The organism is Paenibacillus sp. J31R98 (assembly GCF_056269245.1).
The window spans coordinates 1-57,671 of record NZ_JBWDNO010000009.1; the positions used below are offsets into that span (position 1 = coordinate 1).

General features: G+C 51.6%; 50 protein-coding genes (1 of these 50 running past the window's edge). 36 read left to right on the forward strand and 14 right to left on the reverse strand.

The features are described from left to right. Window positions 1-818: 818 nt before the first annotated feature. Window positions 819-1,328, reverse strand: a complete 510-nt coding sequence (locus AC0YNX_RS25570; protein WP_475818537.1) for a hypothetical protein — start codon at window positions 1,326-1,328, stop codon at window positions 819-821. A gap of 175 nt (window positions 1,329-1,503) precedes the next feature. On the opposite strand from AC0YNX_RS25570, the gene AC0YNX_RS25575 reads away from it, so the two are divergent. The 9 genes from AC0YNX_RS25575 to AC0YNX_RS25615 all read left to right on the forward strand — a co-directional run bounded on the left by AC0YNX_RS25575 (window position 1,504) and on the right by AC0YNX_RS25615 (window position 10,355). Next, the gene (locus AC0YNX_RS25575; RefSeq protein WP_475818538.1) at window positions 1,504-2,268 is read left to right on the forward strand and encodes a DUF2087 domain-containing protein; all 765 of its coding nucleotides are present in this window, start codon (window positions 1,504-1,506) and stop codon (window positions 2,266-2,268) included. A 63-nt stretch (window positions 2,269-2,331) separates the two neighbouring features. Beyond that, window positions 2,332-2,751 (forward strand): GIY-YIG nuclease family protein, encoded by a 420-nt coding sequence (locus AC0YNX_RS25580; RefSeq protein ID WP_475818539.1) that lies wholly within the window; start codon window positions 2,332-2,334, stop codon window positions 2,749-2,751. A gap of 23 nt (window positions 2,752-2,774) precedes the next feature. After that, window positions 2,775-3,992 carry an MFS transporter gene (locus tag AC0YNX_RS25585; RefSeq protein WP_475818540.1) on the forward strand — a complete coding sequence of 406 codons (1,218 nt, stop codon included), beginning with the start codon at window positions 2,775-2,777 and terminating at the stop codon, window positions 3,990-3,992. Between the two features lie 182 nt (window positions 3,993-4,174). Then, window positions 4,175-5,236 carry an ABC transporter substrate-binding protein gene (locus tag AC0YNX_RS25590; protein WP_475818541.1) on the forward strand — a complete coding sequence of 354 codons (1,062 nt, stop codon included), beginning with the start codon at window positions 4,175-4,177 and terminating at the stop codon, window positions 5,234-5,236. An 87-nt stretch (window positions 5,237-5,323) separates the two neighbouring features. Further along, entirely contained in the window at window positions 5,324-6,199 is an 876-nt protein-coding gene (locus AC0YNX_RS25595) for an ABC transporter ATP-binding protein (RefSeq protein ID WP_475818772.1), read from the forward strand. Beyond that, on the forward strand, window positions 6,192-7,082 hold the full coding sequence (locus AC0YNX_RS25600; protein WP_475818542.1) for an ABC transporter permease: 891 nt from the start codon (window positions 6,192-6,194) through the stop codon (window positions 7,080-7,082). The genes AC0YNX_RS25595 and AC0YNX_RS25600 overlap by 8 nt, the downstream gene beginning before the upstream one ends. A gap of 27 nt (window positions 7,083-7,109) precedes the next feature. Next, complete coding sequence (locus AC0YNX_RS25605) at window positions 7,110-8,465, forward strand: LLM class flavin-dependent oxidoreductase (RefSeq protein ID WP_475818543.1); 1,356 nt, start codon at window positions 7,110-7,112, stop codon at window positions 8,463-8,465. 18 nt (window positions 8,466-8,483) lie between these two features. Then, on the forward strand, window positions 8,484-9,434 hold the full coding sequence (locus tag AC0YNX_RS25610; protein WP_475818544.1) for a TauD/TfdA dioxygenase family protein: 951 nt from the start codon (window positions 8,484-8,486) through the stop codon (window positions 9,432-9,434). A gap of 186 nt (window positions 9,435-9,620) precedes the next feature. Next, window positions 9,621-10,355: a hypothetical protein gene (locus AC0YNX_RS25615; protein WP_475818545.1), complete on the forward strand. Its 735-nt coding sequence runs from the start codon at window positions 9,621-9,623 to the stop codon at window positions 10,353-10,355. Window positions 10,356-10,748: 393 nt separating this feature from the next. Here the strand turns inward: AC0YNX_RS25615 and AC0YNX_RS25620 are convergent, their stop codons facing one another. Together AC0YNX_RS25620 and AC0YNX_RS25625 are read right to left on the reverse strand one after the other, a co-directional pair. Further along, window positions 10,749-11,918, reverse strand: coding sequence for an ROK family protein (locus tag AC0YNX_RS25620; RefSeq protein ID WP_475818546.1), 1,170 nt, complete (start codon window positions 11,916-11,918; stop codon window positions 10,749-10,751). Window positions 11,919-11,998: 80 nt separating this feature from the next. Further along, window positions 11,999-17,500: a DUF7507 domain-containing protein gene (locus AC0YNX_RS25625; RefSeq protein ID WP_475818547.1), complete on the reverse strand. Its 5,502-nt coding sequence runs from the start codon at window positions 17,498-17,500 to the stop codon at window positions 11,999-12,001. Window positions 17,501-17,725: 225 nt separating this feature from the next. Here AC0YNX_RS25625 and xylA point away from each other — a divergent pair, with 225 nt between their 5' ends. The 3 genes from xylA (at window position 17,726) to AC0YNX_RS25640 (ending at window position 22,611) form a co-directional block, all read left to right on the forward strand. Continuing rightward, the gene (xylA, locus tag AC0YNX_RS25630; protein ID WP_126014913.1) at window positions 17,726-19,039 is read left to right on the forward strand and encodes a xylose isomerase; all 1,314 of its coding nucleotides are present in this window, start codon (window positions 17,726-17,728) and stop codon (window positions 19,037-19,039) included. Between the two features lie 16 nt (window positions 19,040-19,055). Further along, window positions 19,056-20,555: a xylulokinase gene (gene xylB, locus AC0YNX_RS25635; RefSeq protein WP_475818548.1), complete on the forward strand. Its 1,500-nt coding sequence runs from the start codon at window positions 19,056-19,058 to the stop codon at window positions 20,553-20,555. A 283-nt stretch (window positions 20,556-20,838) separates the two neighbouring features. Next, window positions 20,839-22,611 (forward strand): methyl-accepting chemotaxis protein, encoded by a 1,773-nt coding sequence (locus AC0YNX_RS25640; protein WP_475818549.1) that lies wholly within the window; start codon window positions 20,839-20,841, stop codon window positions 22,609-22,611. A 93-nt stretch (window positions 22,612-22,704) separates the two neighbouring features. Here the strand turns inward: AC0YNX_RS25640 and AC0YNX_RS25645 are convergent, their stop codons facing one another. Then, on the reverse strand, window positions 22,705-23,676 hold the full coding sequence (locus tag AC0YNX_RS25645) for a helix-turn-helix domain-containing protein (RefSeq protein ID WP_475818550.1): 972 nt from the start codon (window positions 23,674-23,676) through the stop codon (window positions 22,705-22,707). 152 nt (window positions 23,677-23,828) lie between these two features. Here AC0YNX_RS25645 and AC0YNX_RS25650 point away from each other — a divergent pair, with 152 nt between their 5' ends. After that, window positions 23,829-24,209: a hypothetical protein gene (locus AC0YNX_RS25650; protein WP_475818551.1), complete on the forward strand. Its 381-nt coding sequence runs from the start codon at window positions 23,829-23,831 to the stop codon at window positions 24,207-24,209. A 52-nt stretch (window positions 24,210-24,261) separates the two neighbouring features. Here the strand turns inward: AC0YNX_RS25650 and AC0YNX_RS25655 are convergent, their stop codons facing one another. Beyond that, window positions 24,262-25,518, reverse strand: coding sequence for a BaiN/RdsA family NAD(P)/FAD-dependent oxidoreductase (locus AC0YNX_RS25655; RefSeq protein WP_475818552.1), 1,257 nt, complete (start codon window positions 25,516-25,518; stop codon window positions 24,262-24,264). 209 nt (window positions 25,519-25,727) lie between these two features. On the opposite strand from AC0YNX_RS25655, the gene AC0YNX_RS25660 reads away from it, so the two are divergent. The 9 genes from AC0YNX_RS25660 (at window position 25,728) to AC0YNX_RS25700 (ending at window position 32,964) form a co-directional block, all read left to right on the forward strand. Beyond that, window positions 25,728-27,428, forward strand: coding sequence for an ATP-binding protein (locus AC0YNX_RS25660; RefSeq protein ID WP_475818553.1), 1,701 nt, complete (start codon window positions 25,728-25,730; stop codon window positions 27,426-27,428). 15 nt (window positions 27,429-27,443) lie between these two features. Next, a complete protein-coding gene (locus tag AC0YNX_RS25665; protein WP_475818554.1) occupies window positions 27,444-28,139 on the forward strand; it encodes a hypothetical protein in 696 nt (231 codons plus the stop codon). 21 nt (window positions 28,140-28,160) lie between these two features. After that, window positions 28,161-28,286: a hypothetical protein gene (locus AC0YNX_RS25670; RefSeq protein ID WP_475818555.1), complete on the forward strand. Its 126-nt coding sequence runs from the start codon at window positions 28,161-28,163 to the stop codon at window positions 28,284-28,286. Window positions 28,287-28,301: 15 nt separating this feature from the next. Beyond that, window positions 28,302-28,721, forward strand: coding sequence for a DUF3905 domain-containing protein (locus AC0YNX_RS25675; protein WP_475818556.1), 420 nt, complete (start codon window positions 28,302-28,304; stop codon window positions 28,719-28,721). 98 nt (window positions 28,722-28,819) lie between these two features. Next, window positions 28,820-29,254 (forward strand): BrxA/BrxB family bacilliredoxin, encoded by a 435-nt coding sequence (locus tag AC0YNX_RS25680; RefSeq protein WP_475818557.1) that lies wholly within the window; start codon window positions 28,820-28,822, stop codon window positions 29,252-29,254. 16 nt (window positions 29,255-29,270) lie between these two features. After that, window positions 29,271-30,080 carry an ammonia-dependent NAD(+) synthetase gene (gene nadE, locus AC0YNX_RS25685; protein WP_475818558.1) on the forward strand — a complete coding sequence of 270 codons (810 nt, stop codon included), beginning with the start codon at window positions 29,271-29,273 and terminating at the stop codon, window positions 30,078-30,080. Window positions 30,081-31,080: 1,000 nt separating this feature from the next. Then, on the forward strand, window positions 31,081-32,211 hold the full coding sequence (locus AC0YNX_RS25690) for an SGNH/GDSL hydrolase family protein (protein WP_475818559.1): 1,131 nt from the start codon (window positions 31,081-31,083) through the stop codon (window positions 32,209-32,211). 22 nt (window positions 32,212-32,233) lie between these two features. Next, window positions 32,234-32,626, forward strand: a complete 393-nt coding sequence (acpS, locus tag AC0YNX_RS25695) for a holo-ACP synthase (protein ID WP_475818560.1) — start codon at window positions 32,234-32,236, stop codon at window positions 32,624-32,626. Between the two features lie 77 nt (window positions 32,627-32,703). Then, window positions 32,704-32,964: a hypothetical protein gene (locus tag AC0YNX_RS25700; RefSeq protein ID WP_475818561.1), complete on the forward strand. Its 261-nt coding sequence runs from the start codon at window positions 32,704-32,706 to the stop codon at window positions 32,962-32,964. Between the two features lie 103 nt (window positions 32,965-33,067). Here the strand turns inward: AC0YNX_RS25700 and AC0YNX_RS25705 are convergent, their stop codons facing one another. Next, a complete protein-coding gene (locus tag AC0YNX_RS25705; protein WP_475818562.1) occupies window positions 33,068-33,421 on the reverse strand; it encodes a c-type cytochrome in 354 nt (117 codons plus the stop codon). Window positions 33,422-33,568: 147 nt separating this feature from the next. On the opposite strand from AC0YNX_RS25705, the gene AC0YNX_RS25710 reads away from it, so the two are divergent. The 5 genes from AC0YNX_RS25710 (at window position 33,569) to AC0YNX_RS25730 (ending at window position 38,351) form a co-directional block, all read left to right on the forward strand. Then, window positions 33,569-34,426, forward strand: coding sequence for a helix-turn-helix domain-containing protein (locus tag AC0YNX_RS25710; protein ID WP_475818563.1), 858 nt, complete (start codon window positions 33,569-33,571; stop codon window positions 34,424-34,426). 69 nt (window positions 34,427-34,495) lie between these two features. Then, the gene (mutY, locus tag AC0YNX_RS25715; protein ID WP_475818564.1) at window positions 34,496-35,839 is read left to right on the forward strand and encodes an A/G-specific adenine glycosylase; all 1,344 of its coding nucleotides are present in this window, start codon (window positions 34,496-34,498) and stop codon (window positions 35,837-35,839) included. 115 nt (window positions 35,840-35,954) lie between these two features. Next, window positions 35,955-36,578: a bifunctional 4-hydroxy-2-oxoglutarate aldolase/2-dehydro-3-deoxy-phosphogluconate aldolase gene (locus tag AC0YNX_RS25720; protein WP_475818773.1), complete on the forward strand. Its 624-nt coding sequence runs from the start codon at window positions 35,955-35,957 to the stop codon at window positions 36,576-36,578. A 408-nt stretch (window positions 36,579-36,986) separates the two neighbouring features. Then, window positions 36,987-37,583 (forward strand): GNAT family N-acetyltransferase, encoded by a 597-nt coding sequence (locus tag AC0YNX_RS25725; protein WP_475818565.1) that lies wholly within the window; start codon window positions 36,987-36,989, stop codon window positions 37,581-37,583. Window positions 37,584-37,880: 297 nt separating this feature from the next. Then, the gene (locus AC0YNX_RS25730) at window positions 37,881-38,351 is read left to right on the forward strand and encodes an NUDIX hydrolase (protein WP_475818566.1); all 471 of its coding nucleotides are present in this window, start codon (window positions 37,881-37,883) and stop codon (window positions 38,349-38,351) included. 346 nt (window positions 38,352-38,697) lie between these two features. Here the strand turns inward: AC0YNX_RS25730 and AC0YNX_RS25735 are convergent, their stop codons facing one another. The 6 genes from AC0YNX_RS25735 to AC0YNX_RS25760 form a co-directional block, all read right to left on the reverse strand. Then, on the reverse strand, window positions 38,698-40,236 hold the full coding sequence (locus tag AC0YNX_RS25735) for an MDR family MFS transporter (RefSeq protein ID WP_475818567.1): 1,539 nt from the start codon (window positions 40,234-40,236) through the stop codon (window positions 38,698-38,700). 85 nt (window positions 40,237-40,321) lie between these two features. Further along, the gene (locus AC0YNX_RS25740; protein ID WP_475818568.1) at window positions 40,322-40,897 is read right to left on the reverse strand and encodes an NADPH-dependent FMN reductase; all 576 of its coding nucleotides are present in this window, start codon (window positions 40,895-40,897) and stop codon (window positions 40,322-40,324) included. A 157-nt stretch (window positions 40,898-41,054) separates the two neighbouring features. Further along, entirely contained in the window at window positions 41,055-41,732 is a 678-nt protein-coding gene (locus AC0YNX_RS25745; RefSeq protein ID WP_475818569.1) for a response regulator, read from the reverse strand. Window positions 41,733-41,745: 13 nt separating this feature from the next. Beyond that, the gene (locus AC0YNX_RS25750) at window positions 41,746-43,419 is read right to left on the reverse strand and encodes a GAF domain-containing sensor histidine kinase (protein ID WP_475818570.1); all 1,674 of its coding nucleotides are present in this window, start codon (window positions 43,417-43,419) and stop codon (window positions 41,746-41,748) included. A gap of 151 nt (window positions 43,420-43,570) precedes the next feature. Then, entirely contained in the window at window positions 43,571-44,842 is a 1,272-nt protein-coding gene (locus tag AC0YNX_RS25755; protein ID WP_475818571.1) for an MFS transporter, read from the reverse strand. A gap of 281 nt (window positions 44,843-45,123) precedes the next feature. After that, on the reverse strand, window positions 45,124-45,585 hold the full coding sequence (locus AC0YNX_RS25760) for a MarR family winged helix-turn-helix transcriptional regulator (RefSeq protein WP_475818572.1): 462 nt from the start codon (window positions 45,583-45,585) through the stop codon (window positions 45,124-45,126). Between the two features lie 187 nt (window positions 45,586-45,772). Here AC0YNX_RS25760 and AC0YNX_RS25765 point away from each other — a divergent pair, with 187 nt between their 5' ends. From AC0YNX_RS25765 to AC0YNX_RS25790, 6 genes are all read left to right on the forward strand, one after another. Beyond that, entirely contained in the window at window positions 45,773-47,401 is a 1,629-nt protein-coding gene (locus AC0YNX_RS25765) for an apiosidase-like domain-containing protein (RefSeq protein WP_475818573.1), read from the forward strand. A 67-nt stretch (window positions 47,402-47,468) separates the two neighbouring features. After that, window positions 47,469-49,301, forward strand: coding sequence for a cache domain-containing sensor histidine kinase (locus AC0YNX_RS25770; RefSeq protein WP_475818574.1), 1,833 nt, complete (start codon window positions 47,469-47,471; stop codon window positions 49,299-49,301). Beyond that, window positions 49,279-50,868, forward strand: a complete 1,590-nt coding sequence (locus AC0YNX_RS25775; RefSeq protein WP_475818575.1) for a response regulator — start codon at window positions 49,279-49,281, stop codon at window positions 50,866-50,868. Before AC0YNX_RS25770 ends, AC0YNX_RS25775 begins: the two co-directional genes overlap by 23 nt. 226 nt (window positions 50,869-51,094) lie before the next feature. Then, a complete protein-coding gene (locus AC0YNX_RS25780; protein ID WP_475818576.1) occupies window positions 51,095-52,072 on the forward strand; it encodes an ABC transporter permease in 978 nt (325 codons plus the stop codon). A gap of 21 nt (window positions 52,073-52,093) precedes the next feature. Then, the gene (locus AC0YNX_RS25785; protein WP_475818577.1) at window positions 52,094-52,978 is read left to right on the forward strand and encodes a carbohydrate ABC transporter permease; all 885 of its coding nucleotides are present in this window, start codon (window positions 52,094-52,096) and stop codon (window positions 52,976-52,978) included. A gap of 95 nt (window positions 52,979-53,073) precedes the next feature. After that, the gene (locus AC0YNX_RS25790; protein WP_475818578.1) at window positions 53,074-54,843 is read left to right on the forward strand and encodes a type 2 periplasmic-binding domain-containing protein; all 1,770 of its coding nucleotides are present in this window, start codon (window positions 53,074-53,076) and stop codon (window positions 54,841-54,843) included. A gap of 211 nt (window positions 54,844-55,054) precedes the next feature. Here the strand turns inward: AC0YNX_RS25790 and AC0YNX_RS25795 are convergent, their stop codons facing one another. Continuing rightward, window positions 55,055-55,456 carry a c-type cytochrome gene (locus AC0YNX_RS25795; protein ID WP_475818579.1) on the reverse strand — a complete coding sequence of 134 codons (402 nt, stop codon included), beginning with the start codon at window positions 55,454-55,456 and terminating at the stop codon, window positions 55,055-55,057. Between the two features lie 168 nt (window positions 55,457-55,624). On the opposite strand from AC0YNX_RS25795, the gene tatC reads away from it, so the two are divergent. Genes tatC through AC0YNX_RS25810 form a run of 3 tightly spaced genes read left to right on the forward strand, consistent with a single transcriptional unit; the run spans window position 55,625 to window position 56,806 of the window. After that, window positions 55,625-56,377 (forward strand): twin-arginine translocase subunit TatC, encoded by a 753-nt coding sequence (tatC, locus tag AC0YNX_RS25800; RefSeq protein ID WP_475818774.1) that lies wholly within the window; start codon window positions 55,625-55,627, stop codon window positions 56,375-56,377. A gap of 28 nt (window positions 56,378-56,405) precedes the next feature. After that, window positions 56,406-56,618 carry a twin-arginine translocase TatA/TatE family subunit gene (tatA, locus tag AC0YNX_RS25805; RefSeq protein ID WP_475818580.1) on the forward strand — a complete coding sequence of 71 codons (213 nt, stop codon included), beginning with the start codon at window positions 56,406-56,408 and terminating at the stop codon, window positions 56,616-56,618. Window positions 56,619-56,641: 23 nt separating this feature from the next. Beyond that, window positions 56,642-56,806, forward strand: a complete 165-nt coding sequence (locus AC0YNX_RS25810; RefSeq protein ID WP_475818581.1) for a hypothetical protein — start codon at window positions 56,642-56,644, stop codon at window positions 56,804-56,806. 466 nt (window positions 56,807-57,272) lie between these two features. Here AC0YNX_RS25810 and AC0YNX_RS25815 read toward each other — a convergent pair whose 3' ends face one another. Further along, window positions 57,273-57,671 carry the 3' portion of a GMC family oxidoreductase gene (locus AC0YNX_RS25815; protein WP_475818582.1) on the reverse strand. It continues 1,317 nt past the right edge of the window, so 399 of the gene's 1,716 nt are visible here — the last part of the coding sequence; the start codon falls outside the window, past its right edge; its stop codon occupies window positions 57,273-57,275.

Here is a 57,671-nt window from a genome sequence, read left to right on the forward strand (position 1 = left end):
GTGCGAATAGTCCCCAAACCGGCGTTGAGGTCAGTTGAGAGAACCAATATGTTCTCTCGGCATAGGAAAAGCCGGTTTTGATGGGCGAGAGCACGTATATGTGCTCTCGGATTGGACTAAAGCTAATGCCGTGCCTTGGGGGCCGGATTTACGCTGATTGAGAGCGGGAAAACCCTCTCTCAACAATCAAAAATGCCTAAACAAGCACCAGAGAGAGGAAAAACCCTCTCTCAAGGAGCACAAGAGCAAGAATTCCCCCGAAAAGCAGAACGAGAGCGGGAAAACCCGCTCTCGATCAGCAAAATGGCCTAAACAAGCACCCGAGAGAGGAAAAACCCTCTCTCAGTGAGCACAGGAGCAAGCATTCCCCCGAAAAGCAGGCTGAGAGCGGGAAAACCCGCTCTCAGCCTGCTGCAGCAAGGCGCGGTGACTCGCTTCGCCTCGCCCCGCTGCACCATACCACAGCAGCGGATATTTCTACGCAGCCGCTATAATCGAACGCGGACTTGAACAGAACCGCTCCGATCGCGTAAGCTATAAGAGACAGCTACTAAAGCTGAGCACCAATTATAAGGAGCGTGCATCGTGCATGGCCAAGAGCATGGCGAAGAAACGATTAGAAACGAAACTAAGGCAAGGTGGAGTCGACCCGAGGATGCAGCGAGGAAGCTGGAACGGTGTGAAGCCGGTAACTCAGATTAAGCCGGACAAACGCAGCAAATACATTTTACCGAAGAATGACGATGATCGAGGCTTTAAGCGACCGCAAAGTGGCTTGAAGCTTGGATCATCGTCATTCTTTTTTACACGAGCTATAGTCATTTCACCTCAACGACAAACACAACCGAGCTATCGCCTTTGGAATACTGGCCATCATCCGTCTTCCAATAAGCCGATACGCCGTAGTGATAGATGCCAGGTGATGTAGGGGCTTTGAACACGCCATCCGTGAGAGTCACTGTTTCATACGTGTTATCTTCCAGAAACTTCTGGGCGATCAATTCCGATGGTGCAGGCACATCCTTCAAGCTAATGCGGATCTCTTCACCTGCTGTAATCACAGTTGGCACGATGTCCCGCGTCATCATAGTCCCCCACGCATAATCGGCGCAGCCACGTTTGCCCCAGCAGTAGGTGCTCTGGGTAACAGGAACCTCCGTAACTCCTGCCGCAACATGAAATTCAGGCAGCGAATCTTGGGATAGTTCACGGACTTTTGAGGATACCTGCGACTTCCAATCCTTAGTGTCAGGCAAGTTCAGTATCCAAGCAAGCGAACCTGCAAAGACCAGCACAAGCAGTATCCACCGCCATGGCAGTTTTTTCATTGTTGGTTCCCCCTTTATCTACAGTTTAGACGAGCATGAGAGAGGAAAAGTTACAGTTTATGAGCGCGGATCAATGGTCGAGATTCAAACGATAAATGGAAAGCTATTGATTAAAAACAAACAAAAATATATAATATCTATAAAATAACCAAACTAATTGCGGAGTTGTTTATAAATGAACATATCGGACTCATTCTACAACGCTTCTTTCACAGAGCTTAAACAAGGCTATGCTTATCATGCGGATACGGAGAGCTACTATTGCCTAGTGTGCGGCGAACAGTTCGAAGAAGGCATCGTATATCAGATTGATTCACGCTTGATGGAAGCCCATAAAGCGGTATCTTCCCACATTGCCAAGCAGCATGGATCGATGCTCGAATATTTGCTCGGACTAGACAAGAAGCTCACAGGTCTGACCGATCTGCAGAAAGAGCTTATCGGCGCATTCGCATCAGGTATGTCCGACGCCGACACGGTCAAGCTAACCGGAGGCGGCAGCGCCTCGACGATTCGCAATCACCGGTTCGCGCTCAAGGAGAAGGCGAAGCAAGCGAAGCTGTTCCTTGCCATTATGGAGCTGATGGACGGAGGCTTAGCTAACGGACAGAAGTTTGTCCCTGTTCACCGCACCGCGCCGCTCGTTGACGAACGGTATGCGCTCACCCGCGACGAGTACAGCGCTCTGCTAGCTAAGTATCTGCCGCAAGGCTTAACTGGTCCGCTAACCGGACTTCCTCGCAAAGAGAAACGCAAAGCAGCGCTGCTCCGCCATGTCGCAACTGCCTTCAAGAAAGGCCGCAAATATAAGGAACCCGAGACCAATGAGCTGCTCAAACGGTTTATGCCGGAGGAGTATGTGACACTGAGACGATATTTGGTCGACTACGGCTTTCTCGCTCGAGAGAACGATGGCAGCACATATTGGTTGAACGTATAACAGGCTATATGCCATTTGGTTTGAACTTTGAACTTTGTACGAAATAAGGAGGATCATCACATCATGACAGTGAACAGACGCAAGGAATTGCAAAATGAGTTTGGCATGAAACAACGCGCAATGGGCGTGTATCAAATTGTAAATGACCGCAATGGCAGACGGTATATTGCTTCTTCGTCCACGATTGAATCGGCATGGCAGCGCGAGAAATTCACGCTCGATATGGGCGGACATATCAATAGCGAGCTGCAGCAGGAGTACAAAGAGCAGGCAGGCGCAGATTTTCGCTTCGAGGAGCTGGAGCGGCTGAAGCTTGGCGAAGAAGTGCGCAATGATTACAAGGATTCACTTATTCCAGGCACGAGTGTGCTTAACCGATCCGTCGTCCAGTCCTACCGGGATTCGCTGAAGAAGCTGGAGCACAAATGGCTTCAGGAGCTCCAGCCATACATTCCGGATGGCTATAACAAGCCGCCCAAATAAGCAACTAAAGGGGTTTGACAATTGTGCTTCGAAATCGTTTTTTTCAAACGGTATTAATGTCTAATATTTTGCTGCAAATCGGCATATGGGTCCGTAACTTCGCCATCCTGCTGTATGTGACGGAGAAGACGGGCAATGATCCGATTGCCGTATCGCTTATTTCGGTCGCGGAGTTCTCGCCGATCTTCTTGTTTGCCTTTATCGGCGGCACGTTCGCTGACCGCTGGCGTCCGCGCAGAACGATGATATGGTGCGATTTCCTGTCCGCTGCTGCTGTTGGCGTCGTGCTGCTTGCACTTATCTACGAATCATGGGCGGCTGTCTATTTTGCCACATTCTTATCGGCTACGCTCTCCCAATTCTCCGCGCCTTCTTCGATGAAGCTGTTTAAACGCTATGTGCCGCAAGAGCAGCTGCAAAGCGCGATGGGAATCTTCCAGACGCTTATGGCGCTGTTCATGATTGCAGGTCCTTCTATTGGCACGATTGTCTTCCAGAACTTCGGCATTCATGTCTCGATAGCCGTTATGGGTGTCGCCAGCTTGCTGTCCGCACTCGTCCTCATTCGCATTCCGCGCGATGAAGTACCAGAGATTTCTGCCGATGCGTTGCAGACGACAGTCATGGCCGAGATGAAGGAAGGTCTCAGCTACGTATGGAAGAACCGAGTTCTTCGCACGATGTGCATTACGTTCCTGCTTGCCGGTTTATCCGGGGGCATCGGCCAAACGATGGGGATCTTCGTCGTTACAGAGCGGCTCGGGCAGCCAAAAGAGTTTCTGCAATATGTGCTCATGATCAGCGGAGTTGGCATGCTTCTAGGCGGCGCTGGTGTTGCGGTGCTGTCCAAGAAGATGGCGCCGGTCAAAATGCTCGCGCTTGCGCTCGCCGTCTGCACGGTAGGCACGATTGGCGTCGGCTACTCCACGAACGTTCCATTTACGCTTACATTGCAGCTGTTCATGGGCATGATATTCCCAATGATTCACATCTCGATCAATACGATTATGCTCAAATGGTCCGAGGCCGCGTTCATCGGGCGAGTCAGCGGTATCATGGGGCCAATGTACATGGGCGCGATGGTGCTCATGATGGCAATCGCAGGTCCGATGAAGACCGTACTGCCGCTCACCGTCATCTACACGATCTCTGCTTTGTTCATGCTGGCGGGTACGATTTCGCTCCTGCCGCTGTTCAAGCAGCACGCTCCTAAGACACCGGACACGAGCCTAACTGCGTAATTTTTCCAAAAATACCTGTTGACACGTAAGGGGTCAGCAGGTATTATCATGTTAAATCATAGTAAGTCGATAGGAATATAATAAAATAAATCCACCGGATATCCGGAGAGGGACCGTTCATCGGGAGATGAATGTGTCCCTTTTTGTTTCCTTACGACCAAATTCCGATGGAGGTCATGCTCATGAAAACTTATTTTACGAAAAAATCAGCTTTATCCGCTTTCGCCCTCGTTATCGCTTCATCCCTCGTATTATCGGGCTGCGGGGCTAAGTCGGCATCGACGACAGCTTCGGCGAAAGGCAGCGATGGCGCTCTAGAAGTCACAGAACTGCGCTACCAAGGCTCAGTCGGCGCAGTGAGCTTCCCGGAGCTGGCGGAGGATCTCGGTTACCTCGCGCCGTTGAAGCTCAAATTTATCGGCAATACGATTAGCGGACCGCAGGATATTCAGTCCGTCGTGACGGGGGATATTGATTTTGGCGGGGCGTTCAATGGTGCGATTGTGAAGCTGCTGGCGGCGAAAGCGCCGATCAAGTCCGTTATCTCCTACTACGGCGTGGATGATCAGACCTGGACCGGATATTACGTGCTCGATGGCAGTCCGATCAAGTCGGCGAAAGATCTGATCGGGAAGAGAATCGCGGTCAATACGCTTGGCGCCCATCATGAATTTGTTATCAAGGAGTACCTGCACCGGGCGGGTCTGACCAAAGACGAGATCGAACAAGTGACGCTCGTCGTCGTGCCACCGGTCACTTCAGAGCAGACGCTAAGGGCGAAACAGATCGACGTTGCGGCGCTCGGCGGCATCCTTCGGGATAAAGCGGAGGAGCGCGGCGGTATCCATCCGCTATTCAAGGATAAGGACCTGTTCGGCACATTCAGCGCAGGCAGCTACGTGCTGACGAACAAGTTCATCAAGAACAATCCGAACGCGACTCGCAAATTCGTGGAAGCAACGGCCAAAGCCATTGAGTGGGCGCGTACGACGCCAAGGGAAGAAGTCGTGGCGAGATTTGAGAAGATTATTGAGAAGCGAGGACGCAAGGAGGACGCGGGCGCAATCAAGTTCTGGAAGAGCACTGGCGTCGCGGGCAAAGGCGGACTCATAGCAGATAATGAATTTCAGACTTGGATCGACTGGCTCGTGAAGGAAGGGAACCTGAAGGAAGGGGAGCTGCAGGCGAAGGACCTGTACACCAACGAGTTCAGCCCTTACAACGACGAGGCAAATGCCAAGTAGCGGCGCGAATAGGAGAGGAGAACTGCGATGACGACAGAGGCGACAAAAGCGGAAGCTTCAACGATAGAAGCGGCAGAGAGATCAGAGTTGACGGCGAAAATCAGTCTGCAGCATGTACGCAAGTCTTTTCGCATCAACCGGAACTTAAGCCATATCAAAGAAGAGCAGCAGCCGGTATCGGCGCTTCAGGATATTCATTTAGACGTGAGACCTGGGGAATTCATGGTCATCGTTGGTCCGAGCGGCTGCGGGAAGTCGACGCTGCTTGATCTGCTGGCAGGGCTCACGAAACCTAACAGCGGGCAAATCCTGATGGACGGCAAGCCGATCACGGGACCGAATCTCGACCGGGGTATTGTGTTCCAGCAATATGCGTTGTTTCCATGGAAGACGGCGCTTGCGAACGTAGAGTTCGGCCTCGAAGCGAAGGGAGTGCCTCGCAAGAAACGAAGTGAAATCGCCCGCAAGTATATTCATCTTGTCGGCTTAGCGGGCTTCGAGAACCGTTATCCACATGAGCTGTCCGGCGGCATGAAGCAGCGCATCGCTATCGCTCGCAGCCTTGCTTACGATCCGGAAGTGCTGCTCATGGATGAGCCGTTCGCAGCGCTTGATGCACAGACACGGGAGACTTTGCAAACGGAGCTGCTGCGCATTTGGGAGGCGACGAAGAAGACGATTATTTTCATCACGCACGGTATCGAAGAGGCGGTCTATCTTGGGCAACGGGTGGCTGTCATGACGTCGAGGCCGGGGCGGATTAAAGAAATTATCGAGGTGCCATTCGAATCCAGAACGACGGAAGAGGATTTGCGGTCGAACCCCGAGTTCGTGCGGATTCGGCATCAAATATGGGATTTGTTGAAAGACGAGGTGTCTCGGGCGCAAGAGCAAGAGAAGAACAAGAGTCTGACCGCGGCAGGCAAGAAAACAGCAGGTAAAGGAGCGGGTGTTGATGGCTAACGTATCGACAACGACAACTTTAACGTCGACAAGATCCAGCGGTGAGGTACTTGGCCGGTATGAGACGGAGAACCAGCGAGGCAGCCGAATTAATAGCGGAACGGTGCTTCGTGCAGTGAGAGTAAAGGCACAGCAGTGGTTTCGCAATTTGATTGTCATTGCCGCATTCCTCGCATTATGGGAGATCGCACCGCGAACGGGGCTGGTCGACAACACGTTCTTCCCGCCGCTCTCAACGGTGCTTAAGGCTTGGTGGCAGCTGCTCCTGTCAGGCGATCTGGCTGAGCATACGGAAGCCAGCTTATCCCGCTCGCTCGGCGGCTTCCTGCTGGCGCTTGTCGTCAGCGTCCCGATTGGTCTGGCAATCGGCTGGTGGAAGCCAGTCGCCGCTTATCTCAGTCCGCTGCTCGAAGTGATGCGCAACACGGCGCCGCTTGCGATCCTGCCCGTGTTCATTCTGCTCCTCGGGCTTGGCGAAACATCGAAGATCTCCATCGTCTTCTACGCCTGCTTCTTCCCGCTGCTGCTCAACACGATTAGTGGCGTGAAGAACGTCGATCCGCTGTTGATTAAATCTGCCAAGTCGATGGGACTGTCGCCTATTGCGCTTTTTCGCAAAGTGATTATTCCGGCTGCGGTACCTACGATCTTCATCGGTATAAGGCAGTCCGGAGCGGCGTCCATATTAGTCCTCGTTGCTGCGGAGATGGTCGGGGCCAAATCAGGCCTAGGTTATCTCATCCAATATACGCAGTTTAGCTTTCAGATCCCTGAGATGTATGCAGGCATTCTATCCATCTCCGTCATCGGCCTTATTCTCAATTATGTCATCTTGTTTATAGAGCGGAAATTAACGGCGTGGAGACAGACCTACGGCGACTAAGCAATTACGGAAGGTGCGTGAAAAGCAATGAGCAAGCACAAGAAACAAATGAACCTCAACGTATTCATTATGAACGCTGGGCATCACGAGGCGGCTTGGAGGCATGCAGGAACCGAGCCGCACAACATTACAGACATTGCTTACTTCCAGCGGATCGCTCAAATTGCCGAGAAGGCGAAATTTGATTCGCTCTTCCTGGCAGACGGACTCGCAGTGAACAACAACATTAAGCATGGCGCTTTCGTCGGGCTCGAGCCATTCACGCTGCTCTCCGCGCTCGCTGCCGTAACGAAGCAGATCGGTCTGATCGGAACGGTGTCGACGACCTATAACGAGCCATTCCATGTCGCTCGCAAGTTCGCTTCGCTCGACCATATCAGCAAAGGGCGAGCAGGCTGGAATATCGTGACCTCCGGCAGCGAATTTGAAGCCAGCAACTTCAGCAAGGATCCGCACCTTGCGCATCATAAGCGGTATGAACGGGCTCATGAGTTTCTGCGCGTTACGACTGGCCTATGGGACAGCTGGGAGGACGATGCCATCGTCATCGACCGAGAAGCCGGCGTGTTCGCGCAGCCGGATAAGGTGCGGGCGATCCAGCACGAGGGAGATACATTCCATGTGCGCGGCCCTCTGAATATTCCGCGCTCGCCGCAAGGCTATCCGGTGCTCGTGCAGGCTGGCTCGTCGGAGGACGGCAAGGAATTCGCCGCGCAGTTCGCGGAGGCGATCTTCACGGCGCAGCAGACGCTCGCGGATGCACAGCAGTTCTACCGCGACGTGAAGGCGAGAGCGGCAAGGTACGGCCGCAACCCTGATGAGCTGAAGATCCTGCCAGGCATCTGCGCGGTCATCGGCGCGACGGAGTCCGAAGCGAAGGAGAAGGAGCAGCAGCTGAACGAGCTGACAGTGCCCGAGTACGGTCTCGCCCAGCTCTCCAACATGCTCGGCATCAGCCTGTTCACGTATCCGCTGGATGGACCGCTGCCTGAGCTGCCTAATGTCAGCGACATTAACGGCAACAAGAGCAGATTCCAGCTCGTTGCGGATCTTGCGGGGCGTGAGAAGCTTACGATTCGCCAGCTTATTCACCGCCTTGCTGGCGGCCGCGGCCATCGTGTATTCGCGGGTACTGCAGTGCAGGTTGCGGATCAGCTGGAGGAATGGTTCACGCAAGGAGGCAGTGACGGCTTCAATGTCATGCCGCCGTACTTGCCTGCTGGCCTAGAGGAGTTTGCATCGCAGGTCGTGCCGGAGCTTCAGCGCAGAGGGTTGTTTAGAGTGGAGTATCAAGGCAGCACGCTCCGGGAGCATTTTGGACTTAGCCGTCCGGTGAATCAGTTCGCAGCAACAACGATTTCGAAGAATAGCCAAATCATCTAATCTAAGGAGGCCATAATCATGAGCCAAGTAGAACGTAATGAAGCAGTGGAAGCAAGTGCAAACGTGAATTTCGAGGTACGCCCTGTAGCAGGAAGAATCGGTGCGGAGATCCGAGGCGTGGAGCTGAGCGCTGACTTAAATGAAGAGACAGTCAGCTTCATTCGGCAAGCATTGCTGAAGCATAAAGTCGTCTTCTTCCGTGGCCAGCATCAGCTGGATGACGCAGGTCAAGAGGCTTTCGCGAAGCTGCTCGGCAGCCCGGTAGCGCATCCGACCGTGCCGATCAAGCAAGGCACCGACTACGTGCTGGAGCTGAATTCCGAGCATGGCGGCCGCGCCGATTCGTGGCACACGGACGTAACGTTCGTTGATGCGTATCCGCAAGCGTCGATTCTTCGCGCGGTTGTCGTGCCGGAAGCGGGCGGCGATACGGTGTGGGCGAACACGGCAGCGGCATACGACCACCTGCCTGCGGAGCTGCAGAAGCTCGTTGATGGTTTATGGGCGGTTCATTCGAACGAATACGATTACGCTGCATATCGGAGCAGAGAGGTGGATGAAGTGGCGCAAGCGAAGTATCGCGAAGTGTTCGCGTCCACGGTGTATGAGACCGAGCATCCGCTTGTCCGTGTTCATCCGGAGACGGGAGAGCGCACGCTTGTACTGGGTCATTTCGTGAAAAGGATTCTCGGCTTGTCTTCGGCGGACTCCGCTCAGCTGTTCTCGCTGCTGCAAAGCCATATTACGAGACTGGAAAATACGGTCCGCTGGCGCTGGTCGGAAGGCGACGTGATTATCTGGGATAACAGAGCGACTCAGCACTACGCTGTAAATGACTATGGCGATCAGCACCGTGTCGTGCGGCGCGTAACGATAGACGGCGATGTGCCGGTTAGCATCGACGGACGTCAGAGCGTAACTCGCAAGAAAGTGCCGGCATCACAGCAGGCTGCCGTGGAATCCGCATAATCGTTTGAATGAATCGAACAGCCTCTAACATTCAGGCGCCCGCAGGTGGTAGCGAGCGGCGCCGATGTTAGAGGCTTTTTTTGGCGTGTCAGGGCGAATTGTCTGCTATAGTAGACTGTATTGAACGATTTCGCTCGGGTTGGGCGCTCGTGAGCTCGGTCTATCGGGCAAGAAAGGAAGGTGAAGATGATCGTACCGCATGAGCTGGCTCCCTCACATGATGCAATGATGGTTTCTAATATAATCGGCTATGGCATGCTGTTCCTCGTGGCGATCCTCGTTTGGCTGACAGGTCGCAAATCCTCCACAGCGGAGCCGATGCTCTTCCTGAAGCTGCTTGGTTACTTGGTATTGTCTGTGTTTGCTTTTCGCTTCAATGGCTTCGCGCTGCCGCTTGGCTTATTGCTCGCTTATGTGAATATGCGGAGAACGAAGCGTAATCGTCCGGTGAAGCAGACGGCGGTGCTGTTCGGCGGCATGCTGTTTCTGCTCTCCTTATTCCCGCTCGCTGAACGGATTGACCGGCTGATGGACCCGCCGAATCAGATCTCGACATACTTCGATCGCGACTTAAATCCGACCAAGCAAGGCTTTAATATGACGATACTGGACCGCGAAATGAAGATATGGGCGACACTTGCGGAGCGTGATACGGAGAGCGTTCAGCTCTATAAGGAGCTTGCGGCTTCTCGGTCAATCGAGACCGTGCCGGTATTGTGGGAACCGTATTATACGATAGAGCTGAGGCAGTCTTATAAACAAGATCGCTTCAATGAGCTGCAGCTGAAGTTCGATAAGGATGGTCGCTATTTCACGCTATATAACGGATCCGAGACCTATAGTTTTGAGAGTACGGCTGCGTTACGGGAGATTTTCGTGAAGAAAATCATTCCGCTCGTTATGAACGAGACGGCAGCCTGAACAAGCCGTATCATGCGAAAGTGCCTGCTGAAATGGATGTGTCTAATCCATTTCAGCAGGCACTTTTTGCATTGTGATCGCGTCCCTAACGAACTCCAGCGACGCTATTCGGCTCATATTGCGAAATAACGGAATGTAACGAATCCCAGACGCGTTATTACGAGGAAATGAGTCATGGTGGAGTGGAAAAGCGGTCAATAACGACGCTGGAGTTCGTTAGAATTTCAAACGCGCTAAATTTGGGCAAATAAGGTCATTACGGTTCGTTAGGAGTCTGCGAAGGATCGTTACGTCGCACCCTAGCGACACCGTATCTTGATCTTTGCTTCGCCCTAGCTTTGCCCTAGCTTCGCCTTTGTTTCGCCCTAGCTTCGCCCTAAGCCTCGCCTTAGCTTAGCTGTCCTTCATCTTCACCAGGAACGCGTCAATCGCATAGTGCGCCGCGCCGCGTACTGCGGACGTGTCCCCGAGCTCCGCATACAGAATTCGCAGCTGACCGCGGTGATACGCAAGCGCGCGACTCGCCACTGTATTCGCGATTGCTTCGCTGATCCAAGCTTCGGCGCGTCTCATCCGGTTGCCGATAATGACGACATCCGGATTGAAGATGTTGACGATATTCGCGATGCCTGCGCCGATCCATTCTCCGATGCTACGGAACAAGGCGATGACATCCTCATTGCCTTGTTCGGCGGCTTGCAGCAGACTGTCCAGATCGTGGGGCCCGAGTCCAAGGGAAGAGGCCTGTTCAAGCAATGCATTCTCCGAAGCATACAGCTCCCAGCAGCCATGGTTGCCGCAGCGGCAAGGCTTGCCGGCGGCTTCGATGGACAGATGGCCTAGCTCGCCGGAGAAGCCCGATGCTCCCTTGTACAGCTCCTTGTCCAAGATAATGCCGCTGCCAATCCCGATGCCGATACTGACATAGATTTGCGTTGCAATGCCTCGTCCTGCGCCATACTTCTGCTCGCCCTGCGCACCGGCGTTCGCTTCATTGTCGATCGTCACCGGAACGCCGAACCGTTCTTCGATCAAGGCGCGCAGCGGCACATCAGACCAAGATAGATTCGGAGCGAACAGAATCGTACCCTCACCATTGACGATGCCCGGCACGCCGATTCCGATACCTACTAGCCCATACGGACTGGTAGGTATCGCGGTTTTAAGCCCTTCGATGCAAGCAATGAGCTGATTAATGACTTTTTCCTGCTGCTGGGTATGCAGCGGCAGCGTTCGTTCGACGATGACGCTGCCTTCGAGATCGGTGAGAATGCCGCGGATATAGTTGACGCCGAGATCGATTCCGACGGCGTATCCTGCTCTGGCATGGAACAGCAGCATATTCGGCTTGCGCCCGCCGCTTGATTCGCCCGGACCGATATCGACGACGAGATGACGATCAATCAGATCTTGAACGAGGCTCGACACCGTGGCCTTGTTCAGTCCGGTCCGCTCCGAGATTTGAGCGCGCGAAAGAGGCGCGTGACGAAGCACCGCCTCCAGCACGATTGCTGTATTTATCTTTTTGACTAGCGCCAAATCCCCGGTTTTCTTAATCGCCATGCTCCTAACGTCCCTTCGAATCCGCCTCTTACGATGATTTGGAAACGATTTTACCACGAGGAAGTGGAAGTTGCATCTTTTTATTCCTCTTCGTCGTAGACGCGGACGGTCCATACGTTGGATAGCGATGTGCCTCTGACTGTTGTACCGGCATCTGTAAACGTGAAGCTGGCGTTCGCTTGGTTATCCAGCTTGCCGCCTGCCGGCTCCTCCCTCACCGTCGCTCTGAACGACACGGTCGCATATCCGCCTGCCGCAATTGTACCAATTGGGATACCCGCGCTACCTGTTGGCGACGCATCCGGCAATCGTTCGCCATTCAACCAGACGCTGCCTGGGACGAACACGGCTTCGCTCGGCAATGGGTCGCGGAGCACCACATTGGTTGCTGGGTAAGGGGTAGGGTTGCGGACGATCAAATTGTACGTGATGCGGTCACGGACATTGACGGATAGCGCGCTGGATGATTTCTCGATAAGGAGCCCCACAATATTGACCGTTCGGCTTGCTTCAATCGGACCTGTTTCGTTCGACGAAATGACGGCTGTGTTCACGATCCGCGAGCCTGGCTGGGCATCCGTCGGAATGATGAACCACAAATACCCGAGCTCGCTAGCGCCAGGAACCAGCTCATCGAGATGGAAGGACAGGTTCGCAAGGGGATCCACGAGCAGAATATTATTGAGCGTCACATTCCCCTCGTTGATGAAGTACAACGACATCCGCAGCTTGCCGCCAGGTAATCCAATTGTCGGCAGCAGCTTCGTGAGGCTAAGCCGCGGATCCGGGAGAATGAGAACCGAGGCGCTCGTTGTCGCCGGCGGCGTCTCTGACGAAACCGCGGTGACGATGTTCGTCACGAACGAGCCTGCTGGAGTACCTGCAGGAACGGTATAATCCGCGAACAGAGTGATGGATTCTCCGATATCCAGCGTATTGATCCTTTCAAAGATATTGAGCAGCGGATCGTTCAGCGTCACATTGGTGAGCGGCGCATTAGACGTATTCGTGACGGTCGTTTCGAACGTGATGACATTGCCCGGCACTGCTTCGCTCTGAGAAGCCGTTTTGCTGACATTGATTGAGTAGATTGGCAGAATGGTCAGGTTGGTCATCGCTTCGACAGGAGGCGTCTGATCCGAAACGGCAACAACGGTATTGAACACCCGTGCCCCGGCCGAGAGTCCAAACGGGATCTCGAATGGAATATGGATTGTAAAAGAGTTCAGCGGGTTCAAGAGCGCGATCGTCTCGTCGAAGCCAAGCAGCGTATCTGTTAAGTGAACGTTCGTTAACGGCACGTTGCCGGTATTTGTCACCACGATCGTATAAGTCACCGTATCTCCAGGTTGAGCCGAAGACTGGCTCTCGATCTTCTGCAGCGTTAGCGCAGGTCCCGGGGTTACAGTCACAGATGCAACCGCCGTAGCTGGCAGCGTCTGGTCGGAGGTCAATGTGACGACGTTCGGAATAACGGTGCCGGCTGGTGTGCCAGGCGGTATCGTATAATTCATCACAATTGTTCTCGACACTCCCGGTGCAATGATTGGAGCATCAATGAACAATCCAAGGAGTTCATCGATCATCAAGACATTCGTTAGCTCGCTGCCTGACGTGTTGGCCGCTTCAATCGTGAAGGTGACGACTTCACCAGGCGCGGCGGTGGCCGGCGTAACGCTTTTTGCAAGAAACACGTTGGCAGGCGAACCAATGCTAATCGAAGTCGATGCCGTTACAGGCGTCGGCACCTGATCGGCAGTCGCTGATGCGGTATTGGTCAGAATCGTGCCAGGCGGCAGGGCAGGCACGACGAAAGGCACATTCAGCGCTTGGCTGGCGCCAATGGCAAGTACGGGAACAACGGTCGCAAAGCCAAGCGTGGCATCGGTGACGGCAACATTCGTTAACGGCGTGTTGCCTGTATTTTGCACGGTAATTGTGTAATTGACGACATCGCCAGGAGTCACCGTCTGCATGTCGGACGACTTCGTAATCGAGAGGCCAGGGACTGCGGTTACGGTCACGCTAACGCTGGCTTCATGCGTCTCTCCTAATGCTTCGACGGTTACGGTGTTCGTGATGACCGTTCCAGCAGGCGTTCCGAGAGGTATGACATACGGCACGCTGAGCGTATACAGCGTGTTCGGTTGAAGCTCGGCGATCGTTTCGCTGATGCCAAGAAGCGGGTCGGTAATTTGGATATCGTTCACAACGCCGGTCGAGTCATTGAAGACAAGGAGCGTGTAAAAGATCGTCTCGCCAGGGCTTGCCGTTAATGTGCTGACGAGCTTCTGCACTTGGATATCGCCTGCCGGTATCGGCAATACGAGCACGCTCGAGCTTGCCGTACGGTCACCGGTTTGCGCGGAGGTGGCCAAGACGGTATTCGTAATAATCGTTCCTGGAGCAGCATCTTCCGGAATTGTGTAAGGAATCATACAAGTTTGAACTTGGTTTTGAAGAAGGACAGAGATAACCGTAGAGAAGCCCAGGAACGGGTCGGAAACTTGCACGTTGAAGAGCGGTGCATTGCCCGTATTGGTCACTTCTAATGTATATACGATGGTCTGCCCAGGCAGCGCCGTTGCGATATTTACACTTTTGGTGACAGCCATATCGTAGAACGCTTCGGTGGTCACGGAAGCATCTGCGGATATTGGCGGCGTCTGGTCGGAGGAGACAGTGACTTCGTTCACGAAGACGGTGCCAGCAGGCGTGCCCGCCGGGATGGTAAAGTCTCCGGTAATCACCCGGGAATCGCCGGACTGAAGGGCGCCGAAGGTGTAATCGATCTGGAAGAACGGATCAACGAGATGGACGTTCGTCAATGTAACGGCAGACGTATTCGTCAGCGTGATCGTGAATACGACGGTTTCTCCGGGCAGAGCGGTGGCAGCGCTGACCGTCTTGGTCAATGTCAAAGACGGCGGCGTGCCGACGGAAATAAAGGCATCCGCAAACACTGGCGTAGGCGTTTCGACGGAAACGGCGTTTGCAACGTTCTGGACAATGGTGCCCGGAGGCAACGCCGGAATGACCGAAGGGACATCGAAAGCGAACTGGCCGCCGATAGCGATGTTTGGTATGGTCGTATCCACGCCAAGGAGCGGGTCCTGTACTCGTACTTGCGTAAGCGGCGTATTGCCGGTGTTTGTCACGGTAAAGGTATACGTAATCGGGGTGCCGGGAAGTCCGCTTGCTGGGGTAACGCTTTTATCCAAAGTAAGAGAAGGCGCTGCCCCGACAACGACCTGAACGATAGCCGAGTGCGGCTCCGTTTGGTCTGAATCTGCGGTAACGGTATTCGTCACGAGCGTTCCCGCAGGAGTGCCGATCGGGATCGTAAACGGAATGTGGTAGATCTGCGTCCCGTTTTGTTCCATGACAGGGATCGTATCGTTAATCTGCAGAAGCGGATCGCTAATGACGACATTCGTGATCTCGGTGTTGGATGTGTTCGTAACGACGATGGTGAATTGCACCGTATCTCCGGGCAGTGCGGTCGCCTGATTCACTGTCTTCTCAACCGATAAGCCGAATACGGCAGCAACGGTCACTTCCGCGCTTGCCGTGGCAGCTGGCGTCTGGTCCGTAATGACGACGGCGGTATTGGTCAGCTTCGTGCCCGCAGGCGTCCCAAGGGGGATGACGAATGGAACCGTCGCAACATATTGGCCGCCAACTGGCAAGGTAGGAACCGTTACGGAGAACGACAGCTCCGGATCCGTTATCATAACGTCCGTCAGCGGGATATTGCCCGTATTGGTCACGACGATTGCGTATTCAATCGTAGCGCCTGGGGGCGCGAGCAGCGTGCTTGGCGTCTTCGTGATCGTAATGAGCGGAGCGGGGATAACCAGCACGTTGGTGCTTGCCGTTTCGGTGCCAAGCTGGGATACGAGCGTTGCGGTATTGTGAATGACCGTACCAGCCGGAGTTTCTGCCGGGACGGTGTAGTTGCCGAAGAAAACAACCGAGGTGTTCGGGTCCAGCTTGGCAATGGTCTGATTCAATTGCAGGAGCGGATCGTTTAATAACAGATTGAAGAGCGGCGTCGCTTGGGATTCGTTTCTGACCGTAAGCGTGTAATGGATGGTTTGGCCGGGGATCGCCGTGGCGGTATCGGCTTCTTTGGTCAACGAGACAGACGGCGTTTCCGTGATGAATACCGAAGCGGAATCTGTCAGTGTTACTGGCAAGTTGCTGGCCGTCAATGTTGCCGTGTTGACGAAGTTGCTTCCAATCGGAGCACTGGCCGGAATAACGAACGGCACCTGCAGCAGCTCTCCGCCTGTAAATGTAGGGAACGTCATGTCGATACCAAGTATCGGATCGACCAAGTGAACATTGGTCAATGTGACGAATTCCGGAAGCTCCACGGTAAACGTGTAAATGACCGTATCTCCATGCATCGCTTCCGCTGGCTGCACGGACTTATGGAAGATAGCGGTAACGTCTCTATTCTGGATCGTAATCGTGACGGAGGCGGATTGCGGAGGCGTCAGGCTGCTCTGAGCCGTTACGGTATTCAAGTAGCTGCTTCCGGGAGGTCCAAGCTGAATTTCGGATAGAATGGTGAATTGCATCGATTGACCGGCAGGCAGCTGAGGGATCGTTTGCTGGAAGTTCAGTAGAGGGTCGCTGACAGATATGTTCGTTAACACGCCAGCACCGGTGTTGGTCACGGTAATGACATAGATGAGCGGTGTTCCTGGCGGACCGGTGACGGAGCTGCCCCCGTTCACGGTCTTCGTGAGCGTGAGCCTTGGGGTACAGAAAGCTTCCGGCAAACAGCCCGTGAACGGCACGTTATGCTCTTCAATGGAGCCGGTCGTATTCGTGAGCGAATCCGCTACGATTGTGCCGTCGATATTGCCGAAGCCAGAGGCGCTCCAAGCGGCGAACGGCGCGAGCACGGAGCCTTTGATCGACAGGTTGAGGTTGAATGCGTTCGTCGCTTGAAAGAAGTTCCACATGATGAACGCGCCGTCGGCCGCTGTGGATTGGCCGCCGTTTCTGAAGATGGCGTAGCTGCCGAACCCGACGCTTGTTCCGGAGATGTTGACGAGTATCGTAGAACCGGGCGGGGCTATGATATTAATGCCGTTCGCAGAGGAGAGCGAGACGCCGGAGCCGGCGACGTTGTTCCCGTTGATCGTGAATATATTCAGTGTCGGACTGTTCCCCTGCAGCACGATCTGGCCGAAGTTAACGAATGCGGTTCCGTTCGGGCTCAGGTTACCCCACGAGGAAGAAGCGCAAGTCAAGTATTGTTTGGCATCTGCAAAGTCAACCGGCGTTCCGCGGAATGGTTGACCGGCGACGCCGTTATTGTTCGTCATGGTGTATTTGATGATGGTTCCGGTCGGACTGATAACGCTGTTGCCGCTAAAGTTGGTACCGCTTGTAATGTTCATATTGCCGCCGACGATGAGATCGGCTCTTGTTTGCGAGACAGGCAAGGATGAGCCAATGCCATAGCTATTGTAGGTCGCATTGCCGCCAACCGCTACACGTCCGCCGGAATCGACGAACGATTGCGTATGATTGCCGAACACAAACACGTTAAAATCATTAGCCACGCCTAAATTGCCGCAAGCCATATAGAGGTTCGCCTCCTGAAGAGTGCCCTAACTTGGTTGAAAATAAACTACATACAAGGTATGCGAAAGGCCAAGCTTCGGAAGCTTGTATCCAAATAATATTTGGTTAAAAAAACATACTTTGTTTAGTAGACAAACAAAGTTTCTTAATGCTAGAATAGACCCATAAGAACGTTTACATTATTTCTAGGAGGCCATCTCAAAATGACATATTTCAAGAACATTGGCAAAATTGCTTACGAAGGCAAAGGCTCGGATAATCCACTTGCATTCAAACATTACAACCCTAGCGAAGTTATTCTTGGCAAAACAATGGAAGAACACCTGCGCTTCGCAGTTGCTTACTGGCATACATTCACTGGCGCCGGCTCCGACCCGTTCGGCGTAGGTACAGCAGTTCGCGGCTGGGATAGCGCTGACGCAATGGATCAAGCGAAGCGCCGCGTAGAAGCGAACTTCGAGTTCTTGAACAAGATCGGCATTCCTTACTACTGCTTCCATGACCGTGACATCGCACCGGAAGGCGATACGCTGGCTGAAACGAACAAGAACCTCGACGTAATCGTCGACATGCTTGAAGAGAACATGAAAGCAACTGGCGCGAAGCTGCTCTGGAACACAGCTAACATGTTCACTAACCCGCGCTTCGTGCACGGTGCAGCAACAACTTGTAACGCAGACGTATTCGCATACGTTGGCGCACAGCTTAAGAAGAGCCTTGAAGTGGGTAAACGCCTTGGCGCTGAGAACTATGTATTCTGGGGCGGCCGTGAAGGTTATGAGACGCTGCTGAACACAGATATGGCGCTTGAGCTCGACAACCTTGCTCGCCTGTTCGAAATGGCGATTGCATACTCGAACGAAATCGGATTCGACGCTCAATTCTTGATCGAACCGAAGCCGAAAGAGCCAACGAAGCATCAGTATGACTTCGATGCGGCTACAACAATCTCGTTCCTACAGAAGTATGGCTTGAAAGACAAGTTCAAGCTGAATCTTGAAGCAAACCATGCAACGCTCGCAGGCCACTCGTTCGAGCACGAAATCCGCGTAGCTGCAATCAACGGCATGCTCGGATCGCTTGATGCGAACCAAGGCGACCTGCTGCTCGGCTGGGATACAGATGAATTCCCAACTGACCTTTACTCGACTACGCTTACTATGTTCGAAGTACTCAAAGCAGGCGGTATTGGCCGCGGCGGCATCAACTTCGACGCGAAAGTACGCCGTGGCTCGTTCGAAGACCAAGATTTGTTCCTTGCTCACATTGCAGGTATGGACACTTACGCTTGGGGTCTGAAAGCAGCTGCGAAGCTGATCGATGAGAAAGTAATCGACAATATCGTTGACAACCGTTACCGCAGCTTCCGCGACGGCATAGGCGCAGAGATCGTAGCTGGCCGCGCTACATTGGCATCGCTTGAGCAATACGCTTTGCAGAACAACGTCATCAAGAACGAATCCGGCCGTCAAGAGCGGATCAAATTGATGCTGAACGAAATCATCTACAGCGTATAATAGGAGGAAATTCCGCATGTCCTACGTCATCGGTATTGACCTCGGCACTAGCGCGGTAAAGGTGCTGCTTCTTGATCGAAGCGGCACTGTGGCCGCCGAAGCGTCGCGCGAATATCCGCTTTATCATGAACATTCCGGCTGGAGCGAGCAAACGCCGGAAGATTGGGTTACGGGCACGATTGGCGCGCTTCGCGAGCTGGTCGAGAATGCAGGCGTGCCGGCAGACGCAATCGAAGGCATTAGCTTCTCCGGTCAAATGCACGGTCTTGTTCTGCTGAATGCGGCAGGGGAGCCGGTGCGCAGAGCGATTCTATGGAACGATACGCGCACAACGGCGGAATGCCGCGAGATTGAGTCGCTTGTCGGCCTCGAGCAGCTGCTAACGGTAACGCGCAATCCGGCACTGGAAGGCTTCACGCTGCCGAAGATTCTGTGGGTGCGTAAGCACGAGCCGGAAGTGTTCGCGCAGGCCGTTTCGTTCCTGCTGCCGAAGGATTACGTGCGTTACCGGTTAACGGGCGCGCTTCATATGGATTACTCCGATGCAGCCGGCACGCTGCTGCTAGACGTAGCGGGCAAACGCTGGAGCAGCGAGGTGCTGGAGGCAGTGAACCTGCCTGCATCGTTCTGCCCGCCGCTGGTCGAGTCGCACGCACTGACAGGCACTTTGCTGCCTGAACAAGCAGCGGCTTGCGGCCTCAGCGCAGACACGAAGGTGTTCGCTGGCGGCGCAGACAATGCATGCGGAGCTATCGGCTCGGGCATCTTGCAAGAAGGACTGACGATGTGCAGCATCGGTACGTCCGGCGTTATTCTCTCTTACGAGCAAGGAAGCGGCAACGACTTCCGCGGTAAAGTGCATTTCTTCAATCATGGCAAAGAGGATGCCTTCTATGCGATGGGCGTAACGCTCGCGGCAGGCTACAGCCTCAGCTGGTTCAAGAATACGTTCGCGAAGGGCGAGTCTTACGATGAGCTGCTTCAAGGAGCGGGCGATGTGCTGCCAGGCTCGAATGGCCTCTTGTTCACGCCGTATCTCGTTGGCGAGCGTACGCCGCATCCGGATTCCGTCATTCGTGGCAGCTTTATCGGCATCGACGGCTCACATGAGCGGATTCATTTTGCAAGAGCGGTGATGGAAGGCATTACGTTCTCGCTGAATGAGTCGGTCGATATGTTCCGCCAAGCAGGCAAGACGGTCGACACGATCATCTCGATCGGCGGCGGCGCGCAAAATCCGGTCTGGCTGCAAATGCAAGCGGATATCTTCAACGCAGACGTGGTTGCGCTTGAGAACGAGCAAGGCCCTGGCCTCGGAGCAGCAATGCTCGCGGCATATGGCTCCGGCTGGTTCGAAAGTCTCGACGCTTGCGCAGAGCTGTTCGTGAAGCGCTCCTCCGTGTATAAGCCGAACCCGGCTGCCGTAGATGCGTACGCAGGCCTATTCCGGATTTATCAAGATATTTATGCGCAGACTCGCGGCATCAACGCTGCACTGCAGCCTTATCGCAAATAATAAGGATATTATTGAAGAAATCCGCTGCTTCCGTTCAATGACGGGAGTAGCGGATTTTTTTCATTAATGCGACTATTTAATTATTTAAACTTCTGTTAAGAGATGGTAAAATGGACAAGTTCATATGTCGCTAGTACTAGAATGGAAGAAGTTACAAGTGTATTTTATCGGGATTTGTCGGCAATATCGCTTTTTATCCCAGGCTGATCCCAAGTATACTAGTGTAGTATTACTAGATTATAGCAATCCTATTTATTCGATGGCAGAGGCGGAGATCCATGAGATGAAGAAAAAACTGAAGCTAAACACGAAGACTGATCTGCAACTGAACCCGATGAATGTGAAGCTCAAAATTTCGGTTGGCGCCAAATTAATGCTATCGTTTATCAGCGTACTCCTGCTGCTCGTTGCTAATGGATTGATTAGCTCCATGATGATGTCCAAGATGAATGACAATTCCAAGGTTATTGCGGACAGATGGCTGGCTGGAGTCGAAACCATCAACAATATCAATTATATGGCGGACCATGTATTGTCCACGCAGTACAAGCTTCTCATTGAGCAGAACGAGAACCTGAAGGATCAATACAAAGCGGAAGCAGATGCGACGATTCAGAAAGTAAATGACAGCTTTGCATCCTATAAAGCGATTATTAAAGACACGGATTCAGACGATCAAGGGCTGCTCGCTAACCTTGAAGCGGCTTGGAAAACGTACGAGAATACATATGAGAAGACCGTTGAGCTTTCGAAGCAGAATCTTTCCATTGATCAAGTATCCGAGTTTATGAAGGATTCGGAGAAGGCGTATATGGCGATTCAATCGAATATCGACTATCTGGTCCGCAATAACCATAGCGGTGCCGAGGATGCCAAGCAGTTCAACCATAATATTTATAATCAATCGAAGCAGATGGTTCTCATTGCATTGGCGGTTGGCGTATTGCTCGTCGTGCTGCTTACCTGGTATGTACGAGCTGCGATCTCGAAGCCGATTAAGCAAGCGGCTACGGCTGTGAACGAGATTGCCGGCGGCAATCTGCTCGTCACGATGCCGAAGATTCGCAACAAGGACGAGATCGGCGCGTTGTTCGCTTCGCTAAGCAGCATGATCAGTCATCTGCAGACGGCGATGCGCGGCGTACAGGAAGCGTCCGCTGGCATTGCGTCTTCATCGCAGCAGATGCTTGCGATCTCGGAGCAGAACGCGAGCGCGTCCCAGCAAGCAGCGGATTCCGTGTCGCAGATGGCTGCGGGTTCGGAAGTGACGCTGCAGCGCTTCGAGGAAGTGAGCAAGACGACGCAAGATCTTGGCGATGGCATCAACCGTATTGCGGAGTCGACGTCAGTCGTTGCGAGCTTGTCAGCGGATGCGAGCCGTGAAGCGGCTGTCGGCCTTGAAGCGGTGAAGCAGGCGATGGTGAGGATGACCGGTATTAATGAAACGGTGCAGAAGTCCGTTGATCAAGTGAATCAGCTGGAGCTGCATACGCGCAATATCGGCATGATCTCGAAGCTGATCGGCGAAGTATCGAAGCATACGAATTTGCTAGCGCTCAACGCTGCCATTGAAGCAGCGCGCGCTGGAGAGCATGGCCGCGGCTTCGCTGTCGTTGCCGATGAAGTGCGCAAACTTGCGCAGCAGACGTCCGAGGCGGTTGACGAGATTGAGAACGTCATCCAGCAGGTAACGGATGATATGCTTGTAGCTGTTCAGTCTATGCAAGCAACAGCGGTTGAAGCAGAGGACGGACTGCGCAGCGTGCGCGATGCAGGGGATTCGTTCGCAGGCATCGCTGCCGCATCGGAGCGAGTATCCGGCCAGGTGCAGGAAGTTGCCGCGGCTTCGGAGCAGATGGCGGCAGGCTCGGAGCAAGTCATCAGCGCCATGCATCGACTGAAGGAAATCGCAAGAGACAGCTCGGAAACCGCGATGACGGTAGCGGCGACGACCGAGGAGCAAACCGCTTCTGCAGAGCAGATTGCCCTGTCATCGCGCTCGCTCAGCGAGATTGCGCAAGGGATGAACGAAGTCGCGTCGAAGTTTAAGCTCTAGGCGATAAGCGATAACGAACAACAACCTCCAAACCACTTCGTGATGAAGTGGTTTGGAGGTTGTTTGTTTAAGGAGGGTCGCCTACGTCTTCCGTTATAGCGATCCCCAAATATCGTCTGGCGAGACACCGAGCTGCTCCGCTATGAGATGCGCGGTGAGGCGCTGCGGCTTCCTGATCTTTCCATTGCGGATGTTGGAGATTGTCGTTAAAGATATTTGCGTGCTTTCGGCGAGCTTCGTAACCGACATGTTCCGCTTCAGCATAAGCAATCGAAGCTTGTAAGACGGGTCGTTCGATTCATCCTCGGCATATTCTTCTACTGCGATCGATATATTCTTGACTGGATGATCATCCGTCTGATCGAGCGTTTCAACCGATAGAATGCAAATGGCGAAGCATCGGAAAGTGCCGTCCGCATAAAAGAATGGTTTAATGAGTGCGTGGGCTAAGTATTGGTCCTCGAATAACTGGAGCTTAAACGAAAGCGGTTCCGCATCTGCACCGATTAGGCTTCGAAGATTGTTAAGAATCGCTCTAACTCGTTCTCGGTCGGATTCGGCAACGAATTTCTGACTCGGCTGCATCGTAATGGTCTGTCGGTCAAATGGAATTGGCTCATGATAGCTTCGCATCGACGTAATAGAGCTGGTGTTCGTCAAGATGAGCGATAATTCTACGCGATGCTGTACGAGTATATCATCGATCCATTTATGCTCGGAACGGTCTCTGAAGGTGAGCAAATAATAGTTGTCATTCGCGTACCGAATTGGCTTCACGTGCAACTCTGCAAAAATATGCATGTTTCCTGGCGTAGTAATATCGATCTCCGCATGCGCTTCAGGCAGCTTGTCCGAAATAGATCCGCACATCCGGTCAATGAATAGCCACAGCTCGTTCGAGACAAAGTCAGGCATGTTCATCAGCTTGTTGCCAATGAGCGCTTCTTGGGTAAATCCTGTTACATGGCAAAATGATTTCGTGCAATCATGAATATATCTGGAGTTCTGCTGCTCGCGTATTATTAATATCGCATTTGCAGTATTTGCGAACATATCAACCATCATTGTGCATCGCACCCCTGCATGTGTTGTATGCGGGTATTATAACATATCTTTACATGTAGCATAAAATATCGAGCAAAGTGGAATTCTAGCTAAGAATGGATAATTTTAGCTAAAAAGAGGATGTGCACGATATGCAGGAGGATACAGCATTAATGTTTCAATTCGGGGATTCGGGTGCAGCGCAGCTCGCAAGCTCGACCTTGCAAGAACTAGGCTATGATCCCGTTATACAGCAAGGAGCAAGCGTACATATTCATATTCGCGGGAGCGATCTGACTTCGGCTCTGGAGATCGCGCAGTCACACGGCGGTCAATTGGCGGTGCAGTCCTCGATTCCGGATATTGAGCTGACGAACGATGCCTACAATATGGCGAATATTACGATTCCCGCACATGTTGTGAATGAGGATCTGGTCGCTCAAGAGGATGCACAGAGCGGTTTGAAGAATTGGGATGATGATGCGGCGGCTGAGGATGAGTTCTTCCCGGACGATGGGTCGTACGGTTACTTCTCAGGCGACGTACATACTTGAACAAACAAAAAAGGCTGACAAGCGATTGCGATAATCGTCTGTCAGCCTTTTTCTATTGAAGCGCGGCATTCGTGCCAGCGGTGTAGCCTGTCGTGAACGCTGCCGTAATATTGTATCCGCCCGTGTACCCATGAATATCAAGCACTTCGCCGCAGAAGTAGAGTCCGTTCTTCATCTTGGATTCCATCGTCTTCGGATCGATTTCCTTCAAGTTCACGCCCCCGCCCGTGACAAAAGCATCCTCCAGCTTCAGCGTCCCGTAAGCGCGGAGCGGGAAAGCCTTGATCAGCTTCGCCAGCGCAAGCCAAGACTGCTTCGGAATGTTGTCGTAGGTCAGCTGCTCGTCAAGCTCCGAAGCTGCCAGCAGCAGCGGAATCAGGCGCTCGGGCAAGTAGCCTTTGAGCACATTCTTAATCGACTTCTTCGCTTCGGATTTGACCAGCTGCAGCGATTCGTCGTATACCTCGTCAGCGCTCTTGCCAGGTAGGAGGTCGATCGTCAGCAGGACATTGCCGCCGCCAGCTTGTTTCAGCTGCTTCACGACAAACTGGCTGCAGCGCAGCGCAATCGGCCCGGATATGCCGAAATGCGTGAAGATCATATCGCCTTCATGCGAGATTTGCTTCTTGCCCTTCGCATTCCAGACGGAGAGACTTACATCCCGCAGCGATAAACCTTGCAGCTCTTTGCTAGCAATGAAGGGCTCATTCACGGTGATCGGCACCTCGGTCGGGAACAGCTCCGTAATCGAGTGGCCTGCCGCTTGCGCCCATGGATAGCCGTCGCCGGTTGAACCGGTATGCGGTACGGATTTGCCGCCAACTGCAACAATAACGCTTCTGCCGTTGATCATTTCGCCGGATGCGGTTGTTACGCCTAGCACGCTTGTCTCGTTGAAATTCACTCGTTTCACCGGAGTGTTTACGCGAATATCGACGCCTTGCCCCCGCACTTGATTGATGAGCGCGTCAACGACGGTTTTCGCTTTGTCCGAGACGGGGAACATCCGGCCATTATCTTCTTCCTTCAGCCGAATGCCGAGCTGCTCGAAGAACGCAATGATATCCTTGTTGCCGAAATTCGCTAGAGAGCTGTGCAAGAATCTCCCGTTGCCGGGAATGTGCTTGATGAGCTCGTCGATATCCTTGTTATTGGTGACGTTGCAGCGGCCACCGCCGGAGATGCCAAGCTTACGGCCGAGCTTGTCGCCTTTGTCCAGCAGCAGAACTTTCGCGCCGTTCTTGCTCGCTGCAATTCCAGCCATCAAGCCTGCAGAGCCGCCGCCGATTATAATTACGTCATATGTCATAGGTAAATCCCCTTATTGTTGCTTTTTGCAGAAAGGTGCTTCATGCCGTTACCTATCATACTATCCAGCTAATTGTGCGTCTACACGGCAAGAAGTGCGAAATCTACTAATTCGCTACATTGTCAAATAGCGTCACCTGTGCTTTAATCGGGATAACAGTATAATTTTGCCCTAATAACTGGGTATTAGGAAGGGTGGGATTCTACTTTGTGTGGAAGCTAATGCTCCTGCAGTTTCTTGTCGCATTATTGCCGGTCTTCATCTTCCAGATCTGGTTTGACTTTACAAAGCCACGTAAAAACATCCTGCTTCTCATCACTTCTGTATGTGCTTCAAGCATGATCCTGGCGCTATGCATTTGCTCGGATATTCAAGGCTTCGACCTGGATTACCGCTATGTGCCGATGATTATTGGTTCCTTATATGGCGGGAGCGGCATTATGTTGTCATTAGCTGCAATCTTTGCTTTATCGGAATGGACAGTCATGCATGGCGATTGGAGCTGGTTTGAGATCGGCGGCGTCTTGCTCCTGCTGCCTATGATCTATAAGTTTCACAAAGGCTTTCTGAACTTATCGCATCGGCGCAAGCTTACGATTGTTCTAAGCTTGACGACCGCTGTTCTTATCATCCGTGCTTCCTGCTTCTTGTACTACTACCATGTGAAGCATCCTCAGTTTACCTCTTCCGAAATGAATTACCTTATTCTTCATGAGCTTGCTTACTTCTTAGTGATGTGGCTGTTTGTTGTTTTCTCGGAAAGTCTGCTGCGCAGAGAACGGATCGCGCACCAGCTTAAAGGCGTCACGAATAATTATCGCATCGAAGTGCAGAAGCTGCAGCAGTTTATCGATGAGACACCGCTTGGCGTTATTTTCGTCGATTCGTACGGCGTTATCACCCATATTAATGAAATGGCGATTCATCTGCTGAGGGACAAAGTCGGCGGCAAAATGCGCCATGAGCTGCTGGGCCAGCATTTTACGATTATGTATGATCATATTGAGAAAGATGTGCTCGGCCGGTTGCTGCATCAAGCGCTCAACGGGCATAAGCTATCGACGGAATATGTGCAGGAGCAGGGGAAAATCTACCTCAACTCAGGCATTTGCGTACGCGATATTCAAAATAATACGATTATCGGCGCAGCTCTCATCGCGCACGATATTACCGAGCTGAACCGGCTTCGGGCGGAGCTTGGCCGAATGGAGCGGCTTAGCCTTGTCGGGCAGATGGCTGCCAGCATTACGCACGAAATCCGGAATCCGATGGCCGTTATTCGCGGCTTCGTACAATTGATGAAAGAACGCAGTCCCGACGATCAGCAGGAATATTACCGCATCGTCATGGACGAGCTCGACCGCGCAAACAGCATCATTAATGACTTTCTGTCGCTTGCGCAGAATCGGATCGTCGAGAAGGAGAATTGCTCGCTCCATGCCATTATTAACGATATCATGCCGCTCTTGATGGCTGATGCGAACATGAGAGGACAATCTATTGAGCTTCATCTGGCGGATCGAATTCCTGCGCTTATGCTGAATGAGAAAGAGATGAAGCAGCTCATCTTGAACTTGGCTCGCAACGGTATGGAGGCTATGGATCAGAACGGCGTGCTTCGGCTCGAAACGACGGCGTACCCGGATTATGTAGAGCTGCGCGTGACGGACACTGGCAGCGGCATTCCGGCAGAGAAGCTGGAGCGGTTGTTTGAACCGTTCTTCACAACCAAGACTCGCGGAACCGGCCTTGGCTTGCCGCTATGCCTCAGTATCGTTGAGGGGCACGGCGGCGAAATCGCTGTCGACTCGAAGGAAGGGTCAGGCACGACGTTCAAGGTGAAATTCGATCGGAACCGGAATTATTATGGCGCGTCAACTGCAATTGCTGCTGGGGTGCATCTTGCATAGAAGGAGAGTGTGCTTGTGCCGGAAGTTATTGCTGTAGGAGCGCTGCGCCTTGATGCCGTGCTGCTTGCTGCACTTATATCAGGTACTGCCGGATATATCGCGTTCAAATTAAAGCTGGCAGGAACGGACCGCTCCGAGCTGTGGGAAAGTCTCTATGTGAATGCCGCGATTATTGCGCTGCTCTGCTGGAAGCTGCTCTTTCTGCTGCGTGATCCTTCCATGCTGTGGGAGCGACCAAGCTCGCTCGTGATCATGCGGGGCAGCAGCTTCGATGCGATGATTGGCTTCGCCGTAGCAATCGCGTATATCGCTTATAAGCGATACCGCGCGCGGATACCTGGCCTGGTGATGCTGGATAAGTGGCCTTTTGCCATCATCCCGGCTTGTCTCGTATGGACGCTGCTTACGAATATATTATATGGACTTGCTTATACCGTTCTCTATGCGCTCGTGTATGTTGCGATGCTGCGGGTTGATGCAGAAGTAGGGAGCGGGAGACTCGGTTCGATTGCATTATTAGGCATCGGTATCGGTGGTCTGCTTGTTAGCCTGTTCGCCCCCTACGCTCCTGGTGTTGTGCCGGATTTGATGCTTGGTCTCACCCGTCTACAGTGGCTTTTTGCAGGCTGCGGTCTGGTCGGTGCACTCTTGCCTGTGCCTGTTGAACAGACAGGAATTAAGGATAAGGAGCAGGAGAGCCGCACATACTAGGCTTGGAAGGGGGTGCCAGCAATGGTAGACAAACAGGGGTCGCGCGGGAAAGCAGCAGCTAGCAAGAACCAGCGTGGCAATGAAAAAGCACCGGAATCAGACGGTTACGATAAGAAACTAGATGGCCCCAATCGCCCTTCAATTTAAGGAGGAAGGTTGGGAATGAGCAGTCAAGATAGACGCGGCAGTGCAGGGGGCGGAGAAGGCGACCATCGTGATGGCTTGCGAGATGACCCTGCGCTTGATCCGTATGAAATCAATTTCTTGCCGGGCTTTCGGCAAGGACGCGGGCCTAGTGCTCCGTTCGTGAACGAGTTTGGCGTCACGATTGGCGATCATCAATATGAGTCGCCTGAATCGCCGCTCAGCCAATGGACGGAAGAGACGGACCCCGCCGTCATGGCAGGCGATCAGTGGGTGCATCCGTTCAAGGACATCGGCTTTATGACGAGCGAGAATCGGGAGTATTTCGAGCAGGGGATCCCGCCGCAGAGCGGCATCTTCATGCATCCCGACAAGAACGTCGCATCGGGAATTATAGAGGGCGTTGATCCTGAGAAGGGTGAACAATCCGGTAATTGAATGAGCAATCGGGCGATAGCCTGGTTGCTTTTTCTTTGCTTTCATTTTCAGCGAGGCGTATAATAGAAAGAAATTGAACTCATAAGGAGCGATTACACATGTCGATGTCTTTTGAACGATACATGCTTGATATGGTACAGCCGATGCGCGATGATCTTACACGTCTTGGAATTGAGGAGCTCCGCACGCCTGAGGATGTTGAAGCGAAACTGCCAAGCGCCAAAGGTACTGCACTAGTTGTTGTAAACTCCGTTTGCGGCTGTGCTGCAGGCCAATGCCGTCCAGGCGTAGCGCAAGCGCTGCAGAATGACCTGACGCCAGATCACCTGTATACGGTATTCGCAGGTCAAGATAAAGAAGCTACAGCTAAGGCTCGCGAATATTTCGCGCCGTACCCGCCATCTTCGCCTTCCATCGCATTGATGAAAGATGGAGAGCTGGTACACTTCATCGAGCGCCATCAAATTGAGAATCGTTCAGCTGCTGATATCGCTGCAGATTTGACTTCCGCTTTTGAACGCTTCTGCCGTTAAGAGGTGAATTGCTACGATGAGTCTACAAGGGGAAATCATCAAGCAATTAGGAGTTAAGCCGGAAATCGATCCGCAGGCGGAGGTTCGCCGCCGGGTGGATTTCTTGAAGGAATATGTACTAAAGTCGGGTACGACTGGGCTGCTCATCGCAATTAGCGGCGGTGTGGACAGCGCAGTTGCGACTGGTCTGTGCAAGATCGCAACGGATGAATTGTCCGCTGAGACTGGCAAAGATTATATGACGCTCGGCGTGTTCCAGCCGTATGGCGAACAAGTCGATATTGCAGACAGCTACGCGGTAGCTGATGCACTCGGCCTCAAGCACCGCGTCGAGACGAACATTCAGGAAGCGGTCGATGAGATTGTGCTTGAGGCTGAACACAGCCTGAAGGCAATCGGCATCTCGCGGCACCTGAGCCGCGGCGGCAAGGGCAATGTGAAAGCCCGCACGCGGATGGTAACGCAATACGCGCTCGCGTTCGAGCTGAACCTGCTCGTTGTCGGCACGGATCATGCGTCCGAAGCAATCACCGGCTTCTACACGAAGTGGGGCGACGGCGCGGTTGACATCACGCCGCTCAGCACGCTGAACAAGCGGCAGGTTCGCCAGCTCGCGGCCGTTCTCGGCGTGCCGGAGACGGTCATCACGAAGGCGCCGACCGCTGGCCTATGGGAGGGCCAAACCGACGAGACGGAGCTGGGCATCACTTACGATGAGAACAGCGACTATCTCGAAGGCAAGCAAGTGAGCGACGCCGCTCGCGAGAAGCTCGAGAAGCAATTCGCGCGCACGGCTCACAAGCGCGACCCGATCCCTGGGATTTAATTTGTTGGCTGTATCCCCTCCAGTTGTTGGAGGGGGTTTTTTGTTGTGTCCGCACTTCGACCCCCGCACCCCGCAACCCCGGCCCCGACCCCCAACAAAGTATCTGAAATACTGTCGCTGAGAGAACGTATATGTGCTCTCACCGCCGAAAGTGGGTAAACTAACCAAGATTCTTTCGCTGAGAGAACACATACGGGCTCTCAGCGTAAAAAAAGCGCCGAAAGTAGGCTGAGAGAACGTATATGTGCTCTCAGCGCCGAAAGTGGGCAAACTAACCGAGATTCTGTCGCTGAGAGAACACATATGTGCTCTCAGCGTCGAAAATCCTCCGAAAGTAGGCTGAGAGAACGTATATGTGCTCTCAGCGCCGAAAGTGGGCAAACTAACCGATATTCTGTTGCGAGAGAACACATATGTGCTCTCAGCGTCCAAAAAGCGCCAAAAGTTGGCTGAGAGAACGTATATGTACTCTCAGCGCCGAAACCGGACAAACTAATCGATATTCTATCGCTGAGAGAACACATATGGGTTCTTAGCGTCCAAATGCGTCGGAAGTTGAGAGCGGGAAAAGCCTCTCTCAGCGCCGAAATCACAGAAAAAAAGACTGAGAGAGTTAAAAGCCTCTCTCGCACTTGAAATTGCAGTGCTTCGCGGAAAAACAGCTTCCGAGAGAGGTAAAAGCCTCTCTCAACGCTGAAATCACACAAAAAACGAACCGAGAGAGGAAAAAGCCTCTCTCGTATCTGAAATTGCCGTGCTCCGTGGCAAAAAAGCTTCCGAGAGCGGGAAAAGCCTCTCTCAGCGCCGAAATCATACAAAAAAAATACCGAGAGAGGAAAAAGCCTCTCTCGCGCCAGAGGCGAATTGCCTTACCTTCGCGAATTGCCCTGCACCTAACTGAAGATACTGGAAACTCCGAGTACAAGTGGTATGATAGACGTAGATTTGCAACTTAGGCATGTGACCCGCATTAAAGCTTGTGGGGGAGGAATGAATGACGATGGATGGAGCAGTTTGGAAGCATCGCAATCCCTTAGTTCATACATGCAAGGCGCTTGAAGAGGGGCAGCTGACGGTCGGTTTTATTGGCGGGTCGATTACGGACGCCAGGCCAAGGAATAATTGGCCGGAGCCGGTCATTGCTTGGCTCGTGGAGCAGTATCCGCAGGCGAGGATCATTGTTGAGAATGCCGCTATCGGCGCGACGGGCAGCGAGCTTGCCGTGTTCCGGGCGAAGCGGGATCTGATTGACCGCGGCTGCCAGCTGGTGTTTATCGACTATGCGGTGAACGACTCTGGTGAACCGTCCGATAAGCGGCAGCGAACACGAGAAGGCTTAGTCCGCAAGCTGCTTGAAGACGGCAGCCGGGACGTGGTACTCGCGCATACGTTCATGCAAAGCATGTATGCAGCGATGAGCGAGGGCGGCGTGCCAGACACGATTGCAGAGCTGGAAACACTCGCCGATCACTACGGCATCGGCTCGGTTTGGATGGGCTTGCACGCACTGGAGGAAGTGCGCAAAGGCCGCATGCGCTGGGAGGAGTGGCTGCCGGACGGCCTGCATCCGACTCATCGGGGCAGCTTGAGCTATGCGCAGAGCGTCATTGCTTTTCTCGAGAAGGAGCTGTACAATCAGCACAATCAGCGACTCCGCACAGAAGCGAAGCCCCCGAACTTTCAGCACTCCCTCCAGCAGCAACAGCTACCAAGTCAGCTGCACCCGCATCACTGGGGCAATGCCGCATTGCTGCCGCTCACCGAGGTGCGGACGGAAGGGCCATGGGTTCTCAGGCGCTGGCCATTCTACGAGTGGATCGATCAAGTCCTGGAGACGGCTGCGGTCGGAGCGAAGCTTGCTTTTGAGTTCGAAGGGCGAGGACTGTCGCTTGGCTTTGATTTTGGCAAAACATCATCCGAATTCCGTTACCGAATCGACGGCGGCGACTGGGTTACGACCTCGCGCGAACGTCCGGAATGGTGCGGCGACGACGGCTGGTACCGCGATTGCTTCTTGGGTGATGAGCTTGCGAGTGGCATGCATCAATTTGAACTGGAAGTAACTCACGGGGACAGGCCGGAATGCCGGGGTACGAATTTCCGTTTGGCGCATATCGGCGTCATTCGATAGATAAGGCGGTTGAACTAGAGAAGTGATTATAGGAATCGGCCATGACATCTCGTCGATTGACCGAATGGAGAAGCTCCTCCAAGGCGAGACAGGAAATAAATTCATCAGCAGAATATTGACCGGGCGGGAACAGGAGCTTGCAGCACTCACGAGCGGGGGAAGACGAGTGGAGTTTGTGTCGGGCCGCTTCGCTGCGAAGGAAGCGGTGTCCAAAGCGTTCGGCTGCGGCATTGGCAGCACGCTCGGATTCCAAGACATTGAGATCGACCGGCACAGCAGCGGCCGTCCAATCTGCCGGTTAAGCGAAGCGGCTTGGTCGCGGCTTGGCCTCAGCTCTGCGCAAACGCGAATTCACGTCTCCATCTCACACGACCATTCGCTCGCTTCCGCCTATGTCATTGCTGAGCAGGCTTAAGTCTGCAGCGAAATGAAAACGAATGCATAGCAGCGTCACCTTTTGCCCATAATTGGAATACACCAATAGCAACGATAATGGGTCTTGTAGGAACGGAGCTGCTCATGCATATGAAGAGTGAAAAAGCATCCAAGCGGTATTACAAGAGCGGAGAATTCGTCCCGTTCGATGGCATGTACGGAGACGTATGGGGCGGCTGGCTGCCTCTAATCCAAGGAGACCGTTTCCCGGCTCATCCGGAGATGGGCGCATCTAAGTGGCTTTATCAAGGACCGCTTGGAATGGGATTGCCAACACCTCGCAAAGGCAGCCCGACGCGCAGAACAGAATCCCTATAACGAGAACAATGAACAAATACCTGATAAGTAAGACACTTATGCACAGGCAGAGCAGGCAAAGGCAAGATTAGCCGCTCCCTGCTTTGCGGATAAGTGTCTTTTTTTATTTCTTTTTGCTAAGCCAGCTGGCGAGATCTTCGACTTCCGCTGCAGACAGCCTGCTTCCGAACGCGGGCATGCCGCCTCCTCCGTCTTTGATCTGCTTCGTAATCTCATCCTTCGTCATACGCTTACCGACTTCCGTCAAATTCGTTGAAGCTCCCATGCGACCCTGCAGGTCGGTGCCATGGCACGATATGCAATTGGATTTAAATACCTTCGGGACATCAGCCGCAGCCGTTTGGACCGAAGAAGACGAGCCGCAGCTGCTCAGTAGCACTGCTGCAAGTGCGGCGGGCAGTAGGGAAAAGCCCCATTTTGCTGCAAATTTCATATATGTAGTTTGGTTTGGTCTCATAGAGCAAGCCTCCTGTTAGATCGTTATATTCAGTATAGGTCGCTCGGGAAGCAGGATGCAACTGTGCGACACATGCCCCATCATGAGGTATAATAGAGCGTATTGCCGTAACATCAAAAGGCTGCATAATGGGAGAATGGCATCAATATGAAGCTCACGTTCAAAACAATCCTGCAAAATTATTTTCACCGGTTCCATGCCGATGTATCCATGGCTGCACATTCCATGACAAACAAAGGCTGGCAGTCGGAGCAACCGCCGGAGTTTTATCGTCTTTGGTTCATTAAGGATGGTGAAGGCGGGCTACAAATCAAAGACCAGTACTATGAGCTAAAGCCAGGACGGCTATTACTGCTCCCGCCTGGGGCGCAGCAATTCTTCGGTCCGGTTGAAGGAAAATACGTCAGCTTGTACTGGTGTAATTTTCGGGCGCCGATTGGCGATATGGAACTTTTTGATATTTTGAATTTAAAAGTAAGCATAGCACTGAACGATCAGGAGCAGGAGCATATTGAGACACTGTTCAAGCATTTGGTTGAAGCGTATCGCTCGGTGACGTTGACGCGAGGTTTGCGTGTACGGGCCGCGCTGTTCGAGATGATGGCTTATTTTCTGGAGTATAGCGGTTTTAATGAAGAGAAATTTCTCGAGATTGAGCCGATTGCTAAGATTGATCATGTGCTGGAATATATTGAAGAGCGTCTGTGCGAACAGATTTCGGTGGACGAGCTGGCGAAGCTGGCTTTTTTGCATCCGAATTATTTTATAGGCTACTTCAAGAACATTGTCGGCTACGCGCCAACGCAGTATATTAATATTCGCAAAATGGAGCGTGCCAAGACGCTGCTGGAGGATGTGAACGTCCAAATTGCGGAGGTTGCCAGTCAGGTCGGGCTTCAGAATCACTACTTGTCCAGGCTGTTCAAGCAGTATACGGGGCTGACGCCTAAGCGTTATCGGCAAATTTATATCTATAACACTGAGCAGGGCAATGACAGCGAATAGGACCTAGTTTGGACCAATTTAAAAAAGAAGTTCTTGCATGAACGTAAGGCCTGAGAGGGGAAGAGAGCAATGACAACGGAAGCAGCCCGTTATTTCAGCAGAGAGCTGCTGAGCTGGTATTTGGCGAATCGAAGGGATCTCCCTTGGAGGCAAAATCGTGATCCCTACCGGGTATGGGTGTCGGAAATTATGTTGCAGCAGACGCGCGTGGATACGGTGATCCCGTTCTATGAGCGATTCATGGCGAAGTTCCCGACAGCAGCTGCGCTAGCGGAAGCGCCGGAAGCAGAGGTGCTCAAGAGCTGGGAGGGGCTTGGGTATTATTCGCGAGCGCGCAATCTGCAGGCTGGGGCACGGGAAGTGGTAAGCCGTCACGGCGGCGCCGTTCCCGATGATAAGGAAGCCGTCGCTGCGCTGCGCGGCATCGGTCCTTATACGAGCGGAGCGATTATGAGCATCGCATTCAATCGGGCGGAGCCGGCGGTGGACGGCAATGTGATGCGGGTATTGTCGCGCTACTTCTGCTTGGAGGACGACATTGCAAAGCCGGCGACTCGGGTCGGCATTGAGAAGATCGCTGTAGCGCTCATCCCGGAGGGAGCCGCGGGCGACTTTAACCAAGCACTCATGGAACTGGGCGCGATGGTGTGTACGCCGAAGTCACCGGGCTGTCTCACTTGCCCGGTGATGCAGCACTGCGAAGGAAGGATGGCTGGCAAGGAGCACATCCTGCCAATCAAGACGAAGGCCAAGCCGCCGCGGCCGGAGACGCGGCTTGCCGCAATCATTACCGGCAGCGGCGAGCACGCTGGCCGCATTCTTGTGCGCCAGCGGCCGGAGAGCGGCCTGCTCGCGCAGATGTGGGAGCTGCCGCATGTGCTGTTCGCCCCGGAGGGCGACAGCACCGGCAGCATGGCCGCGAAGCGGCGCGGGCGCGGCGCCAAAGCTGCGGCTGCGGCGGGAATAGCCGCAGCCGAGGCGCAGCTCGCGAGCGCGAGCGAAGACGCAGGCGCCGCGCTGGCTGCGGCGGCGAGGGCGCCAAGCGCGCTCGAGCAGCACGCGCGGCAGGCTGATTATATGAGCCGCGCGCTGTCAGCGGAGGAAGGCTTGCTCGTGCGGCCGACGAGCTGGTGGGGCGAGATGGAGCATGTGTTCAGCCATATCGTGTGGGACGTGCAAGTGTTCCGCGCGGAGTTCGGCTTCTGGCTGCAAGCCGCTGCGAAGCAGGAGGCTGCCGTGTTGGCGGGAGCTGCTGCGGAGTCGGCTGTGTTATATGAAGCTAGCAGCACGGCAGTTAATAGTGAGGCGCTACCTGCCAATTACCGCTGGATCGGACCGGAGCATATGAAGGAGCTGGCGTTCCCGAACGTATTCGTACGGATTTTGCGGGATTACTGGAATGAACTGGACTAATTTGAATTGCTTTTGCAATCGGGATCGTTCTACAATGGGTTATAGCAAAGTCAGGTTAAATCAATCAATGATTCGCAAGTGATAGAAACCAAGGAGGCTGCTTAACTTGAGTCAAATGTTCGAACGATTACAGCAAGAGAAGATTGTTGCGATTTTCCGTTTTATTGAGGACCAATACGCAGATCAAGCTGCACAGGCGCTACTGGACGGCGGTATTTCGCTAATGGAAATTACGATGAATACCGAAGGTGCTGCAGGAATGATCAGCCGCTGGCGTGAGAAGTTCGGCGACCAAGCCGGTATCGGAGCGGGCACAGTGCTTGATCTCGACATGGCGAAAGAAGCGGTAGCCGCAGGTTCTCAGTTCCTGATCTCTCCGAATTTAGATGAATCCGTAGTCGACTATGGCTTGAAGACCGGCGTGCCGGTATGGCCTGGCGTTATGACGCCTACCGAGATTGTTCGCGCTTGGAAAGCAGGCGCTGAATTGGTCAAAATCTTCCCGATGGCTTCACTCGGCTTGAAGTATCTCACCGAAATCCGCGCGCCACTCGATAAGATTCCAATGCTCGCATCCGGCGGCGTTGACCTCGACAATATCGCAGATTATTTCAAAGCAGGCGCATGCGGCGTTGGCATGGGCAGCAAGCTTGTTAATATGGATTGGGTGCGGAGCGGACGTTATGATCTATTAACGGAACGTGCACGGAAGTTTGTAGAGGCAGCGAGCGCGCTGTAATGAAAATGATAGAATGAATGATAGAAACCGCCTTGGAGCAGCTATGCTTCGAGGCGGTTTTTTTGCGTGAATAGGCGCTATAAAAACAAAGAGGCCTGCGGCATATCCGCAGGCACAAGAGAGAAAATATATAATAAAGGGGGGTCATGTGTTTATTATAGTTTCGTAATATGAAAGGAACATGAAATGAATATTACAATTTCATTACAGAGGAAGATTTTAGAATTCCTTTAGGTAAAAATTGATAAGGGAAAATAAGGCTCTTTAATTGAAAATAAGATTCGTCGCAGGTTAGACATGGAACAACCCTAAGATGACTCGTGCCGGTACATAATTAAAAACTTACTCGATAGTGATGGCTCACAAAATTAGTCGATTATAAAACAGTATCCTGAAAGGAAGTCAAACATGAAAAATCATAATACACCAACATTAGAAACTGAACGATTGATATTAAGAAAGTTCACTGAAAATGACATACAAGCCCTTTTTGAAATCTACAGAGATGAAGAAGTGAATACTTTTTTGCCTTGGTTTCCTTTGAACTCATTAGAAGAAGCTGAAAATTTTTTCAAAGATAAATATTTAGAAGCCTATAAGCAGTCAAGAGGATATAAATATGCTATCTGCTTAAAAGCAGACAATATCCCAATTGGTTATGTAAATGTAAGTATTGAGGAGAACCACGATTTAGGTTATGGGTTGAGAAAAGAATTTTGGCATAAAGGGATTGTAACAGAAGCAAGCAGAGTTATTGTTGAACAGGTAAAGAAAGACGGCTTCCTTTACATCACTGCTACCCACGATATTAAAAATCCTCGCAGTGGTGGAGTAATGAAGCAGTTAGGCATGAGCTATAAATATTCCTTTGAAGAACAATGGCAGCCTAAAGATATACTGGTTATATTTCGTTTGTATCAAATAAACTTTGATGGGCAAAATGTTCGGATTTATAAAGAATACTGGAATAAAAGTGCTGTTCACTTTATTGAAAATGATATATAAACTGCCGGCATGAACGGCAGCCGGCCTCCCAATCGTGTGCCGTTGTTCATTGAAGTAACAGGCAGGATAACTTAATTAAGTCTGGGAGTTTAGGGAGGAGCACCGAAGGAGCAGATTAGTTTAATACTTTAATTAAAGAATAGTTATAAAATTCCATGTTTCAGTTTCATTAATCCATTCAAGATTCGGTCGAAATTGTTACAATTCAATTAAGCATTACAAAAAATGAAAAAAGAAGCTTCTTGAGATATGCAAGAAACCTACTTAGTTAATATGCTATCATTATGGAGGGGAAATATGGAAGGAAGTCAAAACTATATTCGTTATATTCGAGAAAAGGTCGGAAATGATTTAATATTTCTTAACTTTTCCGGAGGAATTATTTACAACGAAAAGAATGAAGTACTATTGCAAAAACGAGGAGATAGAAATGCTTGGGGATTTCCGGGCGGTGCAATGGAACTCGGAGAATCCGCTGAGGAAACAGCAATTCGCGAAATTTTCGAAGAAACTGGTTTAACAGTGAAAGTTGAACATCTAATCGGCATATATACCAAATATTTTGAAAAATATCCAAATGGAGGGGAAGCTCAAACCATTTCATTCTTTTTTCAGTGCAAGCCCGTTAGCGGAGAGCTAATTGCAGACGGGACAGAATCATTAGAGGTAAGATATTTCTCTGTTGAAGATTTTCCACCTCTTTTTAATAAACAACACGAAGATGCTCTAAAAGACTGGATATCCAATAAATTAGGCAATTTTAGATAGGTTCATTGTAAACTTGGGAATAGAATATTATCTACTGGAGTTGCGGGGTATCAAGTGGACGACGCATTGTGCTAACGGGCACGATTACGTATAACAACATGCTGCCGAACAACATCGGCGGTCTGTTACGCTAGCGAACGTTTGGTCATTCTTTCCTACGACGGGTACTATAGTTGAACGAAGACATGATGGCAACCAATAGACAATAAAAAAGTGCCCAACCTTGCTTTAAAGCAGGGTTGGGCACTTTTATTTGTTTAAAAACCTAATAATGATCTGTACAATTTCAAGCTACTATATCCATTAAACTTGTTTATCCAATTCATGTGGCTTTACAACTGCACATCTAGTGCGATGAACTGTACTCGCTGCTTTCCACCATAGCGTCAAGTTTTTCGCGGCTCATGAAGAACGCGAAAACTAGCGCAAGCACGGATGGGATGATCGCCCACAGGAAGGTGTAAGTGATAGAGGAGGATAGCGCGGACACGATTTTGTCCAGCACATCCGTTGGAATTTGCTCTCGCGTCTCCGGCGTTAGAATCGCGCGCGGATCGCTAAGATCTAGGTTCGCAGGGATTGTTCCGCCGCCTTCAGAGCCAGCAAAAGCAACTTTGATATTGTTCGTCATCGCGTGACTTTGAATGATACCGAAAACCGTTATACCTATAGTCATACCAAGGGAACGTAGGAAGTTCAACGTGGCGCTCGCCGACCCACGCTCTCGCGCTGAGAACGAATAAATCGCGGCATTGCCAAGCACGGAGAACGACGCACCGATGCCAATACCCATAATGACCATAAAAACCGTCACGATGAAACGAGAGGAATCGACGCCAAGTGTTGTTAGAAGCACATTGCCTGCGACAAGCACAGCTAGCGTTGGAATCATAAGCGAACGGAAGGTAATCTTCGTATTCAGGAAACCGCTTCCGGTTGCTGTTACAACAGTACCGAGCATCATTGGCAGCAATACAAGGCCGGCATTCGTTGCTTTGCCCCCGAGTACCCCCTGGATAAAGATCGGAATGAACACGGTAGCTGTCATATAGGCCGCACCGCTGAACATCGCCATCGCATTGCTGGTCAAGTACAGCCGCTTACGGAACATATTAAAGCTAATAATTGGTTCAGCCGCTTTACGCTCGATAAGTATAAAGGAGATCAGCATCACCGAAGAGCCAGCGAACAAGCCTAAGATTCGAGCCGAATCCCAAGCGTAATTCGGTTTGCCGCCGAGTTCAAGGGCGAACATCAGACAGATAATGCCGGCTACCAACGTGAATGCTCCACCCCAGTCGATCTTCTGCTTGGAATGCTCCACCGACTCTTTATAGAAGAATGCAATCATGACGAACGCGATCAGGCCAAGCGGGAGGTTGATGTAGAATATCCATTTCCAGTTGATATAGTCTGTAATATAAGCACCGAGCAGCGGACCGAATATACTCGACATGCCGAAGACGGAACCGAATAGACCACCAAGCTTGCCACGGCTTTCAAGAGGCACGGCGTCGTACATAATGGTGAATGCGATCGGCACAAGCGCGCCGCCGCCGATCCCTTGAATCGCGCGATAAACGCTAAGCTCAGTAATCGAATCCGCCGTTCCGCAGAGGATGGACCCGATCATAAAAGTAATAATCCCGAAAATAAAGAACTTCTTCCTTCCGTACATATCGGACAGCTTGCCGAATATCGGCATACCCGCCATTTCTGCAACCATATACGCCGAAGTGACCCATACGAACTTATCCATGCCGCCGAGATCATGAACGATCGTGCCCATTGCTGTCGTGACAATCGAATTGTCCATGGATGCCATTAGAATACCTAACAGCAAGCCGGCGATTACAATGCCAACATGTTTCCGCTCTGCCTTCATTGTGTGCAGCCCCCTTCAGTAACAGCTCTCCATCCTGCAACTTCATAAATCGGCAAAATGAGTAATCATCGCAGCTTCACCTTCTTTAGACAACAGTCCCGGTAGCAGGCCCGCGGTTTCCGCGGACAAGCAATGTGAGCGCGAGGAACGAGTCGAGCACTCGGTGAATACGGTCATCGATTTCTTGTCCAATTTCATTAAAGTTCCGCCCAGTTTCGAACCATTCGCGTTGCGCACCGCCAATCGACAGCCATTCCGGGGCATTGATACCGTGGAGGTTGCGGACAGTCGATTGCAGCTGCATCAGTGAGCTTACGCCGACCGCGCCGCCGGCAGAGCTGACGGAAAGCACAGGCTTACCGCCAAAATAGGTCTGTCCGAGATGATCGAGCGCATTTTTTAATACGCCGCTCATTCCTCCGTGGTATTCGGGTGAAGAGAGAATGATAGCATCGGCTTTGAGCAACAAGCGCTTCAGCTCGCTCAGTCCGCTATGGCCGTCTTCGGATTCATCAGGAGAATAAAAGGGAAGAGGATTGCGATACAAGTCGAACAGAGCGGCCGAATGCCCCTTCTGCTCGATGAGGCGTTCAATATATTCGACGAGCCGTGTACTGGTGGATGATTTGCGGTTGCTGCCTGCGATAATGACGATTTTCATAGGATTCAATCCTTCCTGACGGTTGTTTTGCTTTCGATGAGTTCATCTTACAGCAGAGCGCGTCATCTCGGCGTCGTCGGGAAGGATGATGCCAACAACACAAAAAGTCCAGCCTTTCGGCTGAACTTTACTACAACTTTAGTCGGAGTGAGTTGGCTTAGTCGCCGAGCCCCTGTTTAACGGCATAGATGGCGGCCTGCGTCCGGTCGGCCAAGCCAAGCTTGTCGAGCAGGTGACTGACGTGGGTCTTGACCGTCTTCTCGGTAATGAAGAGGGCTTCACCGATTTCTTTATTGCTTCGTCCACATGCGATGAGTTGAAGTACCTGTTGCTCTTTTCGGGTCAGTCGCTCGTTAGGCGCCCCAGCCGATGCCGACGGTCCATTTGCCATGTGGGTGTCGGCGGATAGCTCTGGTGAGGAGACTAGTTTCATGAGCAGACCAGCTGCCTCCGAGTGCAGCTCGACCTTTCCTTCGTATACTCGCTTAATTGCTTGTACGAGTTCGTCTGGCTCGATATCTTTAAGCAGATAGCCCTTTGCACCTGCTCGAATCGCGGGGAGCACATGATCTTGATCGGAAAATGAAGTAAGAACGATGACTTTGATCTCGGGCTGGGAAAGTTGAAGCATCTTCGTCGTTTCAATACCGTTTAGCACCGGCATGTTCAGATCCATGAGGATGACGTCCGGACGGAGCTCGGCTGCCTTATCGATCGTTTCTTGTCCATTAGCGGCTTCACCTACCAGCTCAATATCGGGCTGAGTCTTTAAAAATACCTGTAACCCTTTGCGGACCATCGCATGATCGTCAGCCAGCAGTAGTTTAATTGCCATAAATGATCACTTCCTATTGATTACTATTTAAGGTGCAGGGAATCGCAACCTCTATCGTAGTTCCGCCCTTGTTTACACTTGTGAGCGTAAATCGGCCGCCAAGCGCTTCCGCTCTCTCTCGCATTATTGATAGCCCGTACGAAGGCGTAGCTTGCTGGTGACGCTTTGTCTTCTTGACACCGCGCCCCTTGTCGGTTATCCGGAGGATCGCTTGCTGTGCATCCAGCTTCAAGTCGATGGATGCCTCCGCAGATCCGGCATGTTTGTACACATTGTTGAGCGCTTCCTGCCCGATTCGCCATAGCGCTTCTTCCACATTTCGTGGCAGCTCACAAATACCAGACACCTGCGTATGAACACGGAGCTCCAGCTTCTCGCCGTATGTCTGAAGCGCCGTGACAAGGCCAGCCTCAAGGCCAGGAGGACGAAGCTGCATAATAAGCGCGCGCATTTCCTTGAGCGCTGTTTGTGAGAGGGATTGAATGTCTCCCATCGGCTGAAGCGCCGCTTCGGGCTTGCCACTCTTGAGTAAGCTTTCCACGCCTTTGGCCGTCATGGAGAGCGAGAATAGCATTTGGCAGACGGAGTCATGCAAATCACGGGCGAGCCGATTGCGCTCTGCATGGCGGGCGAGCTCCCGCCGCTGCTCCTCTAACTGAGCGCTTTCGAGCGCCATCGCAATGTGATCAGCAAGTGCCTCCAGCACCTCTTTATCGATTGTCCGCAGCATACGTCCGGTCGCATCATCCCCGACTAGCAGCATGCTTCGCGGCATTAAACCAGCGTTCGGAATCGGGACAGCCTGGGCAGTTGATAGCTTAGGAGACAGCCCTTGCAGCTCGTGACAGTCGGCAAGCACTGAAGCCTGATCAGTTGTTGCCGCGACATAGCGTCGTTTGCGGTTGGCCTCTCGTAACCAGTTTGTTACTGGCAGCAGGAGCCGGGTATCCGGCAGGGATGTAATTCCGTTCGCATAAACTGCTTGCAGGAAAAGTTCGTCATTGACCGTTTCTAGCAGAGCTGCGAACGGCCATTCGAAATGTTCTCCGATCTGCTGCACGATAAGCTCCTTAAGTCGTTCCAATTCGGTTCCACTACTTACAACCATGCCAATTGATCGACTAAAGTTGCCTAGCCGCGAGAACAACTCTGCCCGCCGTTGTTCGATTGCATAGAGACGCATCCGGTCGACGGCGCTGCTGATTTGGAATGCGACCGCCTGCAACAGCGCGAGTTCTTCTTTCGAGAAATGCGATTTGCCGGGCGATGCGACATTCAGAACTCCGAAGTCTCGATCACCGGAGCGGAGCGGTACGGTGGCATGGTGGGTAATGCCACGCGTGTCACCCCAGCTGAATTTAACCGCATCTTCCAATCGTTTGCAGTGTAATATATTAACGGCATTATTCAAGTCATTTTCCCAAAAACGATCCAGACACCAGCAAGTACCACAGCGCATCGGAGCTTTATCTTCATGCTGCAGAGCCGCCGGCAGGTTGCTATCGGCGATGCATGTATAGTCCATCCGGTCGCCGGTTAGGAAAATCCATCCGGCTTGCAGCCCAGTCAGCTCCAGCAATTTGTCCATCACCGTACTGAGCATGAGTGTCAGATCGTTAGACTGGTTCAACGTTTCGGCGATAATCTTAAGTGTAAGTAGCTCTTGTACGTGAGGATCGGTCGTCATCGTCATTTCCCCTTTAGAGTTAGGTTCGAGAAGAAGCGGCTAATTTCCTCCAAACAAAAAAAAACGGCGAAGCTGGTATCAACCGGCTTCACCGCTTTGTTTATAATTAACGAACAACCAGATACACGATTTAGAAATACCCAGACGGTTATTACGCTTGTGTCCGCAGCTCAGCGGCATTCTTCGCGATCCGCAGCGCCATCAGCGAAGCAATCAGGCAGATAAACCCGGCTGTCACGAAAGCGGTCGTATACGTGCCGGATATTTGCCGGACTAGACCCGCGCCGTAAGCTGCTGTCGAAGCGCCGATTTGATGAAATACAACGATCCAGCCGAATACCATGCCAGCCCGTTCTTTGCCGAAGGTTTGCGCGGCAAGCTTGACGGTCGGCGGTACAGTTGCGATCCAATCCAGACCATAGAAGATCGAGAAAACGACGAGCATCATCGGCGTCGCATCGAGCGCATAAGGCAGGAAGATGAGCGACAAGCCGCGCAGGCCGTAGTACCAGAACAGCAGCTTGCGAGAGTCGAAACGGTCCGTTAACCAGCCTGACATCGTCGTACCGACCAAATCGAAGAGGCCCATGAAGGCGAGCAGCCCAGCGGCCGTTACTTCTTCGATGCCATGGTCGCCGCATGCAGCGATCAGATGCGTGCCGATCAAGCCGTTCGTCGAGAATCCGCAGAAGAAGAACGTACCGGCGAGAAGCCAGAACGTCTTGCTTCTCATCGCATCGCGGAGAGTCAGCAGCGGCGTTAAGAAAATGCTGCCGCGAAAAGGCTCGGGCTTCACAACCTCATCCGTGCCGTATGCCGACGCACCTACGTCGTACGGATGGTTGCGCATGAAGATCGCGACCACGATCAACAGCACCAGCACGACGCCGACTGCCGTATAGATGGCAGATCGCCATCCTTGGTTAACGGTAATATGAGCTAGCAGCGGCATGAAGAGCAGCTGTCCGGTCGCCGCGCTCGCGGTCAGAATGCCGACGACCAAGCCCCTGCGATTCACGAACCAGCGGCTGGCGACTGTTACGCCGAGCACATTCGCTATCATGCCCGTCGCTAGCCCGGAGACAAGCCCCCAAAGCAGTTGATACTGCCACAGATGCGTCATTAAAGGCGTGACCGCTAGGCTGCCGGCCAGTACTGCCAGCGCGGTAACCATCATTCTGCGTACGCCGAACTTCGCGAGAAGCGCCGCCGAGAATGGACCGACGAGGCCGTATAGAAATATACCTACAGAGATGACACCGGAGATACCGCTGCGTTCCCAGCCGAATTCCTTTTCGAACGGAACCATGAAGATGCTTGGCATCGATCGAATGCCAGCGGAGATGAGCAGCGCGACGAACGTCACGAGTACGACGACCCAACCATAAAAGAACTTAGTTTGCGATGGAGCGGATGATTGCATAAGATGACACCTCTTTCAATAAAATAACGGATAGCCGTGCGCGGAACTGATTATTGTAGAGTTCCCGTAGCAGGAGGAACGTAAACTGAGTTCGCTGGCGATCACATTTCTATTTTGTATGTACAACTAATATATTCGCGTCGCTATGTCCTTGTCAATTGCTTATATCAAACTTCAACATCTTTATCCGGAAAAAGATGGTTACCGGACACTTGCAGCAAACCCGGCACAGCCTAGCCGTGCCGGGTTTCTTTGACATTGCATCATTTTTAAACTCCCACTCACTGTTCTTCCAGGAGCGAACTCGTTTTCTCCAACTCTGCGGACAGCAGATCGGCAACCGCCTTACCGAGCAGCTCCTCGTAATTCGCCTTAAACGCTCTGGAGGCATCGCGAATTCGTGGTTCCAGTGCTATTCCTTTCTCCGTCGGGTAGACAAGCACCGTTACCCCTTGCACCTTGCGTTCAACGAGCTTCTTCGTTTCCAATTTATCGATAAACCGCGTCAGCGTTGAAGGCTTAATGTACAGCTTCTCCGCGAGCAGCTTCTGCGTAATGCCGGGCGTGCCGTTCACAATGCGGATCAAATAACCGTACATCGGCGACAGGCCGGTCTGTGCGAATTCCTCCTCAGCCATCTTCGTGACGGCCCGGCTTAACCGGTTCGCGTTAAAAAACAGACATGTGCGGAGGAACGCATCGTCAGCCTGATCGGCGGGTGTACCGTTTACTGGAATGTCCATTTTGACTCCCCCCTCGTTAATGTTCGTTGTACATACAAACTATCGCAAAGGGCTTTGGATGTCAAATCCACGCAAAACAATCCATAATTCTGTATCAGGATTGCAAGTTTTGTTCCTTGTGAATAGGAAGACGTCAATGCTACCTTAAATGTGATATGGAAAACCAAGCTTGATGGAGGTTCGGAATATGACGAAACATAAACGCTGGCAAATGTCGGAATTCGTGGCTAGCAGCGCAGCTACACTAAATCAGCCGTTCTGGGATGTATCCGCAGTCGCTACCTTCACTCATCTTGCAGATGCCAAGACGCAGAAGGTAAAAGGATTTTACGACGGCAAGGACGAGAATGGCGAACATATATGGAAATTTCGCTGGACACCTTCACGAAGCGGAGAATGGGAGTGTCGTCTGGAGTCATTTCCGCGAATAGATGGGATTGAGAGAACGTTCCGCATGGTCGTGGAAGAGAGCGAGGACGAATCGAAGGGCTTCATGAGAGCGGTTGGCGGACGCACATGGGGGTTTGAGTTTGACAACGGGGAGTCGTTCTTCCCGCTTGGTGACACGATTTATAATCTTTTCGGAGGGATGCACTGCGGCCTTGATGTTGAAGCCATTCTGTCGCACCGCAAAGCACAAGGTGTTAATTATGTTCGAGCCCGCATGCAGGTGAGTCCCTATCACAAGCCAATTGCGAGTAGCTGGCAGACCCGCGATTGCTGGCCATGGCTCGGCAGCCCGCAATGGCCGGATTTTAGAGGCTTCAATCTGGATTATTTCCATTCTGTGGATCAAACGATGGAGTTGCTGGGAAGTCTCGGCATCGGTGTTGAGGTCATATTGGAAGCGTGGATGCTGGAATTTCCGTTTAATGATCGCAATCAATTCCTGACGGAGCATGAAGAGCATTGGATTGATTATATAGTGGCGCGTTATTCGGCTTACCCATGCATGTACATCTGGTGTCCGGCTAACGAATACGACCTGTATCCTGGACGTACAGACAAAGCGTATGTGGCTGAAGCAGGGCGATGGTTGAAGCGTCTGGCACAACAGATCAAGCAGTCCGACCCGTATCAGCATCCCGTCGGCGCGCATCAGTGGGTGCAGGAGACCTCTTTGCACGAAAGGGTCGGCAATTGTGACGCAATCGATGTCTATCTGGTACAATCCGACTGGTTCTTGGAATTCATGAAGTACAACCGCAATCCGTCGCTTTGCCTCTGGATTGAGGATTCGCTTCGCTTCCATGCGCCGGATCGGTCAAAGGCCGTACTTTGCAGTGAATTCGGCTACGAGCGCGCGTCCAAGGAGCATTATACATTGGATGCGCATGAAATGATGGATGAGCATCATACACGCAGAGGGATGTGGAAAGCGGGCTTCGTCGGATTCCCGATCGTACATGGTTTCAACAATACATGGGGGCCGCATTTATCGATAGATGGCGACTCCATGGGGGCAGCTAGTATGTTGCCGTACTATCGTTTTATGACCGAAATATGTCCTTATCAACAACTTTCGCCGCAGCAAGAACTCGTTGAATCGGATGAAGGCATGCTGGCGCTGGAAAGTCCCGCGCTTTGTCTCGCCAATGACGAGTTGTCTCGTATAGCTGTGTATTTGCCTGTTGGCGGTGAGGTAACAATGAAACTTCCAGAGGATCAGGTGTATGATCATTATTGGTATAATCCAAGGACAGGCGAACAGACGAAATCGGCATCCGGTGGAGGACGAGTATTTCATTCACCTGAACGGATCGAACAACAGGAGCTTGGCAGCGACTGGACGCTCGTCCTGACAATGAGGAAATAACGCCCTCTCGCCGGACTATCGGGGTTCATGGTACGATAACAGCATTTACATCATTGTGAGAGGGCGGGTGGGCGCCACGATACGCGACTTGTTGCAAAAATATTTGTTCGCGAAATTTCTCAATAAAATTTTACTGACCTTCGCGCTGCTGGCGATCCTCCCCCTGCTCGCACTGACCTATATTGTATCGGGCAACATTACGGAGATTCTTCAAGAGAAAGAATTGAACGTCAATTACCATATCCTTAAAAATGTCGAAAATTACTTGGACGATATTAGGCGGGTCTCCATCGATACATCCAAGTCCTTCTATTTGGATGACGTGAATTCCAAATATAGTCCGCTTCAATTTGTCCAGAACGCGAACAACATGAACCCGGATGATTATTCGATTGCCAAAACCGAATTCGAATCATTTATTTCCTATCGATATCAACAGTTCGACGAAATTCAAAGTCTGCTGGTGAGCGGATTTGGCGATGATACGATCTACATGACGGATAGGGCGCACTCCTCGTATGCCCGTCTGCTCAAACAGAGTCAAACGAAATTTCCTTTCAATTGGAAAGGTGTCTTCAATGGTTATTCAGTTGTGCCTGCGCACACCGTCAATTATTCAGGTACAAACAACCGGGTGTACTCCATGGCGATTAATTTGATGACGGCCAATTTGTCCCAATCGATCGGAACGCTGCTTATCGACTTCAATACATCCGATATTGTGAATTCTTACTCGGAGTACAAATCCGAGCTGAAAGGTTATTTGCTTATTCTCAACAGGAAAGGCGAGGTCGTGTTCGATTCCTCGGGCCGCTATTACGACCATGTTTATCCCTATTATAAGGAAATCATGCAATCAGAAGATAAGAAGCTCAATTTGGAAGAACCATCGATTGTTAACGTTGATGCTACGTCCATGAAAGATTTTGTACTGATTGGAGTCATCCCCGAGAAGCTGATCTCTTCCTCCATTAATGCGACGAAACGAACGATATATTACGTCGCGGCAGGTTGTTTGCTTGCGGCGCTCGTGCTTGCGTTCTTTGGCATTTCTGTATTTAGCAAACGGCTGAAATCACTAATTTTTGCATTGCGCAAGCTGCGTAAGGGCGATCTGTCCTACCGGATTCCGCTAACAAAAGCAACCGACGAAATCACCCAGATCACACACCATTTCAATCTGATGTGCGACGATCTGAACGAATACATTAATAAGGTATATGTTCTCGGCATTCAGCAGAAGAATGCGGAAATCCAAGCGCTGCAATCGCAGATTACGCCGCATTTTCTGTACAATTCGCTAGAAGCGATCCGAATGAAGGCCGTAGCAGACGGGAACGACGAAGTTGGAGAGATGGTATGGATTCTGTCCACGCTGTTCCGAAGCGCGATCAAGACGGATAACATTATTGAGCTGCGGGATGAAATCAAGATCTGCCAATCCTACCTGGAGCTGTTCCGTTACCGTTACGACGACCAGTTGAACGTGACTGTCGATATTCCGGATGCCCTGCTGGATTGTGCGCTAAGCAAGCATTTGCTGCAGCCCGTTATCGAGAATTTCATCATGCACGGATTTGACATCCGAAAAGAGAACAAGCTGGTCATTCGGGCGACTTCGACAGAGCAAGACATTCTGCTCGCGATTTCGGATGACGGCATAGGCATGACGGAAGAATCACTCATCTCGGTGAGGAGTCAGCTGGAATCCGGTTCGAAGCGTTCGCCGACTCAAAGTATCGGCTTGCTGAACGTAAACGAACGAATAAAGCTCATTTTTGGCGACGAATACGGGATCGGGATCGAGAGCGAATGGGGCAAAGGAACAACCGTCACGCTGCACTTGCCGAGAAAAACGAAGAAGGAGCTCAGCGACAATGTACAAGGTATGGCTGGTTGACGACGAACCGCTTATTCTGGAAGGGTTAAAGAAACTCATTCCGTGGGAAGAGCACGGGCTGGAAATCGCAGGCGAATTCAACTACGGAGAGGAAGCGCTTGCGGGTATGGGAGCAGGCTACGGCCATATTCTCATTACGGATATTCGGATGCCGGGCATGACGGGCCTTCAGCTCATTGAGCGCGTCAGGGAACGTGGCTTGGACATTAAATGCATTGTGTTGAGCGGCTATGACGATTTCGAATATGTCAAAAGCTCTCTTCGGCTTGGCATCGAGAACTATTTGCTGAAACCGGTATCGAAGGAAGAACTGTCCCAGACGCTGCTCAATACCGTGAGCAAGATTGAAAGTGAGCTGTTTCGCAACCGCACGGAGTTGGAAGGCATTAATATATTGAAACAAGTGATGCTGTATCGCTGGGTGACAAACAATATCGGCGGAGACGAGCTTGAAAGCAAGGCGGCGATGCTAGGCATCGATACGACAAGTCGATTCTATACGGTGGCTGTCATTCATTTGCTGCGCGACGCAGAGGAAACGCGCGAGACGAAAATTTATGACAAGCATTTACTCAGCTTCGCTGCTGATAATATTTGTGGAGAAGTGCTCCATGAGATGGCTGGCGGACTGTCGTTCTGCGACCTGAATGGCAATATCGTGCTGCTGTTTCCGAGTGGCGAAGCCGAAGCCGGCCGAAAGATTGTGGAGGATACAATAGCGGTGTGTCGAGAACGATTGCGGAGACTTCTGAAGTGGAATGCGTTCGTTACAATCGGTCCGGCCGCTGCTCACTATGCCAATGTGCACGAGAGCTACCGCGGGGCCATGAGCCTGCAGGAGTACGGTTTGTTTTTACCTTCCGGAAGCGTCATTCAATTCAATGAAATGAAGGAGAACCGAGCGTCGACCTTTAAGGGTTTCAATATCGACCTGGAACGGATCGAAGGGGCTGTCGCCTCGAAGGACGAAGGGGTCATCGTCGCGATTTTCGAAGATGTATTCGCGAAGCTGCGGACAGCGGAGGGCTTGACGCCTAAAGTAGTGCGCAATATGACGATTGAGCTGCTGACGCGGTTTTTCGAAGCGGTGCAGGACGGCAAACCGGTTAAAGAGCATGCAGCGGCGGATTTGAAGCCGGTGCTCGTCGATTTGTTCGAGCAGCGCGGGCTTGACCAGATTCGGGACTGGCTGAAGAATGTCGTGCGGGACACCTTCGCGTACATGCAGCAGTCGGATGAGCGTTCGAGTCCGATAATCAAAGAAGTGCTTCGCTATATGCAGGAACAGTATGCCGACAATTTGTCTCTCAAAGTGCTCTCCGACCGTTATCATATCAATACGGCTTATCTAGGACAGTTGTTTAAACGGGAGACGGGGGAAATGTTCAGCAATTATTTGAACCGGATTCGCGTGGAGAAAGCGAAGAAGCTGCTTGCGACGACAGCTATGAAGCTGCCGGAAATCTCGGAGCGGGTCGGCTACGTCAATCAGATTTATTTCTCTCGTGTCTTTCGCAAAATAACCGGTATCTCGCCGCAGGATTACAAGAACGCCAGCAGGCTGTAGCGGGATTTATTTAGGTACGGGGGATTAAGGAATACAGGTTGAAAAAAGTGTCGGCTGATAACTCTGCTACTAACAGAGTTATCAGCCGACACTTTTTTAATATGAACAACTATTCTCTGAAGAAATCAGCGCGATAGGTGTCATAATTTGATTCTGCTCTTCGAAATTGTGTGTCTGTTGTCTACCTGATTAGGGTTATACAATAAATGCAGGAGGTGAGAAATCAATGTCAAGTCAACGTAATTCTGCTCTTTCCGCCAACCCGACTCTAACGGGAGCGGCGCTCAAACCAGCCTGGTTTCGTAAAAATTCGAATCGCCTTATCTTGCTCGCGATGGCGATTCCTTTCGTAGCGCATGTAATTTTCTTCAATTACATTCCATTGTTTGGTTGGGCTTATGCCTTCTTTGATTATCATCCCGGCGTTAGCTTGTCCGATACTGACTTCGTCGGCTTACGATTCTTTAGAATGGCTCTTGATTTCAATGGGGGGAGCGACCTGCTTCGCGTTCTGCGCAACACGCTCGTTATCAGCTTCTTGGGCGTATTGGTTTCCCCGCTGCCGATCGTATTCGCTATTCTCGTTTCCGAGGTCAGAAGCGGTCTCGTCAAACGATGGGTACAAACGGTCACGACATTGCCTTATTTTCTAAGTTGGATTCTTGTATTCGCGATCGCATTCGCCACGTTCTCGATCAACGATGGTTTCGTCAATGACTTGCTGCTCAAGCTGAACTGGATTCAAGATCCGATCAATCCACTCGCGAATGACAATATCGCTTGGTGGTTTCAGACTTGCATTTCAATCTGGAAGACGCTTGGATTCAACGCCATTATCTATATCGCAGCCATGGGCGGCATCGATCCTGAGCTTTACGATGCGGCATCGGTTGACGGTGCGTCGAGATGGCATAAGATAAGGCATGTATCGGTACCTGGAATAATGCCGACGTTCGTCGTCCTGCTTCTACTTCAAGTAAGCAGCTTCCTGACGAATGGTTTTGACCAGTTCTATGCATTCATGAATCCACTTGTACAGGACAAATTAGAAGTGTTTGACTATTACGTTTACCGCGTAGGGGTTGCGCAAAGCATGTACTCGCTGTCGACGGCGCTAGGTATCTTCAAGACAATTGTCAGTGTAATCATGCTGTTTCTCGTCAATTCGCTGGCTAAGAAAATCAGAGGCGAATCCATTATTTAGAAAAGGGGGAGGAGAAGCAACATGAATCAAGGAAAAGGGGACACGCTGTTCCAGGTTTGCAACTATATCATTCTGGCGATCATTTCGCTTGTCTGTGTTTATCCGTTTTATTACATTCTAATATATAGCTTGAGCGGCACGAAGGCCGCAGCACAGGGTGTATATTTGATCCCGAAGAGTATTACGCTGGACAACTACCTGCGTGTGCTATTGAATCCGGGCATTGCCCACTCGGCGCTCATCTCGCTCGAACGAACGGTTATAGGAACACTGCTCACCATCGTCTGCTGTACGGCCTTCGGCTATGTCCTGACGAAGCGGGATCTGCCTTGGCGCCGCGTTATTTATCGGATGCTCGTTATCACAATGTATCTGAATGCCGGACTGATTCCGATGTATATGCTGTACCATCAAGTGGGGCTTATCAACAACTTTCTCGTGTTTGTGCTGCCGTCGGCAGTTAGCGCTTACCATATCATTTTGATTAAGACCTATATCGAGCAACTGCCGCCGGCATTGGAAGAATCAGCTATGGTCGATGGAGCGAACTACTGGATTTCATTCCTTCGGATCATAGTGCCGCTATGTACGCCTATCATTGCAACGATTGCAGTGCTGAATGCAGTTTACCAATGGAACAGCATCTATGACAGCATCATATTCGCCAGCAGTTCTCGACTGGAGACGTTACAGCTGCAGCTCTACCAGATTCTATCGAACTTTCGGGAAGCGGGCCGAGACATTAATACGACCGATCTGGGACGTAACTTGTCTGCGGTGCAGCCATCCTCGATGACGATTCAAATGACAATCACGATGATCGCAACGCTGCCGATTTTGTTCGTATATCCGTTTCTGCAGCGATATTTTGTCAAGGGCATCATGTTAGGCGCTGTAAAAGGCTGAAGCTCGACTTTTACGATTCTGCCTAATCGCAGAACTTTCATAAAGGTACAATGAACAGCGATTGAAGTGAAGTGAAGGGAAGGGGAAGCAACAAGATGAGAAAGAACAGAAAGAAAGCGGCGGTACTTCTAGCAGCTGCGTCGATGATGATCTTCGCAGCAGGCTGCGGCAACAAGGCGTCAGAATCCTCGAATGCCGGGAGCAATAACGGAGGGAAGTCGGAGACAGATTCCGGGCCTATTACCCTGAAGGTTTGGGCTCCTTACAACAGTACTGGACCATCCGGCCTGCAAGACAACCCGGTTATGACCGAATTCACGAAGCGTACTGGTGTCAAACTGGACATCGAATACAATATGACCCAAGAGAAATACAATGCGTCGATCGCATCTGATGATCTTCCTGACTTGATGGTCGTTTGGAACCAGGATCGGGAAACGCTATTACGGGGTAATAAAGTGCTTGATCTGGATCCGCTGATGGCGGAGCATGGGAAGGAAATCACGGCAGAAACGCCCAACAAAATTCCGTTCTCCAAGCAGTTCTTAAGTGACGATACGAAGAAACTATACTTTATTCCAACCTGGGATCAGGACAACCCGCCGAATCTAGTGAAATCGTTCAGCAATGGCTCCACCGTCGGACCGTTCATCCGCTGGGATTATTACAAGGAAATCGGTTATCCAGAGCTGACGAATAGTTATATGGACCTTATTCCAATCTTGAAGCAGATGCAGGATAAACATCCGAAAAATGCCGATGGCAAGAAGGTATACGGGCTTTCTCCGTGGTTTGCGGATTGGGATCTGTGGAACTTTACCGCGTTTACGCAGGGGGTTCAGAATGTCGATCCTGAGCAGGAGAAATTCATCGACATCCAGATGAAAGACGGTGGCTTCCTTAAGAGCCAGATCGGTGACCCGACAAGCACGCTGTGGCAAGGCGCTCAATTCTATAACAAGGCAAACCAAGCGGGTATTCTCGACCCGGATTCCTACACGCAAAAGTTTGATCAATTTAATGAAAAAATGACTGGCGGACGCGTACTTGCTTCTTTCGTTAACTGGACGACTGGAGGCGCCAATGGCCAGTTGGTCAAGGATGGTCATCCGGAAGCCGGCTTCATGCAAGTGAAAATGCCAGCATCCCAAACCTCGATGTACAGCGGCTGGGTGAAGCCATATGTTGACCGTTGGTCGTTTGCGATATCCAGCAATACCAAATATCCGGAAAAAGCGATGGACGTCATTAACTTCCTGTCTTCCTCGGAAGGCATGCGCCTGATGCTGAACGGTCCACAGGGCGAGTATTGGGATGTAGACGCGAACGGTATGCCGAAGCTGAAACCGGACATTTTGCAACTTCGCAAAGCTGGCGTTCAGCAGGACTTGGAAGCGAAAGGTCTAGGTACGTACACGAATCTGTACGGCCGGGATGCCGCAGTCTGGGATGCCAAATACAACAGCTACGCCGACTTCTACTATAACGAAGATCCTGCGGCACAAACGGCTTCATCGCCGCTCGCAGTCGATTATACGAAGCATTACAATGTTCAATATCCGGATCAGATGATCGAGCAGACGTTGCCGGGCAATAAAGTAAAGGCAGACGCTACATTCCTTTCCATGATCGATCCAACTCCAGACGACATCAAACTGATCGACAGCAATTTGCTGAACTATTTGAAAGGTGCGATGATCAAGGCTGTAATGGCGAAGACGGACGCTGAATTCACGAAAGTTCAAAACGAAATTATCGCCAAATGCAAGGATATGGGTTACGAGAAAGCATTCGAATGGCATAAGCAGAACTTTGAGAAAGCCCGCAGCAAAGTGGCGGAGTTCAAAGGTTCGCTGAACAAATAACCAAAAAAATGGCGGCACGGGAATAACATTTCCCGTACCGCCATTTTTGCATTTTTGGACCACGAGATGTTGCCTGAAATTTATAGTCCTCATTCAATATAGTATAATTTTACGAAATTTTTACTAGAATCGCGATCAGGAATAATCGTAAAAAGCCCCGCAAGGTCATTGACCCTGTGGGGCTTTTGTATGTGCTTATGTTTGGCGCTTTCTACTGCTTCGTCTTCAGCCAGCCGGCGAGAGTAGCGATCTCATCATCGGTTAGCTGTCCCTGGAAGGCAGGCATTCCACCGCCGCCTTGATGGATGCGGGTCGAGATGTCATCTACCGACAGCTTGCCGCCAACCTTCTGCAGGTTAGGACCCATGCCGCCAGATAAGTCTGCTGCATGGCAGCTGACGCAGTTGCTCTTATAAAGGTTCTCTGCGGCGGCGGCATCGACCGTGCCGGCTCCTGCATTATTGTTGGTACTCGGCGTATTCGTTGAAGTATTCCCGCCGTTATTTGTGCCCGTATTATTGCTGTTGTTGTTCTTGTTCCCACCGCAGGCGGATATCGACAAGGCGAGCGTAAGCCCTGTTACCGCGATCAACCACTTGGATTTGCTTGTCATAAGCAAGTTGCACCTCATTCTTTGTCTTATTTGTCATACGTTTCCCTCATTCCTCGCACCGTATGCGGCATTGACCAACGTCAAACGAATAACCCCATCCAAGATGGACAATCTAAGCATGGGATATGAAAAATATAACAGGCGAAGCCGGAATCGAGGTGAGCGCTACTGGACATTAACGAAGATGTCGTCAGACATTTAACAGAGCTTAGGCGAAGATTGCTGATTGTATCTGCCTGTTTCCTCGTGTCCATGTGCGGCGGTCTTTATCTGTCGCCCCGCATTCTGAAGTACATCAAATCAAGCTCGTCAGCGTCCTCTGTCGAGTGGAACGTGTTCTCATTCACAGACGGCTTGTTCATCTACTTGAGATGTGCATTTTTGCTGGCGATGCTTTGCACGTTGCCGATCCTTCTGTATCAGACTTGGGCGTTCGTCAGGCCAGGCTTGACCCACAAAGAGGCGAAGGGGACGCTTGCTTATGTACCGTTCTCGTTCCTTCTGTTTCTTGGCGGCGTCTCGTTCAGCTATTTCCTCGTGTTCCCGATGATGCTCCGTTTCATGATGCAGATGAACCAGACGATCGGAGCGACGGAAACGTACGGCATTGACAAGTATTTTGTCTTCCTGTTCAGCGTTGTTTTCCCGCTTGGCGTCGCGTTCGAGATGCCGCTTGTCATGCTGTTTCTGACGAGACTCGGCTTGCTTACGCCAGAGAGGCTGAGAACCTCGCGCAAATATGCTTATGTCGGCTTGGCCATTGTCGGAGCCTCCATATCACCGCCGGACTTTGTCTCGCATCTGTCCGTGACTGTACCGTTGCTGTTGTTGTTTGAGATCAGCGCTTTTCTCTCTAATCGATTCGCACGGCGGCATACGGCTGATTCGTCGTACTCGTATCCAGATCCAGATCCTGCGTAAATAGACGTTTTGCCAAAGGAGATTACACATGTTCAATAATATTGGTGTTTCAGGGTTACTTATTATTCTGCTAATTGCGCTTATTGTGTTTGGGCCAGCCAAGCTGCCGATGCTCGGCCGCGCGTTCGGCGACACATTGCGTGAATTCCGCAGCTCGACACGAGGCATTGTAGAAGAAGACGTGCATACTAGTGCTCCAATTGAGCAGCTGGAGAAAAAAGATTCCGAGAAACTGCTGTAAAGCAGTGGGTCTGCGGGAATGAGTTGAGTTTGATACAGCGGGGAGTGCATGAGCCTTATCCAGTGGATAAGGCTTTTTTGCATGGAGGTAAAGAAGCTGGTTTGGTGGACTACATAGGATGGAAATTGGCGGATTTAGGTAAAGAAGCTGGTTTGGTGGACTACATTCGTGGAAACTTGGCAGATTGAGTGAAAGAAGCTGGTTTGGTGGGCTACATTGACCAAAGAGAGTCCCCAGGGTCACTACATTGGTGAAATTTCGCCGTAAGAAGCCAAAGAGAGTCCTCAGGGTCACTACATTGGTGAAATTTCGCCGGAAGAAGCCAAAGAGAGTCCCCAGGGTCACTACATTGGTGAAATTTCGCCGGAAGAAGCCAAAGAGGGTCCTCAGGGTCACTACATTGGCGAAATAACGCCGGAAGAAGCCAAAGAGAGTCCTCAGGGTCACTACATTGGTGAGATATCACCTAAGAAGGCCAAAGAAGGGTACTACGTACCCTACATAGCAAGCAATCAGTTATTTCGAGCCAAAGAAGGGTACCCAGTACCCTTCATGGAGAAAATCTTGGAAGCAATCAAGCTGCGGCTTTCTGAGCCGAAGAGAATGGCCTTATCCGGTAGCGGATAAGGCCATTCTCTCATCATTCTGTTCAGCTCAAACGAGCAAGCCGCCACTCTTCCGATAGCTCAGAATGCCTTCCGCGGTCCGATAGGCGAGCGCGCCAACCGTGTTGGTCGGGTTGTAGCCGGCGTTCTGCGGGAAGGAGCTTGCGCCAACGACGAATACGTTCTCCGCATCCCACATCTGGCTGTAGTTGTTGATCGCCGAATCTCCGGCCTCCGCACCCATAATGACCCCGCCAGTATTGTGGGTCGACTGGTACGTCATGATCTCATATGGGCCGAGTTCCTTCAAGTAATCCACATGATCGGCGCCCATCTCCTTCATAATGTCAGAGCACCGCTGCGCCAGAAACTTCGCGAGCTCGCGATCCTGTTCTTCGAAATCGAACGTAATTCGGATAAGCGGATCACCGAATGCATCCTTGTAGGT

What these genes read in the sequence shown, in the direction of transcription:
- AC0YNX_RS25740 (WP_475818568.1), bottom strand. Translation starts at nt 40,897, where the DNA reads ATGAAAATCGTCATTATCGCAGGCAGCAACCGCAAATCATCCACCAGT.
- AC0YNX_RS25725 (WP_475818565.1), top strand. Translation starts at nt 36,987, where the DNA reads ATGAAAAATCATAATACACCAACATTAGAAACTGAACGATTGATATTA.
- AC0YNX_RS25680 (WP_475818557.1), top strand. Translation starts at nt 28,820, where the DNA reads ATGTCGATGTCTTTTGAACGATACATGCTTGATATGGTACAGCCGATG.
- AC0YNX_RS25615 (WP_475818545.1), top strand. Translation starts at nt 9,621, where the DNA reads ATGATCGTACCGCATGAGCTGGCTCCCTCACATGATGCAATGATGGTT.
- AC0YNX_RS25605 (WP_475818543.1), top strand. Translation starts at nt 7,110, where the DNA reads ATGAGCAAGCACAAGAAACAAATGAACCTCAACGTATTCATTATGAAC.
- AC0YNX_RS25745 (WP_475818569.1), bottom strand. Translation starts at nt 41,732, where the DNA reads ATGGCAATTAAACTACTGCTGGCTGACGATCATGCGATGGTCCGCAAA.
- nadE (WP_475818558.1), top strand. Translation starts at nt 29,271, where the DNA reads ATGAGTCTACAAGGGGAAATCATCAAGCAATTAGGAGTTAAGCCGGAA.
- AC0YNX_RS25785 (WP_475818577.1), top strand. Translation starts at nt 52,094, where the DNA reads ATGAATCAAGGAAAAGGGGACACGCTGTTCCAGGTTTGCAACTATATC.
- AC0YNX_RS25655 (WP_475818552.1), bottom strand. Translation starts at nt 25,518, where the DNA reads ATGACATATGACGTAATTATAATCGGCGGCGGCTCTGCAGGCTTGATG.
- xylB (WP_475818548.1), top strand. Translation starts at nt 19,056, where the DNA reads ATGTCCTACGTCATCGGTATTGACCTCGGCACTAGCGCGGTAAAGGTG.
- AC0YNX_RS25675 (WP_475818556.1), top strand. Translation starts at nt 28,302, where the DNA reads ATGAGCAGTCAAGATAGACGCGGCAGTGCAGGGGGCGGAGAAGGCGAC.
- AC0YNX_RS25755 (WP_475818571.1), bottom strand. Translation starts at nt 44,842, where the DNA reads ATGCAATCATCCGCTCCATCGCAAACTAAGTTCTTTTATGGTTGGGTC.
- tatA (WP_475818580.1), top strand. Translation starts at nt 56,406, where the DNA reads ATGTTCAATAATATTGGTGTTTCAGGGTTACTTATTATTCTGCTAATT.
- AC0YNX_RS25735 (WP_475818567.1), bottom strand. Translation starts at nt 40,236, where the DNA reads ATGAAGGCAGAGCGGAAACATGTTGGCATTGTAATCGCCGGCTTGCTG.
- AC0YNX_RS25775 (WP_475818575.1), top strand. Translation starts at nt 49,279, where the DNA reads ATGTACAAGGTATGGCTGGTTGACGACGAACCGCTTATTCTGGAAGGG.
- AC0YNX_RS25650 (WP_475818551.1), top strand. Translation starts at nt 23,829, where the DNA reads ATGTTTCAATTCGGGGATTCGGGTGCAGCGCAGCTCGCAAGCTCGACC.
- AC0YNX_RS25640 (WP_475818549.1), top strand. Translation starts at nt 20,839, where the DNA reads ATGAAGAAAAAACTGAAGCTAAACACGAAGACTGATCTGCAACTGAAC.
- AC0YNX_RS25690 (WP_475818559.1), top strand. Translation starts at nt 31,081, where the DNA reads ATGGATGGAGCAGTTTGGAAGCATCGCAATCCCTTAGTTCATACATGC.
- AC0YNX_RS25730 (WP_475818566.1), top strand. Translation starts at nt 37,881, where the DNA reads ATGGAAGGAAGTCAAAACTATATTCGTTATATTCGAGAAAAGGTCGGA.
- AC0YNX_RS25670 (WP_475818555.1), top strand. Translation starts at nt 28,161, where the DNA reads ATGGTAGACAAACAGGGGTCGCGCGGGAAAGCAGCAGCTAGCAAGAAC.
- AC0YNX_RS25750 (WP_475818570.1), bottom strand. Translation starts at nt 43,419, where the DNA reads ATGACGACCGATCCTCACGTACAAGAGCTACTTACACTTAAGATTATC.
- AC0YNX_RS25600 (WP_475818542.1), top strand. Translation starts at nt 6,192, where the DNA reads ATGGCTAACGTATCGACAACGACAACTTTAACGTCGACAAGATCCAGC.
- AC0YNX_RS25620 (WP_475818546.1), bottom strand. Translation starts at nt 11,918, where the DNA reads ATGGCGATTAAGAAAACCGGGGATTTGGCGCTAGTCAAAAAGATAAAT.
- AC0YNX_RS25590 (WP_475818541.1), top strand. Translation starts at nt 4,175, where the DNA reads ATGAAAACTTATTTTACGAAAAAATCAGCTTTATCCGCTTTCGCCCTC.
- AC0YNX_RS25575 (WP_475818538.1), top strand. Translation starts at nt 1,504, where the DNA reads ATGAACATATCGGACTCATTCTACAACGCTTCTTTCACAGAGCTTAAA.
- AC0YNX_RS25790 (WP_475818578.1), top strand. Translation starts at nt 53,074, where the DNA reads ATGAGAAAGAACAGAAAGAAAGCGGCGGTACTTCTAGCAGCTGCGTCG.
- AC0YNX_RS25570 (WP_475818537.1), bottom strand. Translation starts at nt 1,328, where the DNA reads ATGAAAAAACTGCCATGGCGGTGGATACTGCTTGTGCTGGTCTTTGCA.
- AC0YNX_RS25580 (WP_475818539.1), top strand. Translation starts at nt 2,332, where the DNA reads ATGACAGTGAACAGACGCAAGGAATTGCAAAATGAGTTTGGCATGAAA.
- AC0YNX_RS25710 (WP_475818563.1), top strand. Translation starts at nt 33,569, where the DNA reads ATGAAGCTCACGTTCAAAACAATCCTGCAAAATTATTTTCACCGGTTC.
- AC0YNX_RS25720 (WP_475818773.1), top strand. Translation starts at nt 35,955, where the DNA reads ATGTTCGAACGATTACAGCAAGAGAAGATTGTTGCGATTTTCCGTTTT.
- AC0YNX_RS25780 (WP_475818576.1), top strand. Translation starts at nt 51,095, where the DNA reads ATGTCAAGTCAACGTAATTCTGCTCTTTCCGCCAACCCGACTCTAACG.
- AC0YNX_RS25765 (WP_475818573.1), top strand. Translation starts at nt 45,773, where the DNA reads ATGACGAAACATAAACGCTGGCAAATGTCGGAATTCGTGGCTAGCAGC.
- AC0YNX_RS25610 (WP_475818544.1), top strand. Translation starts at nt 8,484, where the DNA reads ATGAGCCAAGTAGAACGTAATGAAGCAGTGGAAGCAAGTGCAAACGTG.
- mutY (WP_475818564.1), top strand. Translation starts at nt 34,496, where the DNA reads ATGACAACGGAAGCAGCCCGTTATTTCAGCAGAGAGCTGCTGAGCTGG.
- xylA (WP_126014913.1), top strand. Translation starts at nt 17,726, where the DNA reads ATGACATATTTCAAGAACATTGGCAAAATTGCTTACGAAGGCAAAGGC.
- AC0YNX_RS25705 (WP_475818562.1), bottom strand. Translation starts at nt 33,421, where the DNA reads ATGAGACCAAACCAAACTACATATATGAAATTTGCAGCAAAATGGGGC.
- AC0YNX_RS25760 (WP_475818572.1), bottom strand. Translation starts at nt 45,585, where the DNA reads ATGGACATTCCAGTAAACGGTACACCCGCCGATCAGGCTGACGATGCG.
- AC0YNX_RS25645 (WP_475818550.1), bottom strand. Translation starts at nt 23,676, where the DNA reads ATGATGGTTGATATGTTCGCAAATACTGCAAATGCGATATTAATAATA.
- AC0YNX_RS25795 (WP_475818579.1), bottom strand. Translation starts at nt 55,456, where the DNA reads ATGACAAGCAAATCCAAGTGGTTGATCGCGGTAACAGGGCTTACGCTC.
- AC0YNX_RS25700 (WP_475818561.1), top strand. Translation starts at nt 32,704, where the DNA reads ATGGGTCTTGTAGGAACGGAGCTGCTCATGCATATGAAGAGTGAAAAA.